General features: G+C 54.1%; 52 protein-coding genes (2 of these 52 cut by a window edge). 33 read left to right on the forward strand and 19 right to left on the reverse strand.

Going from position 1 to position 57,671, the window contains the following annotated elements; genetic code table 11:
- A protein-coding gene (locus AC5S16_RS08580; protein WP_493929631.1) for a DUF1684 domain-containing protein crosses the window boundary here: on the forward strand, positions 1 to 401 show its final stretch. Its footprint begins 505 nt before the window's first position; only the last 401 of its 906 coding nucleotides appear in the window; its start codon lies off the left edge, out of view; the stop codon is at positions 399 to 401.
- 168 nt (positions 402 to 569) lie between these two features.
- Here AC5S16_RS08580 and AC5S16_RS08585 read toward each other — a convergent pair whose 3' ends face one another.
- From AC5S16_RS08585 to folK, 3 genes are all read right to left on the reverse strand, one after another.
- Entirely contained in the window at positions 570 to 2,069 is a 1,500-nt protein-coding gene (locus AC5S16_RS08585; protein WP_493929632.1) for an aldehyde dehydrogenase family protein, read from the reverse strand.
- 148 nt (positions 2,070 to 2,217) lie between these two features.
- Positions 2,218 to 4,425 carry a TonB-dependent receptor gene (locus AC5S16_RS08590; RefSeq protein WP_493929633.1) on the reverse strand — a complete coding sequence of 736 codons (2,208 nt, stop codon included), beginning with the start codon at positions 4,423 to 4,425 and terminating at the stop codon, positions 2,218 to 2,220.
- 54 nt (positions 4,426 to 4,479) lie between these two features.
- On the reverse strand, positions 4,480 to 4,980 hold the full coding sequence (folK, locus tag AC5S16_RS08595; protein ID WP_493929634.1) for a 2-amino-4-hydroxy-6-hydroxymethyldihydropteridine diphosphokinase: 501 nt from the start codon (positions 4,978 to 4,980) through the stop codon (positions 4,480 to 4,482).
- Positions 4,981 to 5,005: 25 nt separating this feature from the next.
- Between folK and nadD the strand changes: the two genes are divergently transcribed.
- Together nadD and rsfS are read left to right on the forward strand one after the other, a co-directional pair.
- Positions 5,006 to 5,677 (forward strand): nicotinate (nicotinamide) nucleotide adenylyltransferase, encoded by a 672-nt coding sequence (gene nadD / locus AC5S16_RS08600; protein ID WP_493929635.1) that lies wholly within the window; start codon positions 5,006 to 5,008, stop codon positions 5,675 to 5,677.
- A 71-nt stretch (positions 5,678 to 5,748) separates the two neighbouring features.
- Complete coding sequence (gene rsfS, locus AC5S16_RS08605; protein ID WP_493929636.1) at positions 5,749 to 6,261, forward strand: ribosome silencing factor; 513 nt, start codon at positions 5,749 to 5,751, stop codon at positions 6,259 to 6,261.
- A 70-nt stretch (positions 6,262 to 6,331) separates the two neighbouring features.
- Here rsfS and AC5S16_RS08610 read toward each other — a convergent pair whose 3' ends face one another.
- Positions 6,332 to 9,682: a TonB-dependent receptor gene (locus tag AC5S16_RS08610; protein ID WP_493929637.1), complete on the reverse strand. Its 3,351-nt coding sequence runs from the start codon at positions 9,680 to 9,682 to the stop codon at positions 6,332 to 6,334.
- Positions 9,683 to 10,020: 338 nt separating this feature from the next.
- Between AC5S16_RS08610 and AC5S16_RS08615 the strand changes: the two genes are divergently transcribed.
- Together AC5S16_RS08615 and accD are read left to right on the forward strand one after the other, a co-directional pair.
- Positions 10,021 to 10,464: a 23S rRNA (pseudouridine(1915)-N(3))-methyltransferase RlmH gene (locus tag AC5S16_RS08615; protein WP_493929638.1), complete on the forward strand. Its 444-nt coding sequence runs from the start codon at positions 10,021 to 10,023 to the stop codon at positions 10,462 to 10,464.
- 54 nt (positions 10,465 to 10,518) lie between these two features.
- Positions 10,519 to 11,358, forward strand: coding sequence for an acetyl-CoA carboxylase, carboxyltransferase subunit beta (gene accD / locus AC5S16_RS08620; RefSeq protein ID WP_493929639.1), 840 nt, complete (start codon positions 10,519 to 10,521; stop codon positions 11,356 to 11,358).
- Between the two features lie 134 nt (positions 11,359 to 11,492).
- On the opposite strand, the gene AC5S16_RS08625 is transcribed toward accD, so the two are convergent.
- Positions 11,493 to 11,936: an SRPBCC domain-containing protein gene (locus AC5S16_RS08625; RefSeq protein ID WP_493929640.1), complete on the reverse strand. Its 444-nt coding sequence runs from the start codon at positions 11,934 to 11,936 to the stop codon at positions 11,493 to 11,495.
- Between AC5S16_RS08625 and AC5S16_RS08630 the strand changes: the two genes are divergently transcribed.
- Both AC5S16_RS08630 and AC5S16_RS08635 read left to right on the forward strand, forming a co-directional pair.
- Positions 11,935 to 12,816, forward strand: a complete 882-nt coding sequence (locus AC5S16_RS08630) for a DUF6597 domain-containing transcriptional factor (protein ID WP_493929641.1) — start codon at positions 11,935 to 11,937, stop codon at positions 12,814 to 12,816. The two genes, AC5S16_RS08625 and AC5S16_RS08630, sit on opposite strands and share 2 nt — an antisense overlap.
- A 98-nt stretch (positions 12,817 to 12,914) precedes the next feature.
- On the forward strand, positions 12,915 to 15,395 hold the full coding sequence (locus AC5S16_RS08635; RefSeq protein ID WP_493929642.1) for an alpha-glucuronidase family glycosyl hydrolase: 2,481 nt from the start codon (positions 12,915 to 12,917) through the stop codon (positions 15,393 to 15,395).
- 54 nt (positions 15,396 to 15,449) lie between these two features.
- Here AC5S16_RS08635 and AC5S16_RS08640 read toward each other — a convergent pair whose 3' ends face one another.
- Together AC5S16_RS08640 and AC5S16_RS08645 are read right to left on the reverse strand one after the other, a co-directional pair.
- Complete coding sequence (locus tag AC5S16_RS08640; protein WP_493929643.1) at positions 15,450 to 17,765, reverse strand: GH92 family glycosyl hydrolase; 2,316 nt, start codon at positions 17,763 to 17,765, stop codon at positions 15,450 to 15,452.
- Between the two features lie 186 nt (positions 17,766 to 17,951).
- Positions 17,952 to 18,371 (reverse strand): hypothetical protein, encoded by a 420-nt coding sequence (locus tag AC5S16_RS08645; protein ID WP_493929644.1) that lies wholly within the window; start codon positions 18,369 to 18,371, stop codon positions 17,952 to 17,954.
- Between the two features lie 446 nt (positions 18,372 to 18,817).
- On the opposite strand from AC5S16_RS08645, the gene AC5S16_RS08650 reads away from it, so the two are divergent.
- The 6 genes from AC5S16_RS08650 (at position 18,818) to AC5S16_RS08675 (ending at position 23,274) form a co-directional block, all read left to right on the forward strand.
- Complete coding sequence (locus AC5S16_RS08650; RefSeq protein ID WP_493929645.1) at positions 18,818 to 19,951, forward strand: HNH endonuclease signature motif containing protein; 1,134 nt, start codon at positions 18,818 to 18,820, stop codon at positions 19,949 to 19,951.
- A 4-nt stretch (positions 19,952 to 19,955) separates the two neighbouring features.
- Complete coding sequence (locus AC5S16_RS08655; protein WP_493929646.1) at positions 19,956 to 20,414, forward strand: YrhA family protein; 459 nt, start codon at positions 19,956 to 19,958, stop codon at positions 20,412 to 20,414.
- 17 nt (positions 20,415 to 20,431) lie between these two features.
- Positions 20,432 to 20,710: a hypothetical protein gene (locus tag AC5S16_RS08660; RefSeq protein ID WP_493929647.1), complete on the forward strand. Its 279-nt coding sequence runs from the start codon at positions 20,432 to 20,434 to the stop codon at positions 20,708 to 20,710.
- A 441-nt stretch (positions 20,711 to 21,151) separates the two neighbouring features.
- On the forward strand, positions 21,152 to 21,913 hold the full coding sequence (locus AC5S16_RS08665; RefSeq protein ID WP_493929648.1) for a hypothetical protein: 762 nt from the start codon (positions 21,152 to 21,154) through the stop codon (positions 21,911 to 21,913).
- A 342-nt stretch (positions 21,914 to 22,255) separates the two neighbouring features.
- Positions 22,256 to 22,777 (forward strand): hypothetical protein, encoded by a 522-nt coding sequence (locus tag AC5S16_RS08670; protein ID WP_493929649.1) that lies wholly within the window; start codon positions 22,256 to 22,258, stop codon positions 22,775 to 22,777.
- Positions 22,774 to 23,274, forward strand: a complete 501-nt coding sequence (locus AC5S16_RS08675) for a hypothetical protein (RefSeq protein ID WP_493929650.1) — start codon at positions 22,774 to 22,776, stop codon at positions 23,272 to 23,274. The genes AC5S16_RS08670 and AC5S16_RS08675 overlap by 4 nt, the downstream gene beginning before the upstream one ends.
- 163 nt (positions 23,275 to 23,437) lie before the next feature.
- On the opposite strand, the gene AC5S16_RS08680 is transcribed toward AC5S16_RS08675, so the two are convergent.
- From AC5S16_RS08680 to ruvX, 4 genes are all read right to left on the reverse strand, one after another.
- A complete protein-coding gene (locus AC5S16_RS08680; protein WP_493929651.1) occupies positions 23,438 to 25,573 on the reverse strand; it encodes an elongation factor G in 2,136 nt (711 codons plus the stop codon).
- A gap of 235 nt (positions 25,574 to 25,808) precedes the next feature.
- On the reverse strand, positions 25,809 to 26,528 hold the full coding sequence (locus AC5S16_RS08685; RefSeq protein ID WP_493929652.1) for a CDP-alcohol phosphatidyltransferase family protein: 720 nt from the start codon (positions 26,526 to 26,528) through the stop codon (positions 25,809 to 25,811).
- A gap of 5 nt (positions 26,529 to 26,533) precedes the next feature.
- Positions 26,534 to 27,007 carry a GreA/GreB family elongation factor gene (locus tag AC5S16_RS08690; RefSeq protein ID WP_493929653.1) on the reverse strand — a complete coding sequence of 158 codons (474 nt, stop codon included), beginning with the start codon at positions 27,005 to 27,007 and terminating at the stop codon, positions 26,534 to 26,536.
- Positions 27,008 to 27,138: 131 nt separating this feature from the next.
- Positions 27,139 to 27,570, reverse strand: a complete 432-nt coding sequence (gene ruvX / locus AC5S16_RS08695) for a Holliday junction resolvase RuvX (RefSeq protein WP_493929654.1) — start codon at positions 27,568 to 27,570, stop codon at positions 27,139 to 27,141.
- A 117-nt stretch (positions 27,571 to 27,687) separates the two neighbouring features.
- Here ruvX and mltG point away from each other — a divergent pair, with 117 nt between their 5' ends.
- Both mltG and AC5S16_RS08705 read left to right on the forward strand, forming a co-directional pair.
- On the forward strand, positions 27,688 to 28,674 hold the full coding sequence (gene mltG, locus AC5S16_RS08700) for an endolytic transglycosylase MltG (RefSeq protein WP_493929655.1): 987 nt from the start codon (positions 27,688 to 27,690) through the stop codon (positions 28,672 to 28,674).
- A 39-nt stretch (positions 28,675 to 28,713) separates the two neighbouring features.
- Positions 28,714 to 29,592, forward strand: a complete 879-nt coding sequence (locus AC5S16_RS08705; RefSeq protein ID WP_493929656.1) for a DUF4292 domain-containing protein — start codon at positions 28,714 to 28,716, stop codon at positions 29,590 to 29,592.
- Between the two features lie 50 nt (positions 29,593 to 29,642).
- Here the strand turns inward: AC5S16_RS08705 and AC5S16_RS08710 are convergent, their stop codons facing one another.
- The 3 genes from AC5S16_RS08710 to AC5S16_RS08720 are packed head-to-tail and all read right to left on the reverse strand — an operon-like array spanning position 29,643 to position 31,665.
- The gene (locus AC5S16_RS08710; protein WP_493929657.1) at positions 29,643 to 30,665 is read right to left on the reverse strand and encodes a Gfo/Idh/MocA family oxidoreductase; all 1,023 of its coding nucleotides are present in this window, start codon (positions 30,663 to 30,665) and stop codon (positions 29,643 to 29,645) included.
- Positions 30,666 to 30,673: 8 nt separating this feature from the next.
- Positions 30,674 to 30,898: a hypothetical protein gene (locus tag AC5S16_RS08715; protein ID WP_493929658.1), complete on the reverse strand. Its 225-nt coding sequence runs from the start codon at positions 30,896 to 30,898 to the stop codon at positions 30,674 to 30,676.
- A 56-nt stretch (positions 30,899 to 30,954) separates the two neighbouring features.
- Positions 30,955 to 31,665, reverse strand: a complete 711-nt coding sequence (locus AC5S16_RS08720) for a hypothetical protein (RefSeq protein ID WP_493929659.1) — start codon at positions 31,663 to 31,665, stop codon at positions 30,955 to 30,957.
- Positions 31,666 to 32,390: 725 nt separating this feature from the next.
- Between AC5S16_RS08720 and AC5S16_RS08725 the strand changes: the two genes are divergently transcribed.
- The 18 genes from AC5S16_RS08725 to purK all read left to right on the forward strand — a co-directional run bounded on the left by AC5S16_RS08725 (position 32,391) and on the right by purK (position 51,704).
- Positions 32,391 to 32,870, forward strand: coding sequence for a hypothetical protein (locus AC5S16_RS08725; protein WP_493929660.1), 480 nt, complete (start codon positions 32,391 to 32,393; stop codon positions 32,868 to 32,870).
- Positions 32,871 to 33,094: 224 nt separating this feature from the next.
- The gene (locus AC5S16_RS08730) at positions 33,095 to 37,330 is read left to right on the forward strand and encodes a glycosyl hydrolase family 28-related protein (RefSeq protein ID WP_493929661.1); all 4,236 of its coding nucleotides are present in this window, start codon (positions 33,095 to 33,097) and stop codon (positions 37,328 to 37,330) included.
- 56 nt (positions 37,331 to 37,386) lie between these two features.
- A complete protein-coding gene (locus AC5S16_RS08735; protein WP_493929662.1) occupies positions 37,387 to 38,892 on the forward strand; it encodes a terminase large subunit in 1,506 nt (501 codons plus the stop codon).
- Positions 38,893 to 39,010: 118 nt separating this feature from the next.
- Positions 39,011 to 39,850, forward strand: a complete 840-nt coding sequence (locus AC5S16_RS08740) for a HipA family kinase (protein WP_493929703.1) — start codon at positions 39,011 to 39,013, stop codon at positions 39,848 to 39,850.
- Positions 39,851 to 39,882: 32 nt separating this feature from the next.
- Complete coding sequence (locus AC5S16_RS08745; protein WP_493929663.1) at positions 39,883 to 40,704, forward strand: DUF3037 domain-containing protein; 822 nt, start codon at positions 39,883 to 39,885, stop codon at positions 40,702 to 40,704.
- 206 nt (positions 40,705 to 40,910) lie between these two features.
- Positions 40,911 to 42,170 carry a phage portal protein gene (locus AC5S16_RS08750; RefSeq protein WP_493929664.1) on the forward strand — a complete coding sequence of 420 codons (1,260 nt, stop codon included), beginning with the start codon at positions 40,911 to 40,913 and terminating at the stop codon, positions 42,168 to 42,170.
- Between the two features lie 92 nt (positions 42,171 to 42,262).
- Positions 42,263 to 42,880 carry a hypothetical protein gene (locus AC5S16_RS08755; RefSeq protein WP_493929665.1) on the forward strand — a complete coding sequence of 206 codons (618 nt, stop codon included), beginning with the start codon at positions 42,263 to 42,265 and terminating at the stop codon, positions 42,878 to 42,880.
- The gene (locus AC5S16_RS08760) at positions 42,880 to 43,305 is read left to right on the forward strand and encodes a hypothetical protein (RefSeq protein ID WP_493929666.1); all 426 of its coding nucleotides are present in this window, start codon (positions 42,880 to 42,882) and stop codon (positions 43,303 to 43,305) included. Before AC5S16_RS08755 ends, AC5S16_RS08760 begins: the two co-directional genes overlap by 1 nt.
- 109 nt (positions 43,306 to 43,414) lie before the next feature.
- Entirely contained in the window at positions 43,415 to 44,383 is a 969-nt protein-coding gene (locus tag AC5S16_RS08765) for a hypothetical protein (RefSeq protein ID WP_493929667.1), read from the forward strand.
- 257 nt (positions 44,384 to 44,640) lie between these two features.
- Complete coding sequence (locus tag AC5S16_RS08770; RefSeq protein WP_493929668.1) at positions 44,641 to 45,096, forward strand: hypothetical protein; 456 nt, start codon at positions 44,641 to 44,643, stop codon at positions 45,094 to 45,096.
- 3 nt (positions 45,097 to 45,099) lie between these two features.
- Positions 45,100 to 45,546, forward strand: a complete 447-nt coding sequence (locus AC5S16_RS08775; protein ID WP_493929669.1) for a hypothetical protein — start codon at positions 45,100 to 45,102, stop codon at positions 45,544 to 45,546.
- An 18-nt stretch (positions 45,547 to 45,564) separates the two neighbouring features.
- On the forward strand, positions 45,565 to 46,053 hold the full coding sequence (locus tag AC5S16_RS08780) for a hypothetical protein (RefSeq protein ID WP_493929670.1): 489 nt from the start codon (positions 45,565 to 45,567) through the stop codon (positions 46,051 to 46,053).
- Positions 46,050 to 47,030, forward strand: a complete 981-nt coding sequence (locus AC5S16_RS08785) for a hypothetical protein (protein ID WP_493929671.1) — start codon at positions 46,050 to 46,052, stop codon at positions 47,028 to 47,030. Before AC5S16_RS08780 ends, AC5S16_RS08785 begins: the two co-directional genes overlap by 4 nt.
- A 16-nt stretch (positions 47,031 to 47,046) precedes the next feature.
- The gene (locus tag AC5S16_RS08790) at positions 47,047 to 49,359 is read left to right on the forward strand and encodes a hypothetical protein (protein ID WP_493929672.1); all 2,313 of its coding nucleotides are present in this window, start codon (positions 47,047 to 47,049) and stop codon (positions 49,357 to 49,359) included.
- Between the two features lie 76 nt (positions 49,360 to 49,435).
- Positions 49,436 to 49,744 (forward strand): hypothetical protein, encoded by a 309-nt coding sequence (locus AC5S16_RS08795; protein ID WP_493929673.1) that lies wholly within the window; start codon positions 49,436 to 49,438, stop codon positions 49,742 to 49,744.
- A complete protein-coding gene (locus AC5S16_RS08800; RefSeq protein WP_493929674.1) occupies positions 49,744 to 50,025 on the forward strand; it encodes a hypothetical protein in 282 nt (93 codons plus the stop codon). Before AC5S16_RS08795 ends, AC5S16_RS08800 begins: the two co-directional genes overlap by 1 nt.
- Positions 50,026 to 50,067: 42 nt before the next feature.
- Entirely contained in the window at positions 50,068 to 50,559 is a 492-nt protein-coding gene (purE, locus tag AC5S16_RS08805) for a 5-(carboxyamino)imidazole ribonucleotide mutase (RefSeq protein WP_493929675.1), read from the forward strand.
- The gene (purK, locus tag AC5S16_RS08810) at positions 50,556 to 51,704 is read left to right on the forward strand and encodes a 5-(carboxyamino)imidazole ribonucleotide synthase (RefSeq protein WP_493929676.1); all 1,149 of its coding nucleotides are present in this window, start codon (positions 50,556 to 50,558) and stop codon (positions 51,702 to 51,704) included. The genes purE and purK overlap by 4 nt, the downstream gene beginning before the upstream one ends.
- A 212-nt stretch (positions 51,705 to 51,916) precedes the next feature.
- On the opposite strand, the gene AC5S16_RS08815 is transcribed toward purK, so the two are convergent.
- The 5 genes from AC5S16_RS08815 to AC5S16_RS08835 form a co-directional block, all read right to left on the reverse strand.
- Positions 51,917 to 53,536, reverse strand: a complete 1,620-nt coding sequence (locus tag AC5S16_RS08815; protein WP_493929677.1) for a 2-oxo acid dehydrogenase subunit E2 — start codon at positions 53,534 to 53,536, stop codon at positions 51,917 to 51,919.
- Positions 53,537 to 53,637: 101 nt separating this feature from the next.
- Entirely contained in the window at positions 53,638 to 54,423 is a 786-nt protein-coding gene (gene lipB / locus AC5S16_RS08820; RefSeq protein WP_493929678.1) for a lipoyl(octanoyl) transferase LipB, read from the reverse strand.
- 51 nt (positions 54,424 to 54,474) lie between these two features.
- On the reverse strand, positions 54,475 to 55,896 hold the full coding sequence (gene lpdA, locus AC5S16_RS08825; protein ID WP_493929679.1) for a dihydrolipoyl dehydrogenase: 1,422 nt from the start codon (positions 55,894 to 55,896) through the stop codon (positions 54,475 to 54,477).
- A 124-nt stretch (positions 55,897 to 56,020) separates the two neighbouring features.
- Positions 56,021 to 57,010 (reverse strand): porphobilinogen synthase, encoded by a 990-nt coding sequence (hemB, locus tag AC5S16_RS08830; protein WP_493929680.1) that lies wholly within the window; start codon positions 57,008 to 57,010, stop codon positions 56,021 to 56,023.
- Positions 57,011 to 57,554: 544 nt separating this feature from the next.
- Positions 57,555 to 57,671, reverse strand: the end of a protein-coding gene (locus AC5S16_RS08835; protein ID WP_493929681.1) for a hypothetical protein. Its footprint extends 375 nt past the window's final position; the window shows 117 of its 492 coding nt (coding positions 376-492); the start codon falls outside the window, past its right edge; it ends in the stop codon at positions 57,555 to 57,557.

Here is a 57,671-nt window from a genome sequence, read left to right on the forward strand (position 1 = left end):
GCATTACGGCCAAATGGATCCCGTTCACTCCGGCGCATGAGGAGTCGATTCCTACGATTATCGGGACGACTTTGAAGCTGCCAGTTCCGGGAGTGGCTGAATTTATCCTTGACGGGAAGACCATCCAGCTTGAGCCGGTCCTCGAAGAGCCTGGGGACAAGCAGCTCTTCTTCATCCTGCGCGACACTACCAGTAGAACCACGACCTACGGTGCAGCCCGCTTCCTCTACACGGATTTCCCGGACAATGGCCTCGATAAGCCGGGGCAGGTGGTCCTGGACTTCAATCGGCTGCAGAATCCTCCGTGCGCGTATACGCCCTATGCGACTTGCCCGCTTCCGCCTGAGAAGAACAGGCTGGCAGCTGCGCTGCCAGTGGGAGAGCAGCGATATTCGCATTGAGGAGTGAAAGCTCACCGTCCTTCGGCTAGGCTCAGGGCTGGCTCCAGACGCAGAGTATTTCGCTTGTTGGGAAGGCCCGTCTGGCAAACCGGGGTCCCCAACAAGTCCGGTTTTTGACTTGTTGGGGTGGAAAGACCGCCGTCCGCGCAGGACCCGCCTGAGGCATGGTTACAGGGCAGTGGTGACGGCCTTAACTTCGGTGTAGTTGTTCAACACCTCGGCGCCCATCTCGCGGCCCCAGCCGGACTGCTTGTATCCGCCGAAGGGCAGCGCGGCGTCGAAGACATTGTGGCAGTTGATCCAGACGGTGCCGGAGCGGATACGCTTCGCCATCTTGTTGGCGATGGAGATGTCGCGCGTCCATACGCTGGCGGCGAGGCCGTATTCGGTGTTGTTGGCTTCGCGCGCGATGCTGTCGAAGTCGGCGTCTGAAAAGGGTACCGCGACAACTACCGGCCCGAAGATCTCTTCGCGAACGACCTTCATCTCCGGAGTGGTGCGTGAAAGCACCGTTGGCTGGACGAAGTAGCCGCGGTCGGCAGCTTTCTTGCCGCCGGCTTCGACTTTCGCGCCATCTTTTACGCCGGAATCTATATAGCCGGTCACGCGCTGGAACTGCTCGTCGGAAACGAGCGGACCCATCTCGGTCTGCGGATCGAGACCGCTGCCGACGCGAATCTTCGCTGCTATATCGGAGACGCCTTCGACCACTTTGTCGAAGACGCTCTGATGCGCGAAGAGCCGGGAGCCGGCGCAGCAGCACTGCCCATGATTGAAGAAGATGGCCGAGGCTGTGCCTGGAATGGCGCGTTCGAGGTCGGCGTCGGGGAAGACGATGGCCGGCGACTTGCCACCGAGCTCCAGGGATACTTTTTTCAGGTTGCCAACAGCCGCCTGCACGATCAGCCTGCCGACTTCCGTCGATCCAGTGAAGGCGATTTTGTCGACCTGCGGGTGCGCGGCCAGCGGAGCGCCCGCGCCTTCACCGTATCCGGTAAGGACGTTAACTACACCCTCAGGGAATCCGGCCTCGTGAATCAGCTCGGCCAGACGCAGGCCGGAAAGCGGCGTCTGCTCGGCGAGCTTCAGGACGGTAGTGCATCCAGCAGCGAGGGCGGGGCCCAGCTTCCAGGCAGCCATCAGCAGCGGGAAGTTCCAGGGGATGATCTGACCGACAACTCCAACGGGTTCGCGCAGCGTGTAGGTCAGGTAATCGCCGGGGAAGGAAATGGGGAAGGTATGACCCATGATCTTGGTCGTCCATCCGGCCATATAGCGGAAGAGATCGACGGCCAGAGGCACGTCGGCTGCGCGCGCCACGGAAAGCGGTTTGCCATTGTCCATGGATTCGATTTCTGCAAATTCTTCAAGGTTCTCTTCGAGCAGGTCGGCGAGTTTCCAGATGAGCTTTCCCCGCGCCGACGCTGACAGCTTCGGCCACTCGCCTTCATCAAAGGCATGGCGGGCTGCAATCACGGCACGGTTTACGTCTTCTGCTTCCGCTTCCGGCACGTGCGTCATGACTTCGCCATTTGCCGGGTTGTAGACGGGAAAAGTTTTGCCGGAGGCGGCATTCACAAATTTTCCGCCAATGTACATGCGATGTTTGTGCGCGATGAAGTCGGCTGCTTTCTTGTCGAGACGAGGATCAAGAGCAATGGTTGCCATGGGAGGCTCCTTTGGCGGATGGCGTTTGTGAGGCTTAGGGAATTAATAGAAGGGCCGAATCCGCATCGCGCAACACGATACACCCACGCCCTAAGGATGGAAAAGTACAGCCTGAGAAATGAAAGATTTTAAGGCTGTCCCAGAAAATTTATTCACCGAAATGCAGCCGCAAACCGAAGCGTGCCACGCGCGGAGTACCCAGGGTGAGGATCGGCGTTCTGCCCACCTCAATCGAGCGGTCAAAAAGATTTTCCCCTAACGCAAAGAACTCCACATGACGTCCGAACTCGCGGGAAGCATACGCGTCGAAGCGGAAATACCCATGGAGCAGATACTGATTCGCGTCATCATCGAATTGCCGGCCGCTGATGCGCCCCTGCAGGCTCAGCGTGCCGATGCGTGCATCTGTAAGGCGGAGCTGCGTTGTCGCCATATTGCGCGCGACCTGAGGAATCCAGTTGCCAACCAGCTGCGGCTGCTGGTCATAACGCGTTACGGTCGCATCCGCATACTGATAGCCGCCGGTAAGTGTGGCCCAGCGGACGGGATGCGCCTCGTAATCGATGGAGAGTCCGCGGCTTTCGATCTGCCCGAGATTTTCGCGCCTCAGCAATGTTGATGTTGGCGTTGTCTGAAGCGTAAGAGCTGTGATGGGACGGTTCACCTGCGTCCAGAAGTAGCTCAGGCGCAGCATCGATTGCCATTGCGGTAGATTGGCCTGGAAGCCAGTCTCCCAGCCCGTGGCGCGCTCAGAGCGCAGGTTCGGGTTGGCTAGCGTTGTCTGCTGGCCGACCTGTCCAGTGCGATAGAGTTCGTTCTGCGTCGGCGCACGATAAGCACGAAACGCGGAGGCATGAAGGGCAAGATTAGTGGTGATGCGGCGCGAGATTCCGATGCGCGGATCAAATACGGTCTCGCTGAAGGATGGCATAGCCTGGGCAGTGCTGCCCGTCCACTGCACGGCATCAAAATTCGAGAAATGATCGACACGCGCCGATGCGCTCAGCGTCCACTTGGATGGAGTGGCCAGTGCTTCTCCATAGATACCCGTCTGGCGCTGGCGGGCTGCGGTGTTCTGGGTGCTGTGTGTCGAGAAAACAGTCTCATTATCAGCCGCGCGAACGTCATGCGTATCCGCGCCGAATAGAAAGACTGCCGCTGGCCCGGCGGGCTGGCGCCAGTGAGCCGCTGCTCCCAGCTCGCTTGCTGGATTCTCGGCGAAGCGCGTCAGCGTTTCCGATGCTCGATTGGCTCCAAGCGATGAAAATGTCTGCCGGTAGTGCTCCGTGCTTCCATAGAGGCGTACGGAAAGCTGCGACCAGTTTGTGCCTGCCGCGTAGCGCCACAGGCGCGTTGCATTTTTCTGTGCCGGAGTACCGTTATCGCGCGCCTCATTGAATCCGGTGCCGCGCAAAAAGATACGGTCATTGTTACGAATTGTGTGCTCCAGATCAACGAGACCGTTCTGCGAATGCACATTCGATGGCGTATCTACGGGCCCGCGAAGATTTGGAGCGACAAGGGTATATCCGTCTGTGCCGAGAATGCCTGCTGCGACGAGTCCTGCCCAGGGACCACGCTTGATGGAGCCGAGGAGCGCATTGTCTGTGGTGCCTTCCGAGCCGCCGCTGGTAGTGAGCGCAAATGAATCGCGTGTAGGTTGTGCGGTGAGCACATTGATGACGCCGCCTATGGCGCTCGATCCGTACAAATCGGAGGCGCCGCCGCGGACGACTTCAACAGAGCGCACGGCGAGCTCGGGCAGCTCCTCCCAGTGAATCCATCCACCATAAGGGTCATTCAAGGGCACATCATCAGAGACAACGAGCGTGCGGCTGGCAGCAGTGGATCCCAGTCCGCGCAAGGAGATGCCTTGCGATGTCGGATTTGCCACCAGAGAGCTCGAGCGCCGGAACAACTCAACGCCGGGCGTCTGGCGCAGCTTGCCGTCGAGCGCGGGTGCGGCAGCTTCACGGAGCTGCTGCTGGTCGAGCAGGCGCGTACTGGCGGGGCTATCGAGGGTATCAAGAGGCGAGCGATAGGCGCTGACCGTTACCTGTTCCATTTGCCTGGTTAGAACAATGCGTGCAGGCGCACCTGAGCGAATGGATTCAGCGGTCTCGCTGTATCCGAGGGCTTTTATATGCACATCGATGGGAGGGCGTACATCCGTGCTGAAACGGAAGCGGCCGTCTGCGTCACTTGTGGCAAGCACCCTTCCCTGTGTATCGATCAGCTCAGCGTTCGCGAGTGGAGAACCCTGCACGTCCGTAACAGTGCCGGAATATGTCTGCTCAGCCAGCTGCCCCGCCATGAAAGACGGGAAGGCGAGTAAAGACAAAATGAGTATGGACATTAGGAGATGCCCAGCGCTTTTTCTTTTCTGCATGAGAGCCTGCTGATTTTGATTTTACGGGTTGTGTACGAAACGCCGGACTCCTTCGTCCGGCAGGGACTGCAATAGCTCCCAGATGGATTTGCCGAGAAGCGGATGCTGTAAGTCAGGAGCAATCTCGGCCAGCGGCTCCAGCACGAATCGGCGCTCTGCCAGAGCGGGGTGCGGCAGCGTGAGCGCAGGCGTGTTCAGCACAAGATTATCGACCAGCAGCAAGTCAAGATCGAGAGTGCGCGGTCCTTTGGGCAGACTGTTCTTGCGGTCGCGCCCAAACTGCCGTTCGATAGCGAGGAGTTTCTCGAGCAACGCTTCTGGAGAGTATTTCGTTTGTATAGCGGCAACCGCATTCACGAAGGATGGCTGGTCGGTGTATCCCACGGGCATGGTTTCATAGAGCCATGAGCGGGCGGTCAGGTTCCCAACCTCATCCAGCGCGAGGAATGCAGCTTCGATGGTTTCGGCTGGAGTTCCTGATGCTGACGAAAGATTGGAACCAAGGCCGATATACGCAGTCATAGAGACAGATTACGATCATCTCAGGATGAAAATTGCTTTCTTTGGCGGCACTTTTGATCCGCCACACTGCGGACATCTCGCCATTGCCGAGGCCGCCGCTGACCGGTTGCATCTCGACAAAGTGCTGTTCGCTCCTGTGGGGCATCAGCCGCTTAAAAATGATTCGTCAGTCGCGAGCTTCGAGGACCGCCTGGCAATGGTGCGCCTCGCTGTTGCTTCTGATGCGCGGTTTGAAATTTCACTTGTAGACGCGCCGCGCCCTGACAATCAGCCGAATTACACGATTGACACACTGGACCGGTTGAAGAAATCACTTGCTGCGGATGACGAGCTTTTTTGCCTGATCGGAGCCGATTCGTTTCTCGGCCTGAAGCATTGGTATCGTGCGGCGGAGCTCATTTCTATCTGTGACTTTATTGTGGCCGGACGTCCAGGCTCCGGGCTTGCGGAGATGGAGCGAGCCTTGCCCGTGGGAGCAAAAATTACAAATAGTACGCAGGTTTCTGCGAGTCTGGTGCGATTTGAGGTGACGAATAAAGAAGAGCATCACTCGTCGCTCTATCTCTTGCCTGACCTCCATGAAGATATTTCCGCGACGGAGATTCGTAAATCGCTTGCCGGCGATGCTGGACTTTCCGGCGTGCTGCCGGAAGCAGTCGCAGCGTATATTCGCGAGCACAATCTTTATCGTGGATAAGGAGGGTGCTGGCGTTCGCCTCCTGCTCCACGCTACGATGGAGCGTTGCATTAAGGAGAAAGCTCTACCGAATGGCTTCGACCGAAACCCGCCAGATGGTGCTGGCCGCCGCTGCTGCCTGCGAAGACAAGAAGGCCGAAAACACGCGCATCCTCGAACTGGATCCAGCCGATTCCGGATTTACCGATTTCTTCCTTATCACCAGCGCGGCCAATGACCGCCAGGCGCAGGCCATTGGAGACGAGATCGAGCTTCGTCTGAAGCGCGAGTTTCATACCTATCCGAACTCTGTAGAGGGTCGCAAACAGGGCGAGTGGATCTTGATGGACTACGTCGATTTTGTAGCCCATATCTTTCTCGATGAAAAGCGGGCCTTTTACGATTTGGAGCGGCTGTGGAAGTCGGCGAAGGCTATCGATGTGGAAGAGCTGAAAGCGACGCTGAAGGAAAAGACTACCGCGGCACGGAAAAAATCAGCCGCGAAAAAGACTGCCGCAAAAAAGTCAGCGTCGAAGAAAGCTGTAAAGAAAGCTGCTGGGACTAAGGCTAAGCGATCTTCCAGCAAGAAGAATGAATTGAACTGAAAGCTGCAAAAGGGCCGCCCTGTTTCCTGTTTAAGGGCGGCCTTTAGCGATTAAAAACTGAGCTGTAGCCCTAGAAGATGAACTTCGCAGTCAACTGCAATGTACGGGAATTGCTGCTGAATATCTTGTCGGGTTGGTTAAAGAGTGAATTGCTCGGCAGAAGGAAATTCGACGAACTGGTATCTCCGGCTGAATCAATGGTGTTAATTTTCCCCGAAATAAACTGCGGGTGATTCAACACATTGAAGGCCTGGGCCTGGAATTCAAAGGCGTATTTCTCGGTGAAGTTGAAGCGCTTCAAGGCCGTCATATCCAGGTTGTCGATGGGACGGATCGGAAGAGTGTTGCGCGATGCCGTGGCATACGCACCTTGACCTGCCTGAATATAGTAAGCATCCGGGTTGTTTGCCAGATAAGCTACAGTGTCTCCATTACTGTTCTTGAGAGCCGTCACTCCGGAGCCGGTACCGTGGACGCCGTTTGGATTGATGATTGTACGATCTGGAGCGGAATCACCGTTCAGATTTGAGTCCGTCCCCGACTGAGCCACAACATATTCGGGAGACTGGTAGGTATAAATCGGGGCGAGTTCCCAGTTGCCGAGCGCGTTCTTCAGGAACCAGTTCCCATTCTTGAAGAATGGCAAATCGTAGATCACTTCCGCGGTAAAGCGATGGGTGTGATCCAGAGCGGAACGGCTATAGTCAGCCGCAACGTTCTGGAAATCCTGCGGCCTGCGCGGAGTAAGAACAGTGGAGAATACATCCGCTGTCGCATCATCCATTGCCTTGCTCCAGGTGTAGGAGATATTCATCTGCAGGCCATTATGGAAGGAGCGGGTGAGGTTTCCACTCAAACCGTTGTAGTTTGAGCTTGAATAGGGCTGGTAGGACGTGAGAGGACTGGTACCATTAAAACCCGCTGCATCATACGCAGGCACAAAAACTGAAGTTGAGGTGAGATCGGCCAGAGTCAAGGGCAGCGCATTCAGGTCACCCTGAGAAGGCGCTTGGAGATAGGTGGGCAGGTGAGACGTAGGAGTTACGCGGGCTCGCTTATTCAGCTGCACTTGCGTTGAAAGGTGAATGCCGCGAGTACCAAGATACCGGACTTCTGCCGTATAGGATTTGCCAAACACATGCTGGATGCCCAGCGACCAGGTTTCTGCATACGGAAGCTTCTGGTCCGGAATATATGCGGAAGTAGCGGCACGCTGGTCAGCAACTGTGGCGAAGGTGGCTAGAGAGCCATTGCCTGGTGGTAAGCCTCCTCCGGCAAGAAAGCCGGGAGTCGGACTGGATACATCCACATCGTTAGTGGACGAGAACTGCGGTGGGAACGAAAGGATGCCGAGGTTGTCGTAATAAACGTCGTACGCCATACCGAAGCCGGCGCGAATCGACGTGTTTTCGTCAGGCGCGTAGGCAAAACCGACGCGCGGCATAAAGTTGGTTTTTTGCGGCTCCGGCTTCTTGAATGTGATCAAGCCGGGTACGCTGGCCGCCGCGTTGAGTTCCTGCGTGCGCGCGCCTACCGGGACCGCCGTGAACTCGTAGCGAAGCCCATAGTTCAGGCTGAGCTTGGGCGTTACGCGCCAGGTGTCGTTTGCGAATCCGTAAAAGGCTGTCTGATCGCCGTAATAGAAGAAGTTGCCTGTCGAGCGTTCACCGAATAAGGTCGGGCTGATGTCATGAAGATAGTCATCAAGATAGAGCCATTCATAATCTCCGCGAACACGCTGCGTAAAGCTCTCCGGAGCGATGTATTTGCGTCCGTCAAAACCAAACTTGAGAGTATGGTTCCCTTTGACCCAGGTGATGTTATCGGTGAACTGATACAGGTTCTGCAGAGTAGATTGTGGCGCATTTCCATCAGGCCCGTAATTGATCAACCCTTGATCCTGGAATGTGAGGTTCGGAAAGGAATCGAGGCCCGGAAAGCTGAAATTTCCTGATGGAGTGGCATTCGAATAGCGGTTGTAACCCAGGCGGACTTCATTGGCCAGATTCGGAGTGAACGTATGGTATTCGCTGATGGCGATAAGGTGAAAACGGTCCGGGATGGTCTGAAAGAAGGCAGGTAGATAAGCGGCTGTATCTTCAAATCCAGTTGTGTTGTAGATGTACCGCAACCGCAGTGCATCGTTTGCCGAAATTGTGTAGTCGCCGCTTGTGGTCAAGGCGTCGAAGTTTGTGAAAACAGGAGCAGCAACCTGATAGTTACCGAGCGGAATGTTGGTCGGAGTCCCGGTCTGCAACGGTCCGCTGTACACCGTGAGGTATTGAGGACCACTCGATTCATTACCGCAGGCAGCGTCAGTGGATGCATCGACTTGAGCCGGCGATGCCGGAGTGTATTGGGTATACACTCCAAGATTCGTCGAACTTAACCCCGGCAGGCTTTGCAGCGTGCTAAGTCCGGCTGCCGTCGGTGTGCACAGAGCATAGGTTTCAGACTGGCCTGTTGTCTGACGCTCGTAATTCACAAAGAAAAAGAGCTTGTTCTTCAGGATCGGGCCGCCCACCTGGCCGCCATAGCGATTGAAGTCAAAGCGCGGGTTTTCCGGTTTTACCCCGGGAGCGAAAGAGCGTGCTACCGATGCATCTATCGCATTCAGATCACGATTTTGAAAGTATTCATAAACACGTCCATGAAATTTATTCGTGCCGCTGATGACGACGCTATTGAATTGTGCGCCAGCTGAATGGCCGAACTCAGGCGAGAATTGGCTGGTAATCAGCGAGAACTCGCCGACTGCATCGTTAGGGACATAGATGAGCGGGCCGGTCACCGACTTGTCGTTGTTATCGATACCTTCAATGGTGAAGTTATTCGCTCTTGGACGCTGGCCGCCTACCGAAGGTCCGGTGCCTGCGCCGATACCGCCGCTGCTCGCGACACCAGGGCTGAGAAGAGAAAGATTCAAAACTCCGAGCCCTACCGTAGCAGTAGGAAGATCTTGAATCTCTTTTTCCTGGAAATTGGTCTGCAACTGGACAGTAGTCGTATCAAGTGCAACCGCGGCCTGTGCCGATACTTCCACGGTGTTCGCCTGGGTTGCTACAGGAAGTGAGAGCTTTACGGTCGATGTATTGTTCAGCTGCAGCTGAAAGTTTTCCAGCGTGAAGTCCTTAAAGCCATTAGCACTTCCAGTGATGTTGTATTTCCCGGCAGGCAGATTGCCAATACGGAATTCGCCATTGTTATTTGTCTGCTGTGAAGTCTCAATTCCAGTCGAAATATTCAAGGCTTTCACAGTAGCGCCACTGATGGCAGCTCCACTCTGGTCTGTGACCGTACCGACTAGATCGCCACTCGTAGCCTGTGAATGGATATAACTCGGACTGACCCACAGAATGTCAGTCCCTGCAAGCAACAACGCCGTCCAAAGTGCTGCTGCACCAAAAATTCTCTTGCTCATAAACAACCACCCCTCGTACCAAACCACCATGCGACTTTCTGGCTGTTGGCTGGTAAAAACTGTCGCATGCCGTGTAGGTGGCGATTGAATAAGCAATCAAGATGCCACTTCATCAAGCAACCATCTTGCTTTACCTTCTAATAAACAAATGGGCAGGTTATATTCATGACGAATGACAAAGTGAATATCCAACCAAAGCAATAGCCATTTATTTTAATAATTACTTAACAGTTATTACTTGTCCGCTAAAAATACATGTTTTGGTAGGTCGTATGAGTAACCGTATGAATAATGAAATGCTTGGTCCACTCTCGCAGCCTGAGGATAAACTTTGAAATGTGAAGTTGTTTCTTGCCGCGATTGGTAACCATCCCGGTAGTGAGTTCGACCGACTCGCCAATCTCTACTCAGATCGAGTGAGCAGGTATCAGCCACTCGAGCTGATTGCATTCAGAAGTCAGGACAATCTCTTAAGCTGGCTTGACAAGCAGCGCTCCCGCACCATTCCATATCTTGTTCTTCTTGACACTTGTGGAAAGCAATTCGCTTCTGAACACTTTGCCGATTGGCTGGGTAAGCAGCGGGATGCGGGTCAGCAGATGATCATTTTTGCTATCGGTCCGGCAGACGGCTGGTCGGATGAGGCGCGCAGGCGGGCCGATCTGCTGCTTTCGCTGGGAACCATGACCCTTCCGCATGAATTGGCGCGCGTGGTGCTCAGCGAGCAGATCTACCGGGCATTTACAATCCTATCTGGACACCCGTACCACACAGGCCACTGAGATCCTGAGCGGAACAAAGGGGCCCCAGGGTAACAAGATTGGGAAAGGATAGGCATGTCCTGGTTTAAGCGGCAGGAAAGCAAGATTGAGAACGCGAGAGAGAAGACGGTCCGCACCGAAGGCCTCTGGATCAAGTGCGAGCAGTGCGAGCAGGTGATCTTCAAGCCCGATCTTGAAGCCAATCTGCTGGTCTGCCCCAAGTGCGGCTATCACTTCCGGATGGGCGCGCGCCCGCGCATCGAAAGCCTGCTGGAACCCGGGTACGAGACGGTCGACGGAGAGCTGAAGTCAACCGATCCGCTGCAGTTTACTGATCTTAAGTCCTACCAGTCGCGTCTCAAGAAAGCCCAGAAAGAGACAGGCCTGAATGACGCCATCATCAACGCGGTCGGTCAGCTGGGGCCCCACCAGGTGGTGCTTTCCGTGATGGAATATGCCTTTATCGGAGGCAGCATGGGGGCAGTGGTGGGCGAGACGATTGCCCGCGCGGTGGACCGCGCTTACGACTCGCAGCTTCCGTTGATTATTGTGTCCGCATCAGGCGGGGCGCGCATGATGGAAGGCATTGTGAGCCTGATGCAGCTGGCGAAGATTTCAGCCGCGCTCGCTCGCCTGGATGCAGCGAAGGTTCCCTATATTTCTCTCCTGACCGATCCGACTACCGGCGGCGTGACGGCCAGCTTTGCCATGCTCGGCGACCTGAACATCGCCGAGCCGGGAGCGCTCATCGGTTTCGCGGGCCCTCGCGTGATCGAACAGACGATCCGGCAGAAGCTGCCCGAGGGCTTCCAGCGGTCGGAATTCCTGCTGGAGCACGGCTTCCTGGATGCTGTGGTTCCGCGCAAGGAGCTTAAGCCATACCTGATCCGAGCACTGGACTTCATGAAGGACTAGCCGTCCAGGCATACGCGCCTTCGGCGCCTTTCTTGCGGATGCTTATTTTCTTCGACTCACACCCAGCTTCCGATGGTCGCTGCGCTCGTGGTGTTATACGAAGTGGCTATGCGAAATGGAAATCGATGGCTTCTCTATAATTTTTCCGCCAGTTCCTTAATCTTTACCAGAATGTGGTCATCGCCCTTGACCGTGTCTTCGTAGCGCTTCTGGCCCTGAGCCACCTTTGCGTAATCGCCCTGGATCAGTTCGAAAGTCACACCGTGGTCGCCGTTCTTCTTCACCTCGTAAACCATCGTGAGGTAGTTTTCCGGGATATCCTCGATGGCGGAGTTGTTCGGGTCGATAACGGTGTATTCAAGCCGACGCAATGGATCAATGGCAACAACACTGCCTTTCACGTATAGCTTGCCGTCAGCCGCGCCCTTCCATAAAAGCGGTGACCCGGGCTCCCAGTCGGTTTCGGCAATACAGCCGAACATGTACTGCTGGATGAACGCGTTGTCGGTCAGCACGCGCCAGAGGGCTTCCGGCGGGGCGTTCACTTCAATCGATTTGCGGATGAGTAGTTCTGCCATGGTGTTCCTCGCAGGCCAATCTAAACTGGAATCCGTGGCAGAGATTGGAAAAACGCGACAAGTAGAGCAGTCGTTCGATCCCAAGCTCGGGCCGCCGCGCGGCGTGCTGAAGCATACCCCGGCTCAGGCAGAAGCCGGCTGCTTTCGCCATGCGCGGCGCTGTGCTCATCCTCACCTTGCCCCATGGGTGGATCATTACTGGATGGTCTTCTGGGACCTGCGCGGCCTGCCGCCTTACCGGGCAGAGACACTCCCTCATCCGAATGTGCATATTGTTTTTGAACCGGGCGATTCGCGTGTTTGGGGAATCTCTACGGCCAAGTTCTCGCGGATGCTTGAAGGCAGGTCGCACGCCTTCGGCATCAAGTTCACACCCGGAGGATTTTTTCCTTTTCTGCAGAGATCCGTTTCGTCCATTGCAAACAGCTCAGTTCCCTTGCAGGAGATTTTTGGCGGCGCGGTGGACACGCTTGATTGCCTGCTCACGAATTCCGGTAATGAAGATGAGATGATGACGGCCGCCAATGCCTTCCTGCTGGAACGCCGTCCCGAACCGGATAAAAAGACTGAGCTGACGCGGGAGCTTGTAGAGCGAGTGCTGCGTGAGCGCGACATTCTTACCGTCGAAGACCTCGCAGCGCGGTCAGGCATTGCGGTGCGTTCCCTGCAGCGGATTTTCAGCCAGTATGTCGGCGTCAGCCCCAAGTGGGTGATCCGTCGCTACCGGTTGCATGAGCTGCTCGAAAGAATGCACTCGGGCGAACAGCTCGACTGGGCGCAGCTGGCGCTGGAGCTTGGATATTTTGACCAGGCGCACCTCATCAATGACTTCCGGTCGATTACCGGGTCCTCGCCTGCAGAGTATCGGCGGGAGCTTTGAAAGATTGGTCGCAAAGAACAGGCTCGCAGAGAAACCTCTTTCACTCAGCAACTTGCCAAAGTATGAGAGCATGGTTTAGAAAATCGCTTTACTGAACCATGCGCCTTTTTCATCTGATCTGGTTTTTCCTTTGCGTCCCGCTCTGCCTTGCAGAAACAGGCGAGGCGGCGTGGCTGCGCTATGCGCCCGTCCAGAATCAGCAGTATGCTTCGCTCCCGAACACCGTGGTTTCGCTAGACGGCAGCGTAACGGCAAAGAGCGCTGAGAGCGAAATGCAGCGCGGACTGCAGTCCATGCTCGGGAAGACACTGCGCGTGGAAACGCGGCTGCCAAATGAAGACGCCTTTGTTCTCGGGACAGCGACGGAAGTGCGCCGCCTGTTTCCTGAGTTGGTCACCGGACAAATTGACGGCGATGGCTTCTGGCTGAAGACAGTTCACCAGCGCGGACATACCTACACCGTGATTGCGGGCTCTGACGAGCGCGGCATGCTCTATGGCACGTTTGCATTCTTGAGCCGTGTGGCACAGCTTGAGGATGTTGCGCAGCTCGACGACCGCGAAACACCGGCGGCTCCGGTCCGCTGGACCGACGAGTGGGACAATCCGAACGGCACCATCGAGCGCGGCTACGCAGGGCGCTCCATCTTTTTTGAAAATGGACACGTCCGCGGCGATCTGACCCGCGTTTCAGAATATGCGCGGCTGCTTGCTTCCGTCGGAATCAACGGCTGCAATGTAAACAATGTGAATGCGGCTCCGGATGTGCTGAGTAGCGAGAATCTCGCGGAACTGAAGCGCATCGCCGACGCTTTCCGTCCGTGGGGCGTGCGCATGGCGCTCTCGGTCAACATCGCCAGCCCGCAGACGGTAGGCAGGCTCGATACTTTTGATCCGCTCGACCCGCGCGTTGTGGCCTGGTGGCGCAGCAAGACAGACGAGATCTATAAGCTCATTCCGGATTTTGCCGGATTCACGGTCAAGGCCGATTCCGAAGGCCAGGTGGGCCCATCGAGCTACGCGCGTACTCCGGCAGACGCAGCCAACGTGCTGGCGCGGTCGCTCAAGCCGCATGGCGGCGTGGTGCTCTACCGGACGTTTGTCTACAACCACCATCTCGACTGGCAGAACCCGAAAAACGATCGGGCGCGCGCGGCTTACGATATTTTCCATCCTCTGGACGGCAAGTTCGAAGACAATGTGGTGCTGCAGATCAAGCACGGGCCGATTGATTTCCAGACGCGCGAGCCGGTCTCTCCGCTGCTGGGAGGTCTGGAGCACACCAATGAAGCGATGGAGGTGCAGGTCACGCAGGAATATACCGGCCAGCAGCGGCATCTGTGTTTCCTGATCCCGATGTGGAAGGGCGTTTTAGATTTCGACCTCCATACACGAGGAGCAGGGACTCCTGTCAAAAGCCTGATCGCCGGTAAAACTTTCCATCGTCCGCTTGGAGGAATGGTCGGGGTCACGAATGTTGGGCTGGATCAAAACTGGCTGGGGCATCCGCTGGCGCTAGCGAACCTGTATGGATTTGCTCGCCTTGCGTGGAATGCCGACCTGAGTCCTGATCAGATTGCAGAGGAGTGGACGCGGCTGACTTTCGGCAATGATCCGGCAGTAGTCAAGACGATCACAGAAATGCAACTGGCTTCGTGGCACATTTATGAGACCTACACGGGACCGCTCGGCGCGGGCACGCTGACGGACATCCTCGGCGTGCACTACGGGCCGGGGATCGAGTCTTCTGAGCGCAATGGCTGGGGCCAGTGGCACCGCGCCGACCACGACGGCATCGGCATGGACAGGACGGTAGCCACGGGCACAGGGTACATCGGGCAATACCATCCGGAGGTGGCGGCGCTCTACGAGTCGCTGGCGAAATGTCCGGATGAGCTGCTGCTCTTCATGCACCACGTCCCCTACACGCACAAGCTGCACTCGGGACAGACGGTGATCCAGTACATCTACGACACGCACTACGCTGGTGCGGAAGCTGCCGCAAACCTTGCCCGGCAGTGGCAGACGCTCAAGGGACACGTCGATGAGGAGCGTTACAACGAGGTGCTGAAACGGCTGGAATACCAGGCAGGGCACGCCATTGTCTGGCGTGACGCGATCAGCGAGTGGTTCCTGAAGACTTCAGGCATTCCGGACGACAACGGACGCGCCGGACATCACCCCAACCGCGTCGAGGCTGAGTCGATGCAGCTCGACGGCTATGCCCCGGCAGACGTGACGCCGTGGGAAACAGCCTCCGGCGGCAAGGCCGTGACCTGCAGCCGGGCGAGCGGGTGCTCAGCTTCCTTCCGTTTTCAAGGACAGCCGGGCGAGCATGATCTGGCCACGCAATACTTCGACTTGAATTCGGGCGTGGCTCACTTCAGGCTTTATGTGAACCAGCGTCTTGCAGATTCCTGGGCCGCCGATGATACCCTGCCTTCCACGAAGATGAACGGGCACACAGCAACGCGGCATGTGACCCACCATCTGGCCCTCAAACCGGGAGATTCTGTCCGGGTTGAGGGCGTTCCGGATGGAGGAGATGCCGCCGGTTTGGATTATGTTGAGGTCATGTAATCCCGCCCTGCATGCTCCGCTCAGGATGAGAAATTGCCAAGCAGTGAGGCTCCTTCAGAGCTTCAGGGAAGGCGGCGCTTGCTGTGGATCAGCTCCGAATGAGGTGTTTGGCTTCGGCCCCAGCTCCAGCACAATATGACCACCTTCAGCAATATCCGCATGGCGGAACCAGGCCCGCTGCTGAGGTTGGCCGTTGAGTGTGAATGAATGCACATAAGCGTACGTCGGATCGCTGCGCTTGACCTCGATTTCAAGACGCCATCCTCCATGGAGTTCAAGTACCGCATGCTGCACCAGCGGTGAGCCCAGAACATAGTTGCCGCTTACAGGATCAGCCGGGTAAAAGCCCAGTGCTGAAAGGATGAACCACGCCGACATCTGGCCGACATCCTCATTTCCGGGCATGCCGTCAGGGTCGTCCTTGTACATCGTGTCCATGAGCGAGCGTACGCGCGCCTGAGTCTTCCAGGGAGCGCCCGCATACGCATAGAGATAGGCAATGTGGTGCGATGGCTCGTTGCCGTGAGCATATTGGCCAACCATGCCGGCAATATCAGGAGGCGCGTCCGCCGGCAGAGTGGAGGGAACCGTGAACAGCGCATCGAGCTTCGCCAGAAATGGTTCGCGCCCTCCGAAGAGGTCGATCAATCCCGCCGGATCATGCATGGTGCCGAAGGTTGTCTGCCAGGCATTTGATTCCGTGTAGTCGCGCCACTTCTTGCTGTGGCCCAACGCAATCGGATCAAATGGGAGCGCCCATTCGCCGTTCTCAAGTTTGGGTACCATGAACCCGTTCGTGGAGTTGAAGTAGTGCCGATAACTTGCCGAACGGCTGCGCAGCATCGCGGCATCGTCACTGTGGCCCAGCTTTTCGGCTACATGAGAGATGGCCCAGTCGTTATAGCAATATTCAAAAGTCTTGGAGACCGATTCTCCCTCGCGGTCCGCTGGAATGTAGCCGAGGCGGCGATAGTAGCCGAGCCCCTGATAGTTTTCCGCCACCGCGCGCTGCATCATCACGCGGTATGCCCTCTCGGCATCGATCCCGGGAAAGCCTTTGGCAATTGCTTCGCTGATGACGCTTGCCGAATGATAACCGGTCATCGTGCCTGTCTCAGTTCCCTGGAGAGGCCACACAGGCATGCCCGCGGGGCTTTGCTCCGCCATGCGGATCAGAGTGTTGACAAAGTCCGGCACCCGGTCACTCTGAATGAGCGTGTACGCGGGATGTGCTGCGCGGAAGGTATCCCATAGCGAGAAGGTCGTGTAGTTATGTTCATTCTGGGCCAGCTGATGAATCTGCCTGTCCATGCCGCGATAGCGGCCATCCACATCATCAAAAAGCTGCGGCCCCAGAGACATGTGATAGAAGGCGCTATAAAAGATTCGCTTCTGTTCCGGCTTGGCGAACTCTGCCTGGATGCGGGAGAGCTGTTGCCGCCAGCTGCGTTGAGCTGCTGCACGGGTCTTCTCGAAGTCCCAGTCTGGCTGCTCCGTGCGAAGGTTCCCTGCGGCGCCTTCAGCGCTCACTCCGGAGATTCCGGTGCGGACGTAAATCACTTCTCCGGCGTGCGTTTTGAAATGGAGAACAGCCTTCAGGCAATCTCCCTTGAGATTTCCTGTTGTGCTCACCGGCTTGTCATCGGAGTAGAACACGACACTGGTTGGCTGTTTTGAAACCTGCAGAGTGAAATAGCATTGGCGGCCATCTCCCCAGGTACGGGTTATATGTCCTCCGGCAAACGTATCGGGCGCAACCTGGCGCAACTCGGCCGAGTAGACGGAGGAAACGCCGTTTATGAGATAGCTGTGCGCCAGGTCGACGATGATCCATGCGTCGTCACTCTCGGGAAAGGTGTACTTGTGCAGGCCAGTGCGTTCGGTCGCCGTCAGCTCGGCACGCACCTTTGGATCTTTGAGCAGAACGGAGTAGTAGCCGGGCTCTGCATGTTCGTCATCGTGAGAAAAGCGTGAACGGTAGCCCTGTTCAGGATTGCTGCGAGGGCCGGGAACCAGCCTCACGGGGCCGGTGCCGGGCATCACGAGGAAATCGAGGAGATCTCCGCAGCCTGTCCCGCTGAGATGCGTATGGCTGAAGCCCATGATGGACGTATCGGAGATGTGGTATCCGGAGCACCAGTCCCATCCGTCGTTGAAAGTGTCCGGGCTGAGCTGGACTGCGCCGAAAGGAAGGCTTGCTCCGGGGAAACAGTGGCCGTGTCCTCCGGTGCCGATCCGCGGATCGACCCAGCGCAGAGGATCGGCGGCCTCAGGGCCGTGTGGCGCGGTGAAAGCAGGAAGTGGCAGAGCAGTGGAGACGCAAAGTGCGCTGGCAGACTGCAAAAACTGGCGGCGTGATATGGACTGCAATGATCGATGTCTCCATGTGAAAGGTGTGAAGAGAGTCCTGCGACTATCGTCTATTACGCATTCTAATCATGTGCGGGATCAACTAAAGGGACAACACGGAAAAGCGGAGAGAATTACTGCAACGTGGCGGCGCTTGGCATACCGGCTGCCGCCATTCCGAAATAAGACATGGCATCCCAAGGTTGATCAGTTGCCATGCTGGAGATCGACGAACTGGCTGGAGTCGAGAGCCGGCTGGATATGTAAGGTGAGCGTATGGTTTTGTCCGCTGACGACACTGAAGCGGCTGATCCAGCCTTTGAAGGAGAAGACAGAAAGGGCATTCTGATGCGACTCATCCTTCCAGAATTCCAGCTTGATGTCTTTAATCTTATCTCTGGTCACTTGATTCGAAAGCTGAAAGAGCTTTCGCAGGATGTCGAAGGTCAGATTGCCGTCGTCGTGCATATCGACCATCACTTCAATGCCGAAGGCCTGAGTGCCCATCTGAGGCATGCCCGTTCCATCATGCCTGGTCGTAATGTCAAAGCGGGTGCCGATGGCTCCGAATTTCTCACCGTCGATGGTGACAGAGGTGATATAGAGGCTTTTGGCAAGAGTGGCCATTCCTTCGTGCTCCTCAACAGGTGTATCTCGCGCAGTGCCCGAAGATGACTTCTATTGTTATCCAGGAAAAGGGCCCGCGATCAATATTAAAAATTAAAAACTCATCAATAATGAGAAGCTATACAGCTTGCTATAATCGGCTCTCCAATCCGGCATCAGAATGATCCGTTATGGCTGATCAATGGACTGCAAGCCCCGACAATCGAACAAACAGCGCAGGACAACCGTCTCAGCCACAAGGCTTCTGGGGAAGGTTCGAGTCCTCTTTCGTATCCGAGGTTGATTCGCTCGCAGGCAGGGCTCAGGCGGGCTTCAGCTCACTGTCGCGTGGAGTCACGGATCTCTTTCCCGCCAATGGCTTAGATCTTGTTCAGGTTTCGCAATACTTCTATGAGCGGTACGAGGTCCCCGCTCTCGAGGCTTCGTCCGCGTTTTTGCAACGGGTGGTGGAGGAAATCAAGGGCAGCACATGGGAGGGACTGAAGTCCACGGCCAACAATGTGTTTGGCAGTACCGGCTTCGAGACGGGCCTTGTATATGGCCTGGCTGAGAGCCTGGTTAAAGATGTCTGGAGCCTGCTGGGGCTGGCCGAGATGCTTTGTCTGGCCGGCTTCTATGAGCATCTGCATGCAACTTCTGTTCTGGCTGCCGGTGACCCGATAACCTGGGCGCTGGCCAAGTCCCTGGATCAGATTCCCTGGGTGCATTCAGAGATGCAGGCCTGCCACGACCGGGTGGAAGAGCTGCGCCGGGACCTGGGGGAGATAGCCAGGCATCCAGGAGAATTCTTTAAGGCTGTTGGGAGAGACCTCTCCAGGGAACTCAAAGGGGACTGGGACGCGTTCGTCTTGTATAGCGAGCGGCCGAACCTGAAGCATGGTTTTCAGGCAGGCAGAGCGGTGGGTCGGGTGCTCTACCAGGTGATCGGGCTCGTGATCCTGGTCGGGGGAGCAGTCAAGATCACGGCTTCCATTGCGGCGAAATTCCCGCAGCTGGCGCGGATTGCCTCCATTGTTCAAAAGGGCGGCAAACTGGTTGATCTGGAAGTGCCGGAGCGCATGGCCGCAGGGGGAGCCAGCACCGAACAGGAAATAGCGCAGGCGGCCAAGGTCAAGGACCCGCCAATATACAAAGGAAAGCTGCGCGGTGAGGGAGTAGAACTTAAGGGGGTCGAGACGGAGCGCATTATCTATACCAAACGCGATCCCCTGGAAACATCCGTACTTCGTAAAACATTCGACAGTAAAACTCGACCGGAGTTCTTAAAATACCTTGCAACTGATCCCGACCGCGTCGCTGAGCTCCGCAATGCAGGTTTCTCCGACAGCCAGATTCAAGCTATGGCCGACTTTGGGAAATCACCAACAGGCTGGAATGTCCATCATAAGTTACCTTTAGACGATGGGGGTACAAACGATTTTTCCAACCTGGTTCTGATTGAAAATGAACCCTATCACAAAGTTATCACCGCTGCTCAGAAATCCCTTACCGGGACGTTGGCTCCAGGAAGCAGCGCTACTATTGATTTTCCTGTTCCTCCCGGTTACGTGTATCCCCCAACTCCGCAATTAGGACAATAGCGCTATGAACGAAATTCTTATCAAGATCGAACGGCAGAAAGCGCATTTTGGCGAACATATGCAACCTGGGTGTTCCGAAGATTCACTTCAGCGCATGCTGATGAATGCCAAAAACATATTCGGTGTCACTATGCCGTCGGCTTACTTATCCTTTCTGCGCAGCACGAATGGACTGGATTGGAACGGCACCATATTTTTCGCAGCCGAACCCACTCCTTATTATGACGATGAAAATATGACCATGGAGGGCGTCATCGAAGCTAATCAAAGACTTCGCGAGATCCCTGCCAATCAGAATTTCCTCGTTTTTGGGGAGTCAGGAATGGAAATGTATGTTCTTGATCTCCAAAAAGAGGCTTACAACACCGTTGACCATATTTCTACAGACGTTTACGAGTCCTTCGATTCTTTTGAGGGCTTGCTTAATGCTGCCCTTGAGAAGCGACTGTTGCAGGGAATTTAGTCGAATTTCCAGAGGATATGGAAGACATTCTTGAAAAGATTAATCAACTAAAAGCCCGCTACGGCCGGCATATGCAGCCGGCTTGTGAAGAAAGTGTCATCTCGGAGCTTCAATTAAGTGCGAGACAGGAATTACATGTTGAACTCCCTGATGCATATCTCGATTTTCTGCGCCATACCAATGGGTTGGACTGGGGCGGAGCAGTGTTCTTTGCCGGCAATAAGAGCCCTTACGTTGATAAATGGAAGTGCCGGAGCGGATGGCCGCAGAAGGAGCCAGCACCGAACAGGAAATAGCGCAGGGGACGCAGGCCGCTAAGGTTAAGGAACCGTCGAAAGGAACGCTTAGCGGAAGCCCCACAAGAAGTGCATCTGTATGGAAGCTGTCACCATTTAAGCGCGGCATGGCCATTGAAAACGACCTTGCGGCTAATGAATATAAAGACTGGTATCACGTTGGGCTGAACAAGGCGGATTTTTTCCCCTGGTTGATTTTCAAAAGGGGAATACGCTCGTTAGTTTGAAGACGGTGGACACCAATGGGTCGAGTTGGCTTGGGGATATGCAAGAACACATCGCTGATTTAGCAACTCGTGGGGCGACAGTCGCTGACCAGCCCGCCAATATGGTGTTGGATCTCAGAGTCGAGCCCGGTGGCGCGTCGTCCGCGCAAGAGTTGGTAAGCTGGGCTCAAAAGTACTACAACAAGGTCACGGTTATTGTAACGGAGTATCCTTGATGTCGATTGAAGAACTATCAATTATCAATGGCTTCGGGACGCTAGATATCGAAACTTCCCTGAGGAAATTAGAGACTGTACTACTACGCCATAATGTGCCACTTGCTGATTTCACCCTTTATGGGAAGCCAATGAACTTCACGACTGTGCTATCGCGCCTAAAGGAATCGCAACGGCGGACGTTCGATATCGCAGGGCAAGGGTTCAAATTTCATTACTCTTCGGTTTCCCGTAATGGATTCGATCATCTTACAATCACTTCCCCAGCCCCATCGACCATCTCCTGGGACGAATGGATTACAGAGTTTATCGGGAATCCACATTTCATCATGGCGTGGGTGATGGATGTGGAATATGACGGCTGGCAAAATGCTGAAGATCCTCTGATATATACGGCCGCGGGAAAGTCCTATGCCAACCTCCCAATGAAGTCGAACGGCCTACCCTACCCTGTCGAACGAATGATCATCGATACATCACGCAACATTGGAAGACGGCAATTCCGGGATGGCTATATTGAGGCGGTTGGAGCTACGATGTGGCTTAGCGAACCTTTCTGGGCTCTGACGAAAGCGACGAAAGAGGATGTTATTTCTCAGAATTGGCTGAAGCATGAGACGTTAGCAAATGGTGTATTGCGCATACAGGCTGCTGACGCCTCTTTCACTTCTGCGGCGGGCACTGATGGCGAACTGCAGGACAAGCTTCGCTCCTTGTTGTTTCCTGCTATTGTAACACTCTCATCAATAGAAAAGGGATGAAGTAATTGATTTCCTTTTCCTCCCGGTTATGTGTATTCCCCAACCACGGGAATAGTTGAGCATAATGTTAAGTCTTTTTAATCTCGAAACTGGCGATCTACAGGCGTGTGGCTCAATCAATTTGAGAAAGGGGCTGACAATCGACAATGTTGTGCAAAGTGGAGCGCGCTTTGATCGCACCTATCCTGACTCCGGAAGGGTAGGGTATTTAACGACTGCGATAATCCTTCGGCTCCTCCACTGCCATATCCGCCTGGAACCCAGTCGCCTCCCGATCCTTTGGGGCCGAATCCTCCGTCCAAGGCCATTCAATAACCTCGATTAGAATGCTGGAGGTCATCCATGGCTGATGCAGTCACATTTTGGAGCGTCCCTGAGGAGGAACCAGCTTTCATCGAGTTTCTGGAATCGACAGGACCGGTAGTGGGCGTGCCTAAAGGTAAGGTTGCCGATAAGGCACAGCTTCACGTGACTCCTCTCCGGTCGCTGCTTGCCGAAGGCACGGATTCCGTATTGGTGAGCCTGCCGGACTTTCTTGGCGAACTGCCCATACGTGCATATCCGGAGCCCGTCGGAGAATCCTGGGCGGTCCTGTTCACCGGGATTCCTGTTCTTACATACAGACGCGGCATCTGGCGCAGTCCCGAGCGACTGATGTCTTCGCATATCTCCGGAAGCTGGACCATCTTATCGAACGATCAGACAAAAGTGCTCGATCAGCCAGCCGAGTTCGTGAAGTGGGGGCGAAAGGTGCTCGCCTGGGTGCGAAAGCAGGCCCCGCAGTCACCCGAGTTTTCTGGACACCGCATCACCAGGAGGGTTTCGGAGGCCATCAAGTCCCGTGGCATCCAACTCGTGCCATGAGTTACAGCACTTTTATTCTTTGCCGCGCGGAAAAAGCGGTCAACCGTCAGAAGATCGCCGATTTTATCCGCGACGGTATGTATTTTGAGGACGAGCCGCGGTACGATCCAAGCCCGCCGGCAGACAACCTCGGCCGGCTCTCGATCCGCTTCGATCAGCGCCACGATCCGATCATCGTGGAGCGCCTCGAGAACGACGAGGCGGCTGGCGCCATTGAAGAAGCTTTGGACGCAACTGCTCGTGCGCGCCTGCCCGAGGATGAGGATCGGGGCGAGGAGATGCGGCAGTGCGTTGTCCAGGAAATTCGCCAACACATTCAGCTTACGCGCGACGTGATCCGCTTCGAGTTCGTCCGCGACGGCCTCACGGAAGATGCCTGGATGATGCTCGACTCCATCGAGAAAGAGATCATCGAGGAATGCGACGGAATCCTGTATGCGTATGAGGATGGGTTCTACGGCACGGGTTTGAAGGTTATCGCCCGCCTCAGAAAATAGCTCGATTGTCTGGGGTGAGGACATTAGTAGAAAAATCAACAGGATTGCAGAGAGTAATAGCCCTGTAAATCATTGAAAACAAAAACGAGTCCTACCTCTACATAGAGGGAAGGAGTAACCCCAATCGTAAGTCATTGAAAATACATAAAACGGAGTAGCCACCCTACTCTTCCTCCTCCTCCTGAGGCTTCTTCGCGTTGGCAATGATCTTGTCCGCTAACGCCTGAGGCACTATGTCGTAGTGATCCATCTCCATGTGGAAGCTCCCCCGCCCCTGGGTCATGGCCGTCAGGCTCTGCCCATAGGTCAGCATTTCTGCCATCGGAACCTCGGCACGGATCGCTGTAGTCACGCCCCGGGTCTCCATCCCCTGCACACGCCCCCTGCGTTGGTTTAAATCACCCATTAGCGTGCCCGCGAAGGTGTCAGGAGCTTCGACCTCCACCCGCATCACCGGCTCCAGTAAAACGGCTTTAGCCTGCTCCATGCACTTCCTGAAGGCGAGGCGCCCGGCCAGCTTGAAAGACAGCTCATTTGAGTCGACCTCGTGATAGCTCCCGTCGTAGACCGTCACCTTGAAGTCGACGACCGGATACCCGGCCAGGTACCCCCGCATCGCCGCCTCCTGGATGCCCTTCTCAACCGCCGGAACGAACTGCCGGGGGATGGCTCCTCCGAAGATGTCGTTCACAAACTCGAACCCACCGCCTCGCGCCAGTGGCTCCATCTTGATCTTGCAGTCGCCATACTGGCCGTGGCCTCCGGTCTGCTTCTTGTGGCGGCCCTGGGCGTCCGCGCGTCCACGGATTGTCTCGCGGTAGGGCACCTTCGGAGACTTGAGCGTAACCTCGGTGTGGTAGCGCTTGCGCAGCTTGGAAACGAGCGACTCGATGTGCGGCTGCCCGGCTCCGGCGATGAGGAATTCGCTGGTCAGCGGATCGCGGTAGAAGTGCACCAGCAGGTCCTCCTCCATCAGCTTGTGCATCGCCGGAGCAAGCTTGTCCTCATCCGCTCGCGTCTTCGGCTCAATGGCATAGGTCATGGCCGCTTCCGGTATCGAAACCGGCTCGAAGAATATCTCGTGGCCTTTCTCACCGAGCGTATCTCCGGTGAAGGTGTCTTTCAGCTTCGCCACTGCTCCCAGATCACCGGCATGTAGCTCGCTGACAGCGACAGCCGAGTGTCCCTGCATGATGGAGAGGTGGGAGAACTTCTCTACTCCCTTGCGGGAATAGTTGGCGATCGTGGCATCGTTTCTGACTTGTCCGGAAAAGACCTTGAAGAACGTAATGCGGCCCGCAAACGGATCGGTCATCGTCTTGTAGACGTAGAGCGCCAGCGGCTCCTCGTCGTCCACACGGCGCATCACGATCTCCGGGTTGCTCTCGCTCACGCTTCCGTTGCCATGCGCTGCCACCGCCTGCAGGACAGCGCGCGCCGCCACTGGTGTCCGCTCGACAGGCGCAGGAGCATAGACCTTGAGGAAGTCGAGCAGATGGTCGGTGCCGACGTTCGCACTGCCGCTCGAAAATAGAACTGGAAAGATGCGGTCTTCCCGGATGGCCTCATGCAGGGCTGTAATCAGATGCTGTTCTGGAATGGTGCCCTCGGCGAAGAACTCTTCCATCAGCTCGTCCTTGCCCTCGGCTACCAGCTCCACCAGCGTTTCATGGGCCGATTTGGCATCCTCGGCCATGCTGACCGGAATATCGCCGATCTTGCCGTGCCCATCGCCACTGGGGCTGTAGAAGAACGCCTCCATGGTCACCAGGTCGACGATGCCATGAAAGCCACCGGAATCCACTATGGGCAGCTGCACCGGGATCAAATGCCGGCCGTAGCGCTCGCGCATCGCCTCGAGAGCCTGCTGCCACCCAGCACGCGGATGATCCATCTGGTTGATGACTGCGACACGAGGCAGGTTGAACTCATCGGCATAGTGCCACACGCGGTCGGTCATAGCCTCAGGTCCGCAGACCGCATTGATGACCACAAGAGCAGCCTCAACGGGCAGCATTGCAGCCCGGGCCTCGTGCACAAACATGTGGAAGCCCGGCGTGTCGATGAAATTGACCTTCACGCCATTCCATTCGGCAAAGGCTACAGCGTTGAGCATCGTTGTGGCACGGGCAACCTCTTCTTCGTCATAGGCGGTTGTAGCGCTGCCATCGGCTATGTTGCCCCGGGTTAGCGTCATGTTTGCGGCATGCAGCAGAGCAGAAACGAGCGTGGTCTTTCCGCTATGCGCATGCCCCACTACAGCTACGTTGCGAATCTCACTTCCCTGATAGGTTTTCATGGTGAACTCCTAAATTAGCTAGAGAATAGGCGGCTAAGAACCTGGTGAGTGGCTAGTCGGGTGAAGCACGGGAGTGAGGTGGGCAGGGATATCGTAAAGGCGTCGCAAGAGGCGTCAATCGACCGAATCTGCCGTCCTCGTCATCCATAGGCCAGCAGGCGCTCAGAAAAACAGAGCGTCTTCAGAGATTGACGATGCTACCACAGCGATGGGTTGGCGGAGTAGTCAGCAGGGCTTAAATATGGGGAGCAGTTGGAGCCGAATGCAGTTCCGGAGACGGTTCAGTGGGCTGGCCCTTCAGGGCAATGGGGCTAGTGTCGCGTACCGGCCCCAGATTTTTGGTCATCTGGTAGGTGTAGCTAATGCGGTGGATGACCGTGATAGTGGAAAGAACAGCCAATACCCAGAGGACTGGCGCCATGGCTCCCCAGCGGTTGAAGAGCGCTCCCAGAATGATGAGGACGATGCGCTCAGGTCGCTCCATGAAGCCGACCTTACACTGACCAATCAGAGCTTCAGCACGAGCCCGTGTGTAGCTGACCATGAGCGAGGTCACCATCACGAAAGCCGCCAGCACAACGTAGAAGAAACGATTGCCACGGGCGTAAAAGACCAGCAGCCCGAAGAAAAGAACCACATCGGAATAGCGGTCAATAACGGAGTCAAAGAACGCCCCGAAAACTGTAACCTGGTCTGTCTTGCGCGCAACACGGCCGTCAACCATGTCAAAGATTCCAGCGCCGATGATGACAAGTCCGGCATAGAGAAACATGCGGACATAGTTGTGTTCATTGGCATAGCCGAAGAGAATGGCTGCGGCGGTATTGATAATCAATCCAATAAAAGTGAGGACGTTTGGAGAGATGCGGGTGAGCGCCAAGCCGTTCACAATGGCCTGCAGCAACACCCCGCATGCGCGCCCAAAGGCGCTCGTCCAGCTCTTATTGGAACCCATGACGCCTATTCCGCTTCGTCGTGGATCGTCGTAAGCTTGAGGACCTCAAGCTCGCGCTTTCCGTTCGGAGTCACAACGGTGGCTATGTCGCCCACTTGCTTACCCACCAGACCGCGTCCAATGGGTGAAGTCGTAGAGATGAGGCCCTTGCTCACGTCTGACTCCTCGCTGGTAACCAGCTTATACTCAATTTCCTCGTCTTTGGAGGGGTCGAAGACGAGAACGGTTGAGCCAAAGGCCGCGCGGTCACGGGGAATGTTGGAAAGATTCACCAGCGCGAGCTCGGCCATGCGCTTCTTGAGTTGTCCTAGGCGCGCGTTGACGAACTCCTGGCGCTGCTTGGCCATGTGGTACTCAGCGTTTTCGCTCAGGTCGCCGAGGGCTGCGGCCTTCTTGATCTCCTGCGGAAGCTCGTGGGCAAGCTCGTGCTCCAGCTGCTTGATCTCTTCGTGCAGTTTTTTCTTGATGTGTTCAGGCATGGAAAAATAATCCGTCGCGGCTCATGGGCATGAGCCGTTCCAGCAACGGCTGACCAGATAACCGCTGAAGTTTCTATTATACGGGAGGACTGCTTGTCCTGCGATTTAGCTTTCCTGGCGGGCCTTATTTTCTACGATTTGTCGCGGCGCGCATCCAGAAACTCCTGCAGAATGATGACCGCTGCAACCTGATCCACAACCTTGCGATGTTCAGTTCTCGGGCGGCCTGACTCGTAGAGGATCTGGTGTGCCTCAGCGGTGGTTAAGCGCTCATCCCGTAGATGGATTGGTAGCCTGGTTTCATCGGCGAGGAGTTGAGCGAAGACCTGCGTTTTTTCCGCCTGAGAGCTCTGTTCCCCGGAGAGATGAAGTGGGTTGCCGACGACAATTTCCTTGCAGTCATATTTACGGGCGAGCCTGGCCAGTGAGCGAAGGTCTTCCCGAGGGCTTTTCCGGATCAGTGTGAGCACAGGTTGTGCGATTAAGCCAAGCCCATCAGAAACAGCCACTCCGATGCGGCGGTTTCCTACATCTAGTCCAAGAATTCGTGCTGGCTGGCCCATGTGAGCATCTTACGCGGTCACTAATTTGGAGCGGAAAAGCAGCAAGATGACGGTGAAAAAGAGTCGCATCATACAATCAATGAAGGGAATCAATACATACTACAGGTCTGGCTGGAATTGCGACGCTTACTATTTCTTGCAGTCATTGCGGTGCTGTTGTTCACCGTTTTTTCAATTTATGTTCCTCGCGGTCCGCAGGTGGAAATATTTCTGGACATCCCTCCGCTTACCGGCTCACCCCAGATTGCTGCCCTGTTGCAGTCTCACGGGTTGATCTGGAACCGCTATGTTTTTGAAGCCATGCAATTGGCAAAAGGTGGGACGCTGAAAGCCGGCGAATACCGCTTCGATCATCCGGTTCGCATGTCTGAGGTGTATGGGCGGCTAGCAAAAGGGGATGTTTATACCATTGCACTGACGATTCCGGAGGGTGCGAATATTTTCGATGTCGCACAACGGGTGGAGAACGCAGGACTGGGAAGCAAGGACACATTCCTGAGTGCGGCGCATCAGGACGTATCACAGATTTCTGACCTGGAGCCAAACGCACAAACTGTGGAAGGATACCTGTTCCCTGACACCTATCACTTTCCGCGGCATGTTACTTGCCATCAGATGATCGCCGCAATGGTGAGACGGTTTCGGTCGGCGGCAGAGCGCATCGATTTGACTCAAAATTTTCACGCAGTCGTGACAATGGCGTCTCTGGTGGAAAGAGAAACGCCACTTGCAAGCGAGCGGCCCATGGTGGCCAGCGTTTTTGTGAATCGCTTGAACAAGGACATGCCATTGATGACAGATCCTTCGGTGATCTATGCCGATCTGCTAGAAGGTAAGTATAGGGGCACCATCTATCATTCTGATCTTGATGGCGATTCGCCTTACAACACCTATAAACATACAGGGCTGCCGCCAGGGCCTATCTGCAGTCCTGGTATTGCATCGTTGAAAGCAGCCATGAATCCGGCACAGACCCAGTTCTTGTATTTTGTCGCAGCTAGCGTGGACCCTTCAGGAAATTCCCGCTTTGCCATAACACTTGAAGAGCATCAGAAAAATGTCCAGGCATACCGTCGGGCGCAACACGCGGCGGGGCAACGCTAAATCAGCTATAGTCGCAATTTGTGGAAGAGTGAAGGCCAGATGAGAAAGTTTTGGTTCAAAGCATTCGCTGTGTGTCTGCCGGTATTGACCGGATGCTTGAGCCATACCCGCAAACTGTTGCAGCCGAAGATGCCGAGTGTTGTTCTCTCTGCGGATGCGCAACAGTTGGTAACCAATATCAATAAGCAGTATGAAGCGATCCAGACGCTCAATGCCACCGTTGAATTTCAGGCTTCAGTCGGCGGACAGAAAAAAGGCACAGTTACTGATTACACTTCGATTCGGGGATACATTCTGCTGCGCAAGCCAGAAATGTTGCGTGTGCTCGGCATGCTCCCGGTAATCAGCACACGCGCATTTGATCTTGCGAGCGATGGAGCGACATTCAAGCTTCTGATTCCGCATGAAAACAAGGCCATCACGGGGCCGAATGCCGTGACCAAGCCATCGCCTAAAGCGCTTGAGAATATGCGGCCTTATATCTTTTTTGATTCATTACTAATTCACGGCATCGGGCCTGATGAACTGCTCTCGCTCACAACCGACACGCAAACTGTTACAGACCCAAGACAGAAGCAGCTGCTTTTACAGCCCGAATACGATTTGAACGTCTTTAAAAAAAATGACGACAGTAATGTTCTCATTCCCGTCCGTATTATCCATGTAAACCGGGTGAATCTCCTGCCCAGCGGTGAGGATATTTATGACAAGGACGGCAATATCCAGACACAAGCCGTTTATGGGCCCTACCAGGACTTCGGAGGCGTTCATTTCCCCGGAAGCATTACCATCAAGCGGCCTCTTGAGGAATATCAGATTGTCATCACTTTCCAGAAAGTGGTGGTCAATCAGCCATTGAAGGACGATCAATTCCAGCTGGACGTCCCAAATGGGACTCAGATTCAGGCATTGCAGTAACTGCCAGAACTTTCTGACAGATATCTACCAGCTCGAATCCACAGACGGAATTACTGCTTGTATCGATGCAATCCGGCCTTTTGGGAATGGGCCGAAATTGCAGAGTTGATCTCTAACGCAAGTGCAAGGGCTGCTCGCCCATCTTCTCCAGATACTTCCGGGCGTTTGCGTGTGCGGACCGATTCAAGGAAGGATTCGATTTCAAGCCGCAAAGGCTCAGCCTGTTGCACAGACGGTTTCTGCAGCTTCAATGCTGATGAAATATCGGCCGAAGGTGCAGGCTCTCTGGCGGCTACGTCGATGATGAGGAGATCTTGACGTGCATAGTCGATGGACACATACTGGTGTGGCTGAAAGAAGCGCAGTTTACGTACTCGTTCCGTGCTGACACGGCTGGCAGTAAAGTTAGCGACACAACCGGACTCGAACTCAATACGAACATTGGCGATATCGACCTTAGGAGACAGGATAGGAAGTCCAACTGCGTGAATTTGGCTTACTGGTGACTTGGCGAGAGTAAGAACGATATCAAGATCATGGATCATCAGGTCCAGAACGACGTCAACATCCAGCGAGCGCGGGCTGAAAACGCTTAACCGATGGGCCTCAAAGAACATTGGACCATTCAAACGTTCTCGTACTGCGATGGCTGCAGGATTGAATCGTTCGAGATGTCCAACTTGAAGAATACGTTCATTCTTCGCTGCCATGTCGATTAGCTTATCTGCCTCATCGAGCGATGAAGCGATAGGTTTTTCTACGAGCACATCAATTCCTGATTGAAGGAACGCGGCGGCAGCCTGGAAGTGGGCGACGGTGGGAACACAAACGGAAGCTGCGTTGATCGAAAGCCTGCCGTTTAGGTGGTCTTTCAAGCAAGCTTCGATCGAACTGTACAAAGGCACGTGCCATTCTTTCGTAAGAATGGCTGCGCGGTCTTTGTCCGTTTCGATAATAGCTGCAAGCCGGATTGGGTGACCGGACTGCTCCAGATCCTGGTAAATACGCAAGTGGTTCACGCCGAAAACACCTGCTCCGCAAACCACGATGTTTTGTACTGCAGGTTCTGTCAAGACGGGTATTATCGCGCTTCTCCCTTTCCTTCCACGGCGTGCAGACAGCGAGAATAAAGCCCAAGCAACTGACTGATGTGGTCTTCTAGTTTAGGCGCGGAGGCAGCGCCAAAGCCCGTAGACGAGGTGGCAGTGCGCCCTACGCCAGTAGTCACAGCTACAAACTTGAGCAAATCGAGTGCAATATCTTCATTCCGACGTGCGCCGTTGCCCGATACCGATGGCTGGTCCATGAAACAATTCCCTCCGTCGCGATGCTAACAAAAAATTCCAGCCAGTGTGAGATGGCTTACAGGTCAGATATGCTGACGCACACGCGCCCGATGATGAAATCTGATGATGATTGCTGCTGCTTCAATTCTATAAGTTCAATTGGATGTTCTAGGATAGCTGGACGAAGGACGATTTTGTTGCCCTGAAGCGTAGAGTAGCGTATGACGGTTCTCAATCCTATCTGCAAAACATAAATGTTGGGCATAGGTGCTCGAAAGGGGGTAAGCGAGGTATAGTGACGGTCCAGTACGAGGATAGAATGAGGCTGTATAGCCGGAATCATTGCTTCAGCTTGAGCATAGCTGATACGTATGGCAAGGAATCTTTCCCAGTGGCGCCGACTTGTTGTTCTTCGCGCCTTTAAATGATCTAGATAGCCAATTGGTAACTGTATTAGTTCCGAAATGAAATCCGCGCTTATTTTGGCTTCATGGATGACAGATTGAGATACAAGGGGAACTTTGTTGGAACGGGACAACCCGAGCTTCTCTGAAAGAGGGCTCGACTTACTACCATTGGGGATTAGGTCCTCGATGTCAAGCAACTGTGCGGAGAGAACGCGGTCGATAGCAGAAATACTGAGTCGGCGTTTGCGATGAAGAAAATTCGAAATATGTGCCTGCTTGAGTCCTGTTTGCTGAGCAAGCAGCGTACCACTGAGCGCGCCGCGTTCAATGCGACGCAGCAATTCCCGGCGAAGCTGCTCATGTAGCTGCAAAACATTCATGTGGAAACTTTTCTCAGAGCTATACATCTTTAAACACGCTGTTAGCTCAAAGAAAAGTTACTCTGATGCTCCTCAGGCGATTTTGGAGGGAGTTCTAAGATCCACGGATCAATATGTAGCTGAAACATGCCACGGTTTATTGACCATGTTTCGAGGCTCAGATAGATTCGGTTCACTTCTGCCTGAAATTCTGAGATCTGAACGCCGACCCAGGGGGCAATTTTATTAATCACACCCCCGGAAAAGGGCATGGCGAGTGGATGCCGCTTTAAGCGCATGCTCTCGAAGATTCATCCCCTATGGCCGCGACATCTCCGAAAAGGCCCAAACTGGAGTTAAGAACTACGTCAACGCCAATCCCTCATGATCTGTGTCTCCACTCCCTAGTTTCCGTTGAAATTGGGAAATTCATGCAGACAACAGCAGCGGCGCCAGAACGCAGCGTTGAATGCGCCTCTTTTTTCTTGCATCTCGCATTCGATAAATGCCGGATTGCAGTTTGATGCCTTGGAGATACGTCAAGCATGTTCATGCGTGTGAATCTCAAAGTTTGTGAAGGGTGCGGAAGTCTTTGGTTCCGTGCTCAGGAGCTGAATGAAGTTTACTGCGCAACCTGCACAAAAAAACTGCGGGTCTTTCCTTCCCCACGATCCAGGCGGCTTGCTGGTCGTCCAAAGAAGCGTCCACATGGGGCTGTAAGACAAATGACACAGGGAGGAGCATAAATGAGCACAGCATTGACGCTTCCTTATATCTCCGCTATGTCTGCGGAGGAAAAAGCGACTGCCCCACATGCGTGCGGTCCAATTGATGGCATTGCGTGTTATAGAAAACAGACTGAGCTCTTGTTACGCAGATACATGCTTGTTTCCCTACAAACCGGGCGCGTTCCTTCACTGCTGGGTAACAGTGTTTTTCGTGGCAGGGCATCCAGTTACCGCATTCGTTGTTTTGAAGATGCGGTAATTTTCTTGTTTGATGTGGAGAAGTGTCTCAACAAAATCGATCCGTATAGAAGAGAGCTGATATCCCGAATTACCTTGCAAGAATACACTCAAGAAGAGACTGCCCAACTTATGGGGCAAAGCTTGCGGTCGATTATCAGAAACTATGCAGAAGCTATTGACAAACTATCTAGGATATTTCTCAATGTAGGTCTGCTCCCCATGGATCCAAAAATTCTGTCAAGAGGGCAAAAACTCTAAAATCTCGCTAACTGTCTCATAACACTATAGATAAAACTTCAAAATAGTTGGCATAGTATTTCCACCTAAAATGCTATCCTGAAATTAAGAGTAAAGAATTAATCAGGAGGCGGATTGTCCGCCTCCTTTTCTTTTGTCACCAGATAAAGTGAGGCGTATCTCAGATGGGCTCGTCACCTATCGATAATTCTTTTATGGCACAGCGGGATAAGAAAAGAATGTCCATGCAGAAAAAAAAGTTAGTTCGGAAGGTGATGAGCTTTGTCTTGTTCCTTTTATTGGCGGCCCTTCACAACTGCCTCGCCCAGATAGCGACAACTACAGTACAGGGCACAGTGTATCGTGCGGATGGCACGGCTGCATCTGGGACTCTTATCATAAGCTGGGCTGCCTTCTCAACGTCGACGAATCAAGCTGTGGCTGCAGGAAGTAAGACTATAACAATAGCGCAAGACGGCTTTGTTTCAGTAGATTTGGCTGCGAATGCGGGTGCATCTCCTGCCGGGAGCTACTATTCGGCCATTTATCACTTGAATGATGGCACTGTGAACACAGAATACTGGGTAGTTCCGGCTGCAGCCAGCGCATCAATCGTCTCTGTGCGTGCGAAATTGGTACCTGCTACAGTTGCAGTGCAGGATGCTACTAAGCAATATGTCGATGCGTCCATTGCATCGCTTAGCGGAAACTATTTGTCTCTCACAGGCGGGACCATGTCTGGACCGTTACTGCTTGCTGGGAATCCGGTTTCAAATAATCAAGCCGCTTCTAAGCAGTACGTAGATCAGGCCGTAAATACTGCAGTGCCGCTGGCTGGCGGAAATATGACCGGAACGTTGAGTGTACCAAACGGGATTGCAAAACTACCGCGGGTAGACATACGACATACAGACTTCGCCGGCGGCGCTGATCCTACCGGGACAAAAGACTCAACAGCATCTCTTCAGGCGGCAATTGCTTATGCTATTGCAAATCCACAAGGGGGTGCCAATGGCGGAGTACCGTGCGTTTACGTGCCCGCTGGATTCTATAAAGTGAGCACCACTCTGCGTATTCCTTCCAATATCTGTATTCAGGGTGATAGTAGCCAGGCCAGCGTCCTCCAGCTTACTTCCAGCTCTTCTAACCTGTTTACTGTATATCAAGGAAATTGCTTCGGAAGTGAGATCTGCAACGGTCAGATTACGGATCTACAACTGTATGGCAGCGGATACCTCAGTACCGGAACGCTGCTGGAAGTAGATGCAGCCGTTCAGTTCCATATAACAAATTTAACAATGTCAAATCACGGTGGCCGCGGTCTTCAGCTAAATGGCAATAGCGAAAGATTCCGTTCAGATAACATATCGATCTCGTATGTGCGCTGGCCAATCATTCTAAGTGGGGACATTAATGAAAGCTATTTTCTTAATACCCAGATCATCGCTCCAGGAGCAACTGCCGATCACTATGGAGAAGAGTATTACTGTTATGGAGTTAACTGTCCCAACCATTCGTACCCATATCCGAACCAGGGAGCAAGCGGCGGACCGACACCGGTAAGCCCCGATACACATGGAGCAATCACAATAGTCAAGGCTGTAGATTTCAGTTTCTATGGCGGCTCCATAAAGCCGTTGAAATATATGAGCGGTTTCAGGGCCACTGGTTATGGCTCAATCAGGCACTTCTATCTTGAGGGCTTTCCATATAATAACGAACCTAGGTTGAATGCCGGCGTATACGTAAACGGCGGCGTGATGGAAAAGACACAACTGACAGGAGAGCTAACTACCTCCGGTTTGACCGTGGGAGTTAAAGATACATCCTGGATGCCTCAATACTTCGAGAATGCCAATGATATGGGGACGGGCTCAGTCGTTAGTTATGTCATTCTACCTCAAGATTTTCTCCCGGGAAGTACGCAGCCGTCTCAATACAACTCAAGTATTCAACGAGGTCAATATGAACTTGTCTATGTACAAGGCTTTACGAGCGATGGGAATATCCATATTCTGACTCGAAACGTTTCCGGCTCAAAAATAAATGGTGACTGGCCTGTTGGGTCCATTATTGAGGAAATGCCGCCTTCTCCCCACGGAGCCCTTGTTCTGCAGGACTCGCATATTAACGCCATTCTAGGGCCAGGATCCGGATATACAGATAATTGCGATCAGACAGGTGCGCTGACCTGTGCCGAGATTGTGACAGGAGCAGTCCCCGACGGGCTCATTGTAGATCCGCCCGGGGGACCCTCGGATGCTTTTGATGGAAATGGCTCTGCGGACTTACAAATTAAGAACCTTGACATGTATTCGAGCTCTTATACGCACTCTGGAGAGATAGCGCTCCATCGTTATGCAAGATTGACTTTTGAAGGCATCGATACGATTCCAGGTCAAGCTGAAACAGCGGAGACACTTGGAACAGGATCCAAGCTTCTGCTGACAAACATTACTGGAGGTTCGTATGTTACGGTTCCCACGTATACAAATGGGAGAACTGCACAACCAACCGTTACAGTCCCGGGAATGGGCATACTTTGGTCTCCATCAAATGGTTTGTTTACGAGATATGAGCAGCAACTCGGCCAAAACGGCGGCTACAACCAGTGGATGGTCGGGACAAAATTCGCCAACAGTTACTGTTGGTTTGACACGCCTGCTGTTGGAAATACGCAGTCACTAAATAGAATCTGCTTCAAAGGTTCGCCGGGCAACGCGAGTCGGGCTGGATACGAATATGACGTCTGGAATGGCTCACAATGGAAGAATGCCTTCAGCGTGAGTGGACAAAGCAATTCCACAGCAAGTGTGTCTATCTCCGGCGCCACGATGATTGGCGGTGCCTTATCCGCTGCGTCTGTGAATGGAGAGATTACTGTGGATGGCATCACGTACCAGACGTTGAATGCGGCTTGGACCGCAGCTCTAAACATGGCAACATCTACGGGACACAATCAGACAGTACGGCTTGGTCCCGGTACATTTGCTGTTACTGCGACTCTTACAGAGCCTGGTAACGGTGCCTGTGTGAATCTTGTGGGGTCAAGCGGGATAAGCACAGCTGCAGACAGCACGGTTAGCGCAACTACGCTGAATGTGACCTCTAACGTGAACGGCGATGTGATTTATCTGAATAATACTGCCCAGGCGCAGGGGTGCGTTTTCAAAGACTTCACGATTCTGGCAAATACCAAAGCAACACATGGTCTTGAATTACAGTGGTTCCGTGGATTGCTTATAGATAATGTAACTGTCAATGACACTACATCTGAAGGAATCCTTCTGGGAGAAGAATCCACAACGAATGGACATCAGGCCGGTTTTCTGCTGAGAAACACGACGGTCAGCTATAACGCATCTGTCTTTACTCCCGCGAGCCGTCCTGCGTACGGAATTCACTTACAGCAGACCGCGATCGACAGTCATCTAGACATGGTCATAGTGAGGAATGCTCAGATCGCAGGCGTGTACAACGAGGGCACGGGCAATACTGGATATTTGATTCATGGATTCGGATATCCATATACCTGCTCGACTGCTCCTTGCAGTAATACTGCAACAAGCTCTTCAGCGACGAACGCGTCTTACGCTACGAACTATGTGATTTATGACACCGGTGGGGCGGGCAGTGTTTGGACTGATACATATGCTGACAGTCCGGCTGTGGCAGCCTTCTATTTAGGGACGAATGGGATCAGTATCCATGGAGGGCATGTCCAGTGGCCCGAGCTGGCAAGCTTTCCTTCAGCAAATCTGGCATATGTATCATCATCAGTTACAAACGGCATGGAGATAGCAGATATTGGCTGCCTGGGAATGTCGCCATCCGTGAACTGGATTACCTATGCCTCGTCCTCCGGAGTGCCGCCAACATTTGCCAGTGTTCATCATCTGACCGGCTGCGGAAACTATGCGCAAGCATTGGAGCCGGAGACAACAACAGGATTCACCGCGGGTGGTGCATCGAACAATGCGCCTGGAAATAATGCTGTAGCCACTGTCTGGGCTGCACCGAAGGCAGGGACTTCAAACTATGAAGCTTATTCGGCGCAATTGTATAGCGGTTATCAAACAGACCTGTTTGAAGGGCATGTGGCTGGCCAGAATCCATTTTTTAATGTCACATACCAGGGGACGATTCGCTCCCAGGGCGGAATTGCTCTATCGACGGTCATGAACACAGCATCCACGCTCGCGTTGACAGCTGCTAACAAGACTGTGATCGCGAATGCAGCAAGTGGCGCACAAACGATCACCCTTCCAAGTTGCTATACGCCGTGGCCAGACAAGATGCAGCCTACGGGCGAGGAATTCACGATCGTTAAATCAGATACGAGTTCTAATACGGTCACTCTGACAACCACCAGCTCAGAAGCAATCAACTACCTTGGCACAACTGCATCTTCACTTGTAATTTCATCGCCGGGAAAACGATCGCTCGTATGCGGATCTGACTACACCTGGTATGCGTACTAGCTTCGTCCTAGTGGCATTTCTGAGGTATTGACTTTTTCTAACATTAAGCCAGGAGTATGCAGGTTCGATTCGAAGGTGTGAAGTGCGTAGGTGACGATAAGGAATTAACTCTGTTAGGCAGGATGCTGGATAAAACTTTGCCTAAACCACGGGAAGTAGCTACAGGAATTTTTCTAACAGAACAATTATTACGGATTCGCAACCGCCTAGGCCATACAGTGCCTCTTCGTCCCAATAGGGCGCAAAGAGAGTTTGAAGAGAGACGTAAATGGGGCAACATTGTTTTGAAATCGCGGCAAATGGGGATCAGTACCTGGGTAGCGGGGAGATTTTTCTTAAAGACCATTACCCGTCCCGGGACCTTGACGTTGCAGGTGGCTCATACCCAGGAAGCGGCGGAAGGAATCTTCCGGATGGTGCACCGGTTTCTGGAAAATTTGCCGCAATGGTTGCAGGATGGGGCTTTGTGTACGTCAAGAGATAACGTCCGGCAAATAGTGTTTCCTTCTTTGGACAGTGAGTACCGTGTGGAGAGCGCTGGCGATGTGAATGCCGGAAGAGGACTAACAGTTCATAATCTGCACTGCTCGGAAGTGGCGCGTTGGCCAGGTAATGCTGCAGAAACGCTTCAAGGGTTGCGAGCAGCTTTGCCTCCGCAAGGCGAGATTGTGTTGGAGTCGACTCCAAATGGAGCAGAAGGGTGCTTCTGGGAAGAGTGGAATCGGGCTGAGGAGTCGGGATTGGTTCAGCACTTCTTTCCGTGGTGGTGGGAGGATGCTTACCGAATGCTGGCCGTAGAGGAAGATTCGCTGACGAATGAAGAACAGGAATTGGTCCAAAAACACAGGCTCGATCTTGAACAGATCGGCTTCCGGCGAAAGACAATGGCGAGCTTTCGCGGGTTGGCAAGGCAGGAATACCCGGAAGATGCAATGGAGTGCTTTCTAAGCAGCGGAGATTGCTATTTTGATATTCGGGCTGTGGATACGCGAGCGAAAGAGGTGCCTGAGCCAATTGCGACGCGATTCGGTGAACAGCTTCAGATCTGGTTTCCTCCCGTACGCGAACGGCGATATCTTGTGGCCGTAGATACGGCCGGCGGCGGTAGTGAGGGTGACTACTCAGTTGCGCAGGTAATTGAGATAAACACAGGACTCCAATGCGCGGAATTGCAGGCGAAACTTACCCCACTTGAGCTGGCGGAACACGCAGCGAAATTAGCCCGGGAGTATAACAACGGGTTAGTGGTGATTGAACGAAATAATCATGGAGCGGGAGTGCTGGCATATCTCCATAGCGTGAGCAAATATGAGCGTATTTACCAGCATGATGGACAGGATGGATGGCTGACTTCCTCGGTTGAGCGCCCATATATGCTGGGCTTGTTGGCCGCAGTTCTGGTAGAAACTCCTGGGATAATTTCAAGCAGAAGATTATTGCAGGAGTGCCGGAGCTTTGTGCGGCACCGCAATGGCAAGATGGGAGCAAGCGCCGGTGCGCATGATGACTGCGTGATGGCCATGGCGGTTGGACTTGCTGCACGGGCCGAGATCAAACCGTAAGCAAGGCTTCCATTTTGCCTCTGGCTCTTGTTGAGCAGCATGACAAATTGTGAGGTGAAGTAAAATCCGATGAAACGGAGGCTATTTGGCAGTCCTTGCAATCCAGGCGATTCGGCGAATGAGAGGTGGAGCGCAAGGCCACCTCATGCTGATGTCTGACGGGCAACCATATGTTGTGAAGTTTCAGAACAACCCTCAACATGTGCGTGTTCTCGCGAATGAGTTGCTCGCCACGAAACTGGCGGAGATGATTGGGTTGAGTGTTCCACAATGTGATGTTGTGGAAGTGACAGACTGGATTATTGAGCATTCGAAGGAACTCGATATTGACCTCGGGCAATATCGCGAACCATGCCGTGCAGGCCTGCAGTTTGGGTCAAAGCTTGTAGGTGGGTTGATGCCTGGACAGGTGGTAGATTATTTGCCCGAGGAGCGTTTGAGTGAAGTTAGAAATCTGCATGAATTTGCCGGGATGTTGGTGATCGATAAATGGACCTGCAATTCGAATGGCAGGCAGGCAGTGTTTTACAAGCGTCCGCGCGAGAAGAAGTATGCCGCCGTATTTATTGATCAGGGATATTGCTTCAATGCCGGTGAGTGGAAATTTGTGGATGCTCCACTGCGCGGCGTATATGCGCGGAACCTCGTCTATCGAAGTGTCACAAACTGGGACAGTTTTGAACCCTGGTTGAGCAGAGTGGAAGAGCTGGACCCACAGAAAGTGTGGTCATTGGCCGAGGTGGTGCCACCGGAGTGGTATGGCGGCGATGTGGCGGAAATCGAGATGTTGATAGAGCGGCTGCTGGAACGAAGGAACCAGGTTCGCAACCTGATTACGCAATTTCGGGAATCATCAAGGGAGCCGTTTCCAAATTGGATGAAAGAGAGAACAGTTGCAATGCAAAAGCAATTCCCGGAACCTTCGTGGGCCGATGATATCCGTGGGCGAATAGTGTAAGCCCTTCAGAGGTATATAGGTTGAGTGAAAGAATGCGGTGCGATTTCTTGCTGGTCCGATATATTCCGGATCCAGTAAGGAATGAATTCGTGAATATCGGCGTTCTGCTGCGAGAAGCAGGACGTCCTGATCATGCATTGCTGCGTTTTACCAAAGACTGGGCTCGTGTTCGCTGTGTTGATCCAGATGCCGATGTTGGGATGCTGGAAAGTTTAGAAAGCGAACTGCGGGGAAACTTTACGGAAGATGTTATTCCGGGCAGACCACTGATTGCGCTGCTTGAAGATTCGCTGTCGAATGCAATCCAGATTACTGAACCAACAGCATATCTCGCAGAGTCTATGATCTCTGGCCTGGAAGAACTGATGCGAATCTATGTTGATCCGCGCAGACGGCAGATGTCAGCTCGCCGCATCGGAAGGCAGGCGATTCATACAAGGATGCGTGCCCAGTTTGAGCGTGCGGGGGTATGGGACTTAATGCGCAAGCGGATTGCCGTCTCTGCATATACCAGGGCTGGCGATCCCTTGCGGATTGATTGCGGGTATAGGCCGAACGGACTTATTCGCATGTTCCATGCAGTTTCGTTGGATGGGGATACAGAATGGCCGAAGGTGTTGGCTTTTTCAGTGCCGGCAATTCGTGAGGGCATAGCGCAGATCGAAAATACAGAGCTGGAGCTTACAGCTATCGTGGAACCTATCACGGAAGTGACTGCGGATCGAGAAGACTTGGACCGGGTAGAGCAGTACAGGTTTTCGATAGAGACGATGGAAATGCAACAGATTCGTGTACTGACTACAAATGATCTTCCTCGCATCGCGGAGACTGCCCAGCGGGAATTACGTGTATGACATCCAGTAACCGCAGTATGTTTTGAATATTGTCCCTCGAATGAGAGCAAACTAAACGGACCATTGGAATAAGAGTGAAGTTATAACTACTCCCCATGGTACCTAAGTGGCCCCGGGAGGGACATCGATCTATTGCTAGTTAGCAACAAAGGGCATGGCCTCGAGCCGTGCCTTTTCTTTTTGCAATCAGAATTGGAGCAAGGACGTTGAAGATTACTGATTCGATTCAGAAATTATGGCGGCGAAAGGATGAAGACATCGCCGTAGAAGCAGCAGCGACGACTGCCAAACGCAAAACAATGGCATTGCCATCGATCCTTACACCATATCGAGCGCCGCTGAATTCCTTGCCGAAGCCGACGCCGGTAAATCTAAGACGTTTTGCAGAGACTCCATTGGTGCGTCGAGCCATCAACATCCTGAAGGACCGTATCGCGAGTCTCGATTGGCAGGTGCGGCTGAAACGAGGATTTCTTGTTGAAGATGTGGCTGACGCCAATAAGCGCATGCTCATTTTGCGGAGATCACTGGAGGAGCCGAATACAAGTGATTCATTCCGAACACTGATCGAACAGGCGCTTGAAGATGCGCTTGTAGGTGGCTTCGGCGCGATTGAGATGGAACTTACTGACAATCCGGAGAAGCCATTCGATCTATGGGTAGTAGATGGGGCAACGATCCAGATTGATCCGAAGTGGGACGGGAAGCCGGAATCAATCCGCTACGCACAGATAGCGGGTTTGCCGGGCAATGGCAAACCAATCTCGCTTCGCGATGACCAGTTGATCTATCTACGTCTGAATCCGCGCTCACATACTCCGTTTGGGCTGGGTCCACTTGAGGTTGCCTTCGAAACAGTGAATACATTCCTGGCGGCGCATCGCTTTGCCGGGAATCTTGCGAGCAATTCTGTGGTGCAGTATGCGCTGTGGCTGAATGAAACTACACCTGCAGAGCACGAGCGGCTCATTCGCTGGTGGCAGGACGAGATTGAAGGAACGGGCCGCGTACCGCTGCTCAGCACAGAACAAAAACCAGAAGTCTTGCGATTTGCGAGTGGCACCGACGCAGACCTGCGCCTGAATTGGCAGGAGTTCCTGATTCGAATGGTTGCCAATGCGTTTTCGTTACCTCCGATGTTGCTTGGATTGGAGCGCGAAGTGAACCGAAACACAGCGTCAGAACAGGCAGACGAGGCATTCCGTACGGCAGTTGTTCCATTGGCCAAACTCGTTGCTGAGCATCTGACCCGTGATCTGTTTGCGAAAAAGCTGGGCTGGCGGGAGTTCGAATTTGTCTTCAATGAACTCGATGCTCCGGATGAAGTTGCTGAGATGCAAATCCAGACGCAGCTTCTTGCCGCAGGTGTCCTGACAGTGAATGAAGTGCGGGCTATGCGCGGGTTGACGCCGCTTCCTGTTCCCGAAGAGATGAAAAAAGAATCTCAGGATTCGCATAGCGATTAACTACAACGCGAGGATGTACGGCGAAGAAGGAGGTGCGGCGAAACGCCTTCAGGCCAATACATAAATGTGCAAACAAGAGCGATGGAGAGGAAATGAAACTGGAAGCCATGGCAATTGCCATACCGGAAGTAGCCGACCATCCGAATCGGATTCTGTTTGAAGGCGTGCTGACGGTTGTGGACGAAGTGAGCACGCGCCCTCCCTCAGGGGCACGGGGGCATAGAGTGATGCTCACACGAGAGGCAGCAGAAGCAGCTCTGCCTTCGCTGTTGGGAATGGCGGTAGATTTCGCGCCCAAATGGGATGGACATGACGCACGGATGAAATGCGGAATTATCACCGAGGCCAAGGTGATTGGCAAGCAACTGCATGTCCGCGGTTATCTGTTTGGTCGTGATTTTTCAGATGTTGTACAGCAGATTGCAAGCAGAGACGCAGCTGCTATGGGAATGTCCTACGAGCTAGCTGATGCGCATGTGGCAGACATGCGCGCGGAAGTATGGATTCTGACCCGGGCCACATTTACCGGTGCCGCGATTCTGCTGAGAGAAAAAGCGGCCTATCCGAATACATCATTCCGCTTGCTGGAGAAGCATCGGGCAAACAGTCGACTGGTACGTCACGCAGCTCCGGCAAGAATGGCGGCTGCAACAGTACCGCGCTTTGAAAAGCGGCACAACGTGCACACACAAACAAGAAAGGGAGCGTAATGGAAACAGAAAGCATTGTTACTTCATTGGGGGAAAGCATCGAGCGTCTCAATATGGCGGCTAGTCTGCTTGAGCGAACGATGACCTGGCTTGAGCAGCGCGAAGCAGCTTCATCCGGAGCAGTGGAAAAGATGACAGCTGCGGTGGAAGGTCATGCTGAAGTAGTGCAGAGTGAGCGTGAGCTCCTGCAGAAGCTGGAAGCAGCCGAACAGCAAATTGCTGAATTGCGGGCGCAGAGCAGCCGTGCTGCTTCTGTGCGGCAGACACTTCCTGCGTCAACGACACAGCTGTTAGCAAAACAGGGAATCTCAACGGTGGATTCCATTCAGGCGGAAACGTTGGATGCAGCTCTCACAGGGCTGAGCTTAGAGCAACGGATTGCCGTGAAAGCACAGTTGCTGCGCGCGGGGATGCTGACCCGATAGCACCGGCGCTTGATTCCAGCAAAGTGGATCAACCAGAAAGAAATCTTTCTCTCTTAGCTGATTTACTAAATCACCTCTAACAGCCTGTTGAGCAGGCGGAAAGAAACGAATGAACGCTAATTTTTATGACATTCATGCGGCTGCGGATTACATCGGGCCTGGCGCAGTTGAAGTTCCGTTTTATCAGACAGAAATCACAGATATCGTCCGGCGTCGCGGCATCTTCGGGCAGCGTATCAAGCAGGTACCTGCGACTGGCCACCCTTCGCGCTTCTTTGAGGAGACTGCAATTCCTAATCCTGGGACGGCTGGCTTTGTCGATCCACGCAATATTGTGGCCCCTGTTGTGAGCCCAACGCGCGTGGAACGCAGCGTTCCGCTCAAAGCGATTGTTGCGCAGCTAAATTACAACCTGTTCGATATCGAGCTTGGCACACAGCAGAAACAGTTTGCATATCTGCAGGCCAAGGATCTGGTCGACACGGTCGAGGGTGTGCTCCATACGCACGACGTCGCTCTGTGGAACGGCAACGACACATCGCTAAGCACTCCAACAACAGCGCAATACTATGGTGCGACTTCACAGATTGTCGCTGGTGGAAACACTGTGACAATTGGCGCCACAGCAAGCATTGTGGATGGCCTCAAATCGACTGTCGCGCAGATGGTAGCTAACAGCAACTTCGCAGTACGCCCGACAGCCATCTACGCGAATCCGGTGCTTCTTGATCTCATCGATCGCGAAATGAAGACCGAGTTCAACGTCGTGCTGAATACTCGTGAAGTAGGCGCTGGATTTACGGTAAAGACGCTCTCCACTCAGGCTGGTGACTTGCCGCTGATTCCCGAATGGGCGTTAAGCTATACGGGAACTCCTGGCTCTGGATCGGCCGTGCTTCCGGCGTACATCGTGACGGAGGACATGATCGAGTACCACTGGCTGAGCGATCCAACTCCGCGCATTTTCCAACTTGGTGTGCCCGGTTCTCTCGCTTCGCAATATGTTGCTGTCAAATTCGGCGGCGTTGTTGTGAAGGGCGCGAGCTATGCGCACTATCAGGTGCTGGTAGACCGCTAGGCTGCGGCTGTACTTTGAAGCTGGCCTCGAAACTGGGGCCAGCTCTTCTTTTTGGGATGCCAGCAATCCGAAGGAAAGCGAGAAAACAAATGGGGTATTTGCTACCGACAGATTATGTAAATTTCGGGCTTGCGCCGGATACGACAGATGATTGGATTACAGTCGCATCTGCGTTGATTGACAGCCATTGCCGAAGGATCAGCCTGAATCCTGCGCAATACACAGAAAGGTTGAGACTGACTGCAGGAGCACAGACGGTGAGGCTGACATACCTTCCGCTGATTCCGATTGCGCCTGCCACCTCTCCCTTTGTCAGCATTCAGGCACGCTACGCACGTCCTCGGCGTGGACAGATGATTTACCCAGTGCAGGAGGAAATTGCATGGGCCTTCGCATTGCCTGGTGCTTGGACACAGATCGATCCGCCTACGGTTGACTTTGTTCCTGACACGGGCGAGTTGATCTTTCCGATGAACGTATTCGGGCTTCCGTTCAATGAGGTTCAGGTTGTATATACGGCTGGGTTGACCACGATTCCAGATGCAGTGAAGGCAGCTTGCGCACTCACTGTGAAGAATGCGCAGGCAACTCCTGGATTGAACGTGAAATACAGCAGAATCGACACGATGCAGATGGAGTATTTTTCCAACTCCTTGATTGACAGCAGCGTGCAGAGCTTGTTGAAACCCTGGGTCGCCAACCGTCTTGGATGAGATATGAGCGCCGATCTTAGCGTAAGAAATCCTAATCAGAACCCTCTGCTGCTGGCAGATGCTCTATTGCGGTCTGCTGGAGGAGCGATTGTGTCGATCTTTGTTCCGCCTGCAACAGGAGACACCAGTGATGCCGGTCAGGTGGGAGTAAATGCACCCAACTTTCAGCAGTTGCCCTTGTCCCCTGCAGTTTTCAGAAAAGTGCAGGTGTCCATGCAGGAGGGTCAACTCCCGCAGTACGAATTGTTGATCTCTGCTTCCGCCGTCCAGCAACAAGTGAGTGCGCTTCAGCTTACATCAGCCGATGCTTTGTTTGATAGCGCAGCGGGAGTCGAAGTAAACGGCGCACAGTTTGTGATTGAATCGCGATCGGTCTCAGAAGCACTCGGCAAGGTGTATTTGTACCGGCTCCTGTTGCGTGAGTCGCATGCCCTTCAACAGTCAGTTTAGAAAATTTCGCAGGCGAATATGGAAAACGCGAAAGATACCTTTTACATCACTCTGCGCAACAGGCTAGCTGTTTTGAATCCGAAACGGATAATGATGCTGCGCGGAATACAGAGACCCGGAATTCTGGTAGAAGATGCTGAGGCTGTTGTTGCGCAGATGCCGCCCGACGCTTTTGTTCTGCGATGGACCGCGCTTGCGACAGATATTCAGCTACCCAGCACGCTCGCTCAAATGACTTGCGAGGTTCACTATACAACAGGCGGCACTCAGACAAATGCCGGCCTCGACCGCGGCCGCGCGATGGCAGAGATGGATGCTGAGTTGCTGAGCATCCTTCGACCATCTTCTGCGAAGAAGATGAACTATGCACAGAGCCCGGTTACAGCAATGCAAACGATAGTGTTCTGGTCTGCGCCAGAATTCACTCCGCTAACGGTATCGCGCGAGAGATTGCTACGTACCGCGAGAATGACAGTGTACGCATTCGAGGAGCAGGGCGAACTATGAGTACTGCGTCAGCTGCGAATTTTGCGACTCTTCCAACGATAACCAGGCGGGTGCGAGCCTACTTTGCGCCAGTAAACCGGGCAAGCCAGACGCCCTCGATCTTTGATCCTGCGCAGAATGCTCAATTCCCGCTCGACACACCGCCCTTTCCCTGGATCGACCTTGGATGGATTGAGAGCTTTGTCCGTAAGTCATCGAGCACCGTTGGGACGCTGAATAGTGGAGTACCCGCAGTTGCGCAATATCAAGTACGAGAAGCAATTGGGGCGACAGTCTCATTTCGATTCAAGACCTGGAGCAAGCTTACGATGGCCCTTGCTTCCGGATCGCAACACATGAATCTGCTGCAGCCTGCGAGTGGAAGTGCGGCCAACGGATCGGGATCAAAAGGCATTCCCGCCGTGAGCGTGCAACCAGGATCTACAGCGACATTGGTGGCGCTTAGCGCGAGTGACATAACCGGATTCAGCGCAGGCTCGATGATTGCAGTAGACACCGATTACTCCGGCCAGACTGGATTTGTAGGAAGCGGCGTATCGGCCGCTTATGTCCGCAATGCAACTACGGTAAACAATGACCCGGATTATATCCGGCGTGTCACGTTCAATGTCGCGCGCGTCGCACAGGTGACCTCCAATGGTCTCCAGCTTGCTCAGCCCCTGCTTGCCGGTGCTCCAACAACGGGCATGAAAGTCCAACCCCTCCTCGGGTTTGTTGACCGGGAGGGGGGAAGCTTCTTTCAGGAATGGTCTGCTCTATTTGTGATGCCTGGCGAGCAGGGTGAGCGGATCGTTTTCCACTATCCGCGATTGCAAGCCATGCAGGGATCGCAGGAAAGCTCGGATGGCCTAGTTGCCCCGCTTGAGCGAATCGTATTGAATGCGGCTTTCCGCGCTCTGCCCGTAACGGACGCGAATGACGGCGAGCAGGTCGTCTGCTTCCGGAACTTCATTCCGGCAGCAATGACGCTGGTGTAAGCGCAGAGGAGATCAAGTGAAACTGACGATTGACAACCTCGATGGATCGGGGCCGCTCGACTATACAAATGCTCTGGCGCCGAAACCGGCCCTGCGCATCCAGCGCGAATTGAATCAACCAAGCATCTGTACGTTCACGCTTATACTGGCCGCTACCAGCCTCGAAACACCCCTTCGTTTCGGACGCGTCACTCTCGCCGATGACGATGCGAACGTGCTCTTCACCGGATATGTTGCAACCGAGCCGGCATTGGAACTGGCTGGAGAGGGTCTTACCGGGCTCGTCTATCAGGCACTGATTTCAGCCGTGAGCGATGATGTGCTGATGGATATGCAGGGCGTGTCGCAGATGACAGCAAGTTTTGGCGAACAGGCCTGGCAGACAGTAGAAGCGCTATCGAGCACTGTAGATTCAACGTATCTTTCCTTCAATACAGCAGCAGCTACAGGTGTTGTTGGGAGGTTCGTAGCTGAACCATCCGAAACCTGGTCGAAGAACATTGGCCTTCTCGCATCGCATTCGCGCAATGCATATCGTATTGTCTCCGGTACAGTGTCCCTCGCTCCTATAGGCAATGTGACTCATGTATTGAATGAAGCGGATGGAACGCTGCAAGTTGGTCACCTGCAAGCATCGATGGTCAAGGCGCTGGCCAACGATGTCACAGTCTGCGGAGAAGAAGAGCCGAGTGCATATGTAACGGAAGTGTTTCAAGGAGATGGTGTCACGACTCTTTTTGATTTGACGGAAGATCCTTTTTTCCCGCCGTCTTCAAAGACACATCCTCTCGTGGATCTTTTTCAGGAGCCATCAGTCAATCCCCAGATGTGGGACGTGCTCAATCTCGGAGGGCGTATTTCCCTCACGGCCAACGGGCTTACGTGTACGGGCGGTAACGGACTGGACGGGCAGACAACGATGCAGGCGGTCACCAGCATCGAGCTCGGCGGCTCACTGGTCATCGAAGCGACAGGCACGTTGATCAATGCTAGTAGCACCGGTGTTCTTAGCGGGCTGTATTCGGGAGACATCAAGATCTCCAACTGCATTGCAGGGTTTCAAGTAACGCAGCAGAATGGCAACACCATCATTGCGCCCCTCATCACAGGAGTTGCCTCGGGCACTACCTTTTCGCCGGTTTCAGGCCATGTCTACACGCTGAGGACGCGGATCTACGCAAAAGAGATGCAGCGGGTTCTGCAGTCGTATTATTCGGTAGACAACAGCGGCCCAAAGATCTGGGGCGGAACAGGGATTCCCTGTGACGTAAATTGTGTTCTGGAAGTGCAGGACACGACGAATGGCGTAAGCCAGCCCCCCGTAGTTCTATATGACGGCACAATACCATCGGCGCCAGCCATCTGCACATTTGGTTTGATCAACAGTGCAAACCTTAACTGCAGCATCCGCAGCATAAATGTGACGCAGGAAGGACCGGAGTGGGTTACCAGCATTCCGCCAGGCGGAAACATGATGACGCGCCGCATTGGTACCACGGCGCAGGGTGCTGATTGCAAGATCGAACGCACTGGCAAGCTAAGCTTCTATACAACAAGCGTGCCGCAATCAGGCGAACTGATTTTTGTCTCCTACCGTACACAGCGGCGTGCGGTGGCGCGTCTGGCAAATAACGTGAGCTCATCTATTCAGGGATCAGCGCAGATCCCATCCACGTCAAGGTGGTTGGGTACAGTCACCAGTCCGAAAGGCATGAGCTCGATTGATTGCGAAAATGCTGCTACGGCAATCCTGGACTTGGCCTCAAGCCGCGCGGCGGCATGGAAAGGAACTTATACAGGTTGGAATTTTGAGACTCAAGGCGATATCTGGCCGGGCGACCTGCTGATAGTCACCTCTACGACAGCAGGAGTCAACGCGAACCTGGTCGTTCGCAGTGTACAGATTGACGTGACACCCTCATCTCCCCAGCTGAATAAGTACACCATCCACTTTGCGAACGACTGGGCCGATGCCCTGGCGATCAAGACCTCTTCAACAGTTCCTGCTGATACTTGGCTGCCGCAACAACCGCAGACCGTCGAGCCATTAGGCAATCTGCTGAGCCTGAGCGCGTCTGTAAGCACGAGTGCGATTCAGGTAAATGCGGGCACCACACCACCTTCAGGCGGCGGATTTGAAGTCCGGCGTCGAGATTGGTCTTTCGGACCCGGTACGGATTCTGATCTTGTCCTGCGCAGCCCCGTGAGCAACTTCACTATTCCGCGCGAAGCTGTAATCGAACAGTACTACGTGAGGATGTACGATGCCTCAACGCCGCCAAATTATTCGCGTTTCTCGAGCGCCATCTTTGTGAATGTGCCCTTGTAACACTGAGCAATTCGCACATCCCCGACAAAGCTTTTTCACCACTCAGCGCAGAGAGCACAAGGCTCGCTGCGTATCTGTGTTTCTGATTTTTTTAGCACTGAAAGAGAACTCATTCATGGACTTATTTCATGCCGGTTTCTGGGAAACCGGAAGCGCACATTTTTGGATTGGAGCAGGCGCGCTCTGGCTCTTCTCTGCAGCCGTAAGCGCGATGGACGCTCCACATACAAATGACAGCCGCTTTTATGGCTGGCTCTATCGTTTCACCCACCTTCTGGCGGCAAATCTGGACAGGGTCATTGGAAACGCAGCTTCCCGCTCAGCGGCGCCTGATATCACGCCAGAACAACAGAATACTGAAACCCAAAACAAGGAGAGCAATTAGTGGCAAACATACTTCTCAGTATTGAGCACGGAATCGAAGTTGCAGCAGAAGATGTCCTGAAATTTATCAGCGGAGCGCAGGCTGTGATTAGCAAACTGGATCCCGATGTGATCGCCGGGCTGGGTGTACTCCTCGGAACAGTCGCAAAGGCCATTGGCGATGTCGAAGGAGTCGTCAGCAACCCGTTGAATTTCTCTCTGGACGCTGTGACTGTCCAGGATCTGAAAGCAGTCTGGCCTGCAGTTGTGAAGTTTGCTGCTTCCATCGGCATCAAGCTTTAAGCCCAGGACCGACAAAGGGCGTGCGCACACTATAATCACACTATGGAGCACGCCCCGCTTGTCGGCGTGGTCATGGGCAGCAAGAGCGACTATGAAGTCTTGAAAGCTGCCGTCGACCTGCTGAAAGAATTCTCAATTCCCTATGAAGTGCGAATCGTTTCCGCCCATCGCACTCCTGATTGGCTCTTCAAGTATGCCGCAGAGGCGGAATCACGTGGCCTTCGCATGATCATTGCCGGTGCAGGAGGCGCAGCGCACCTGCCCGGGATGCTTGCCGCAAAGACGCTCGTTCCTGTGCTGGGCGTACCAGTGCCTGCGACGATGCTGAACGGCATCGATTCCCTTCTTTCCATTGTGCAGATGCCGAAAGGCATTCCTGTCGGTACGCTGGCCATTGGCAAACCCGGAGCTGCTAACGCCGCTCTGTTTGCAGCTCAGATTCTCGCAATCAACGACCCTGTTCTGCGCCAACGCCTGAGTGTATGGCGTGAATCGCGCAAGGAAGAGGTGCTGGCTGAGGAGCTGCCTCAGTGAGCGTGATTCTTCCTGGCGCGACCATTGGCATTCTTGGTGGTGGACAGCTCGGTCGTATGACCGCAATGGCTGCGCGCTCGCTCGGCTATCGCGTTCAGGTCATGGACCCTGATCCCTCATGCCCGGCGCGTTTCGTTGTAGATGCCTGCTTTGAAGGTTCGTGGAACGACGCGCGCGCTGCAGCCGATCTCGCGCGTGGCTGCGATGTAGTCACGCTTGAAATAGAGCAGGTATCGATCGCAAGCCTTGAAGCCGCTCAGAAATACGCGCCAGTGCGTCCTGGTATTGCCATGATGCACATTATCCAGGACCGCATTCTGCAAAAGAACTGGCTGGTTGAGCACGGTTTTCCCGTAGGCGAATTCCGCGCAATCCAGACCGAAGCCGATTTGCAGAACGCAGTGCCTGTGTTAGGCGGACGCTGTTTTCTCAAGAGCGCGCGCGGCGGATACGACGGCCGCAGCCAGGTAAAGATCGGCTTTGGTGAGACGTCTGTATCTGCCGAAGCAGAGATTCATAATGCATGGCAACTGCTGGGAGGACTGCCGTCTGTTGCGGAAAAGGCACTGGACCTTGAGAAAGAAATTTCGGTAATGGTCGCGCGCACTCCCAGTGGAGAGATCAGAAGCTTCCCTGCTGCGACCAATCATCATGAGCATCAGATTCTCGTCTGGAGCGTCATCCCGTCATCCATCCCGCCTGCTCTCGAAGATGGTGCGCAGGAAATTGCGCGGCGCATCGCAAAAGAAATGCAGCTTGAGGGCATTCTTGCAGTCGAGTTGTTTGTGACGCGGAATGGCCAACTGCTGGTGAACGAATTGGCGCCCCGCCCGCACAATAGCTATCACGCCAGCGAACGCGCCTGCGTAACCAGCCAGTTTGAGCAGATCGTCCGTGCGGTCTGCAACCTGCCTCTCGGAGATGTTTCGGTGATTACGCCGGCAGCCATCGCCAATCTGCTGGGCGACCTGTGGCTCGACCGCGAGCCTCGATTTGACCGCGCTCTGGCCGTGCCGGGTGTCCGGCTTCATCTATATGAGAAGCACTTGCCCCGCGCCGGTCGCAAAATGGGGCACCTTTCGGCGATTGGCACAACTCCGGATGAGGCTGTATCGCGTGTGATCGAAGCAAAGAAGTTGCTTTGAACGCAGAAAAGAATGGCCATTTCTTTTCTGTAACTGATTGAAAAAGAACGATCCCCGTATAAGACAAGTTTCTTAATTCATTGAAAACAAAGGATCTCCGTACGGGTCATAAATCATAAGTAGCTGAAAACAAACAATCTCCGTACAAAATACCAGGGGAGGGGGCTGGCAGCCCTGAACGGTCTCATAAGAGGGAGGGCTTCAGGGCCCTCCTAGCCGATATCCTCGCTCCAGTTTTCCAGGTACTTCTTCACCTCTGCCATGAATTTGCCGGCGTCGGCGCCATCAATGATGCGATGGTCAAAGCCAAGCGTCAGGTGAATCATGTGGCGGATGGCAATCGAGTCAGTTCCTGAATCATCGGTAATCACCGCTGGCTCCTTGAAGAGTCCACCTACTCCAAGGATCGCGCTTTCCGGCTGGTTGATGATCGGGGTGCCGAACTGCTCACCAAAAATGCCGGGATTGGTAATTGTGAATGTGCCCGAACCGACTTCATCTGGCTTCAGCTTCTTGTTGCGCGCCCGGTCTGCCAGGTCTGCGATGGCACGCGCAACGCCCACAAAGCTGCGCTCCTCCGCCTGCTTGATGACGGGAACAATCAGACCCCAGTCCAGCGCAACCGCGATTCCGAGGTTGATGTTCTGGTGGTAGCGGATGGCGTCGCCTTCCATCGAAGCATTGACGATAGGCATCTTGCGCAGCGTAGCGATCACGGCACGCGAAATAAATGGCATGTAAGTGAGCTTCACGCCGTTGCGCTGCTCGTATTTCGACTTCTCCTTCTCGCGGATCTTCACGATGCGTGTGAAGTCGATCTTGAAGATCGTATGTACATGCGCGTTGGTATGTTTCGAGTCGACCATGCGCTGCGCAATGATCGAGCGCATGCGGCTCAACGGAACCAGCTCGCCCGGAAGCGCAGGAGTTGTGGGAGCTGCCGACGCAGCGGGTTTTGCTGCAGCAGGCGCAGGAATTGTAGCGGCAGGAGCTGAAACTGGTGCAGCTGCTCCGTGTTTCTCGATGAAGCCAAGAACATCGGTCTTTGTAATGCGTCCGCCCGCGCCGCTACCCGATACCTGGCTCAAGTCGAGGTCGTTGTCCTTTGCAATCTTGCGGACCAGTGGCGAAGAGCGCGGCGTTTCCTTCAAACCGGCAGCTTCCTGGGGCGCTACCGGAGCTGGTGCCGGCGCAGGGGCTTCGGTTTTTGCTGGCGCAGCAGGTGCTGCGCCAGCCGGAGCAGCTCCTGCTGCGCCGCCAATCACACCGACGACTGTGTTGATCTGCACCGTTGTGCCTGCGGGAACTTTGATCTCGCTCAGCACGCCCGCGGCTGGTGACGGGATCTCAGCGTCCACTTTGTCAGTAGAAATTTCGAAAAGAGGTTCGTCGCGCTGAACAGTATCACCAACCTGCTTAAGCCACTTGGTAATAGTTCCTTCGAAGATCGATTCGCCCATCTGCGGCATCACGATATCTGTCTTTTGCCCGTTGGCAGATGGAGCAGGCGCAGCGGCAGGTGCTGCCGGTTTGGCTTCAGCTGCTGGACTTGATGCTGCAGGCGCAGGGGCAGGAGCAGATGCGGTGGCTGATCCAGATTCATTGATCACGCCGACCACGGTGTTGATCTGGACAGTTGCGCCTTCAGCTACTTTGATCTCAGAGAGCACACCGGCGGCTGGCGACGGAATTTCGGCGTCCACTTTGTCAGTAGAAATTTCAAAGAGAGGTTCGTCACGCTGAACGGAGTCCCCCGGCTTCTTCAGCCATTTTGTGATGGTTCCTTCAAAAATCGACTCGCCCATCTGGGGCATGATGACATCAGTCGGCATGGATTCCCTTTCCGCTATGCTCGAAAAATCTCTGTTAGAGACAAAGTTGGATTATAAATCCGGGTACTGGCCGCAAATCCGTACAGGCCAAACGTTTTAGTTTACGCGAAATGCGCTTCCTTCTCACCTCGCAGCTGTTTCAGTTCCGTAGGAACAGCCAGAGGCACGTCCTGAGCAGGGCTTGCAGCAGGCGAGGGCAGCAGGTCTTCAAGAGACTCAAGCCAGAGTACCTGCTGATCAAAAACCTGCCCAAAATACCGCGCGACTGTATACATCACAGATTCCATCGATGGCGGTGTCTCAGTCTCCTGTTCCAGGTTGGTAACGTCGCGGTCAGTAATGCCGCAGGGAACGATCAAGTTGAAATCGCGCAGGTCGGTCGTCACATTCAGAGCGAATCCATGCGAAGTGATGCCTCGCGAGATATGCACGCCAATGGCGGCGATCTTCTTTTCTGGAATGGAGCCGCCAGCCATTGTCCACACGCCGGTGCGTCCGGCAACGCGCTGCGTCCGGATTCCGTAGTCGCCGCAGGCGCGGATCAGCACTTCTTCCAGTTTGCGGACATACTCGACCGCGCCTAAACGCGGCGCAAAGCTGCGCAGGTCGAAGATGGGATAGCCAACCAGTTGTCCCGGACCATGATAGGTCACGTCGCCGCCACGGTTGATCTCGTGCAGCTCGACACCGCGCCTGGCCAGAAGTTCGTCGCTGGCAAGCACGTTGCTGCGACTGGAATTCCGGCCCAGGGTAAGAACTGGAGGATGCTCAAGCAGGAGCAGCACATTGCCGATGCGCTGCTGGTGGCGCAGTTCCACAAGTGTTTTTTGCAGGGCAAGGCCTGTCGCGTAATCGAGACGGCCGAGATTGAGGATGGAGAGAATCATCTGCTGCCGAAAATTGAAAGGCCCGGTTTAGGCCGGGCCTTTGTGATCCTGTTAAACGTTGATGGCGAGCCCTTCAACGCTGCCAAATCCATCGAGCATGGCCTCGGCCAGAGTTGGATGAGCATGGATCGTGTACAACATGTCATCGACGGTAGCTTCAAGTTCAATGGCTGTGACCGCTTCGGCGATCAATTCAGTAGCCTGCGGGCCGATGATGTGCACACCAAGGATCTCCTCATACTTCGCTTCGCTCACAACCTTGATGAAACCTTCATGCGAGTTTACGATCGATGCTTTGGAGTTAGCCGAGAATGGGAACTTGCCAACCTTTACGGTGTAGCCCTTTTCCTTGGCCTGGGCTTCGGTAAGACCAACGCTGCCGATCTGCGGTTCTGTATAGGTGCAGGCGGGAATCCGCTGACGAATAATAGGCCGTGCATATTTGCCTGCAACTTTAGCCGCCACGACCATTCCGGCCATTGCGCCAACGTGCGCCAGTTGCGGCAGGCCGGCTACGATGTCGCCAATTGCGTAGATGCCCGGCTCGTCAGTCTGCATCCACTCATTGGTTTTGATAAAGCCCTTCTCAGGCTTGATCTTGGTTTTCTCAATGCCGATGCCTTCGGTACGCGGAGCGCGGCCCACAGCCACCAGTACTTTCTCGGCTTCTTTTACAACCTGCTTGCCATCGGAAGTAGTGAACGTGACTTTCACCCCGGTCTTGGTCTTCTCAACCTTCTCGACCTTGGCGCCGGTATGTGTGTCGATGCCGCGTTTGCGGAAAGTGCGCGCCAGTTCCTTGCTGATGTCTTCATCCTCGGCAGGGACAAGACGGGGCAGGTATTCCACCAGCGTAATCTCAGATCCAAAGCTGCGGAAGATAGAGGCAAACTCAACGCCGACTGCGCCTGCTCCGATCACGACGAGAGATTTCGGGATCTGCGGAATCGAGAGGATCTCGATATTGGTCAGAATCTTGTCGTCGGGTGTGAGTCCCGGCAACATGCGGGCATCGGAGCCTGTGGCCAGCACGACATTCTTTGCTTTGAGCGGGGTGTTCTTGCCCGCAGCGTCCTTCACCTCGACAGTGTGGATGCCATCCTTGGCTGAACCGGTTACATTGCCAAAACCCGGGATGACTGTGACCTTATTCTTCCGCATCAGGAAGTCGAGGCCCTTGGTGTGCTTGGTGATGATCTGGTTCTTACGGTCCAGAATCGCCTTCCAGTTCAGCTTGGCTTCTCCGGAAACCTCGATGCCGTAGTCCTTGGCGTGCTGCAGGTGGTCATAGACTTCTGCATTGAAGAGCAGAGCCTTGGTCGGGATGCAGCCCACATGCAGACAGGTGCCGCCAAGCTTGTCTGCTTTTTCGATCAGGGCGACCTTCAATCCGAACTGGCCTGCACGGATGGCACAGGTGTATCCAGCCGGTCCGCCACCGATAATTGCAATGTCATAAATGGTTTCTGCCAAGGGATGCTCCGTTCAAAAGGTTAGCTTGCGCATGGGCCTGAAGCGAAATCCCGCCTGAACCCAAACATTTCATTGTACGCGGAGTGAGAGATGTTCCAGCTGGCCGATTCGATGCAAAGCAGGTCTAAGCGAGCACACGCGCTGCATCCTTCGCAAAGTATGTCACGATGAACCCGGCTCCGGCCCTGCGAATCGAGATCAGCGACTCCATCATGGTCCGTTGCGGTTCGAGCCAGCCTTTGGCAAAAGCCGCATGCAGCATGGAGTACTCTCCCGACACCTGATAGGCGCCCATCGGCACATCGAAGCGCTCCCGAGCCGCGCGAATGACATCCAGATAAGGCATTGCAGGTTTCATCAGCAGCATGTCCGCACCTTCGGCCAGGTCGAGTTCAATCTCTCGCATGGCCTCACGCAGGTTTGAGCCATCCATTTGATAGCTGCGACGATCGCCGAACTGCGGAGCGGAGTCAGCCGCTTCCCGGAATGGTCCGTAGAACGCAGAGGCAGATTTCGATGCATAAGAAAGGATAGGAGTGTTTTCAAGACCGGCTTCGTCCAATTCGTCGCGAATTGCAGCCACTCGGCCATCCATCATGTCGCTGGGAGCGACGATGTCGGCTCCTGCCTTTGCCAGAGAGGCCGCAGTGCGTGCGATGATCTGCACGCTGGAGTCATTTTCAATTTCGTAGGAATCGCCGTGCTTCTTCACTATGCCGCAGTGGCCGTGTGATGTGTACTCGCAGAGGCAGACATCGGCGATCAACAGCAGGTTCTTGAGCGCAGAGCTTTTCTTGAATTCGCGCAGAGCCTGTTGCACGATTCCATCGTCGTGCCATGCGCCGGAGCCTTCTTCATCCTTGCTTTCGGGCAGTCCGAAGAGCAGCAGTCCCCCGATCCCGAGCGATGCAGCCGCTTCGGCTTCCTTCAGGGCTTCATCGACGGAAAGGTTGAACACTCCAGGCATCGAGCTGATTTCATTGCGCACGCCTTCGCCGGGGCAGATAAATAATGGACAGATCAACGCGCCTGGCTCCAGATGAGTTTCGCGAACAAGCGAGCGCATTGCTTCGCTGGTGCGCAGGCGGCGCAGGCGGGTTATGGGGTATTCCATATTTTTATTCTAAGGGCTGTTCATCTGCCCACATTGCATGGTTCCTCATGCGACGTCACCTCCCCCTCCCCCCGGGGGGGAGGTGTTAAGTCTTTGAAAACACACAGCCTCTGTTTTAAATTCTGCAAAGTATTGAAAACAGGATGGTTTCAGGTAAAGTCATGATTCCGGGCAATAAAATACCCGCCAGATCAGGCGGGCTTTTCTATCTATATCGCTCTTTTTTCAGGATACCAGAAATAGAGGAAATCTCATGTCATTGCCAGTTGCAACAAATATCATTTGAGATGAACAATTTACCGCAAAATGTTACTTTCGGGATCGTTGACAAGGCATATCTGTGTGGCAGAGAAACCCGCTCCCCTTAAACACATCCATCTCTTCCGGCACACTGTGGGGCTATGCCGGATTAGAAATTAGTGTGGCCGGAAGAAAACTGCAGGTCCCTCCGCTCCACCACCCCAGCCTGCGAAAACCGCGCAGTCTGGGGACCCCGGTTCCGGTCGGGATGACAATTCGTTTAGCACTACGCTAAGTGCTTACTCTAGGGTATTGCGATTTGCTCATATTCCTGTCCGGAGGGAGCAGGAAGAAGCACCCAGAGCGTGTAGATGGAAAGCACAGTTCCGGTGAACGGCTTGATCAGAGTGAGAAACGAGGT

The organism is Acidobacterium sp. FHG110202_01, assembly GCF_059115305.1.

Excerpts from the sequence above, each read along its gene's own strand:
- AC5S16_RS08725 (WP_493929660.1), top strand. The coding sequence starts at position 32,391 with ATGAGCACAGCATTGACGCTTCCTTATATCTCCGCTATGTCTGCGGAG.
- folK (WP_493929634.1), bottom strand. The coding sequence starts at position 4,980 with ATGACTGCGTATATCGGCCTTGGTTCCAATCTTTCGTCAGCATCAGGA.
- AC5S16_RS08670 (WP_493929649.1), top strand. The coding sequence starts at position 22,256 with ATGGCTGATGCAGTCACATTTTGGAGCGTCCCTGAGGAGGAACCAGCT.
- AC5S16_RS08675 (WP_493929650.1), top strand. The coding sequence starts at position 22,774 with ATGAGTTACAGCACTTTTATTCTTTGCCGCGCGGAAAAAGCGGTCAAC.
- AC5S16_RS08685 (WP_493929652.1), bottom strand. The coding sequence starts at position 26,528 with ATGGGTTCCAATAAGAGCTGGACGAGCGCCTTTGGGCGCGCATGCGGG.
- AC5S16_RS08730 (WP_493929661.1), top strand. The coding sequence starts at position 33,095 with ATGCAGAAAAAAAAGTTAGTTCGGAAGGTGATGAGCTTTGTCTTGTTC.
- ruvX (WP_493929654.1), bottom strand. The coding sequence starts at position 27,570 with ATGGGCCAGCCAGCACGAATTCTTGGACTAGATGTAGGAAACCGCCGC.
- AC5S16_RS08785 (WP_493929671.1), top strand. The coding sequence starts at position 46,050 with ATGAGTACTGCGTCAGCTGCGAATTTTGCGACTCTTCCAACGATAACC.
- rsfS (WP_493929636.1), top strand. The coding sequence starts at position 5,749 with ATGGCTTCGACCGAAACCCGCCAGATGGTGCTGGCCGCCGCTGCTGCC.
- AC5S16_RS08760 (WP_493929666.1), top strand. The coding sequence starts at position 42,880 with ATGGAAACAGAAAGCATTGTTACTTCATTGGGGGAAAGCATCGAGCGT.
- AC5S16_RS08735 (WP_493929662.1), top strand. The coding sequence starts at position 37,387 with ATGCAGGTTCGATTCGAAGGTGTGAAGTGCGTAGGTGACGATAAGGAA.
- accD (WP_493929639.1), top strand. The coding sequence starts at position 10,519 with ATGTCCTGGTTTAAGCGGCAGGAAAGCAAGATTGAGAACGCGAGAGAG.
- AC5S16_RS08775 (WP_493929669.1), top strand. The coding sequence starts at position 45,100 with ATGAGCGCCGATCTTAGCGTAAGAAATCCTAATCAGAACCCTCTGCTG.
- AC5S16_RS08645 (WP_493929644.1), bottom strand. The coding sequence starts at position 18,371 with ATGGCCACTCTTGCCAAAAGCCTCTATATCACCTCTGTCACCATCGAC.
- AC5S16_RS08660 (WP_493929647.1), top strand. The coding sequence starts at position 20,432 with ATGGAAGACATTCTTGAAAAGATTAATCAACTAAAAGCCCGCTACGGC.
- AC5S16_RS08755 (WP_493929665.1), top strand. The coding sequence starts at position 42,263 with ATGAAACTGGAAGCCATGGCAATTGCCATACCGGAAGTAGCCGACCAT.
- AC5S16_RS08635 (WP_493929642.1), top strand. The coding sequence starts at position 12,915 with ATGCGCCTTTTTCATCTGATCTGGTTTTTCCTTTGCGTCCCGCTCTGC.
- AC5S16_RS08665 (WP_493929648.1), top strand. The coding sequence starts at position 21,152 with ATGTCGATTGAAGAACTATCAATTATCAATGGCTTCGGGACGCTAGAT.
- AC5S16_RS08705 (WP_493929656.1), top strand. The coding sequence starts at position 28,714 with ATGAGAAAGTTTTGGTTCAAAGCATTCGCTGTGTGTCTGCCGGTATTG.
- AC5S16_RS08745 (WP_493929663.1), top strand. The coding sequence starts at position 39,883 with ATGCGGTGCGATTTCTTGCTGGTCCGATATATTCCGGATCCAGTAAGG.
- AC5S16_RS08720 (WP_493929659.1), bottom strand. The coding sequence starts at position 31,665 with ATGAATGTTTTGCAGCTACATGAGCAGCTTCGCCGGGAATTGCTGCGT.
- AC5S16_RS08630 (WP_493929641.1), top strand. The coding sequence starts at position 11,935 with ATGGTGTTCCTCGCAGGCCAATCTAAACTGGAATCCGTGGCAGAGATT.
- nadD (WP_493929635.1), top strand. The coding sequence starts at position 5,006 with ATGAAAATTGCTTTCTTTGGCGGCACTTTTGATCCGCCACACTGCGGA.
- AC5S16_RS08715 (WP_493929658.1), bottom strand. The coding sequence starts at position 30,898 with ATGGACCAGCCATCGGTATCGGGCAACGGCGCACGTCGGAATGAAGAT.
- AC5S16_RS08655 (WP_493929646.1), top strand. The coding sequence starts at position 19,956 with ATGAACGAAATTCTTATCAAGATCGAACGGCAGAAAGCGCATTTTGGC.
- AC5S16_RS08740 (WP_493929703.1), top strand. The coding sequence starts at position 39,011 with ATGAGAGGTGGAGCGCAAGGCCACCTCATGCTGATGTCTGACGGGCAA.
- AC5S16_RS08690 (WP_493929653.1), bottom strand. The coding sequence starts at position 27,007 with ATGCCTGAACACATCAAGAAAAAACTGCACGAAGAGATCAAGCAGCTG.
- purE (WP_493929675.1), top strand. The coding sequence starts at position 50,068 with ATGGAGCACGCCCCGCTTGTCGGCGTGGTCATGGGCAGCAAGAGCGAC.
- AC5S16_RS08780 (WP_493929670.1), top strand. The coding sequence starts at position 45,565 with ATGGAAAACGCGAAAGATACCTTTTACATCACTCTGCGCAACAGGCTA.
- AC5S16_RS08680 (WP_493929651.1), bottom strand. The coding sequence starts at position 25,573 with ATGAAAACCTATCAGGGAAGTGAGATTCGCAACGTAGCTGTAGTGGGG.
- AC5S16_RS08625 (WP_493929640.1), bottom strand. The coding sequence starts at position 11,936 with ATGGCAGAACTACTCATCCGCAAATCGATTGAAGTGAACGCCCCGCCG.
- AC5S16_RS08765 (WP_493929667.1), top strand. The coding sequence starts at position 43,415 with ATGAACGCTAATTTTTATGACATTCATGCGGCTGCGGATTACATCGGG.
- lipB (WP_493929678.1), bottom strand. The coding sequence starts at position 54,423 with ATGATTCTCTCCATCCTCAATCTCGGCCGTCTCGATTACGCGACAGGC.
- AC5S16_RS08590 (WP_493929633.1), bottom strand. The coding sequence starts at position 4,425 with ATGTCCATACTCATTTTGTCTTTACTCGCCTTCCCGTCTTTCATGGCG.
- AC5S16_RS08610 (WP_493929637.1), bottom strand. The coding sequence starts at position 9,682 with ATGAGCAAGAGAATTTTTGGTGCAGCAGCACTTTGGACGGCGTTGTTG.
- AC5S16_RS08815 (WP_493929677.1), bottom strand. The coding sequence starts at position 53,536 with ATGCCGACTGATGTCATCATGCCCCAGATGGGCGAGTCGATTTTTGAA.
- hemB (WP_493929680.1), bottom strand. The coding sequence starts at position 57,010 with ATGGAATACCCCATAACCCGCCTGCGCCGCCTGCGCACCAGCGAAGCA.
- AC5S16_RS08585 (WP_493929632.1), bottom strand. The coding sequence starts at position 2,069 with ATGGCAACCATTGCTCTTGATCCTCGTCTCGACAAGAAAGCAGCCGAC.